Source organism: Micromonospora sp. NPDC047548, assembly GCF_040642975.1.
Taxonomy (GTDB): domain Bacteria; phylum Actinomycetota; class Actinomycetes; order Mycobacteriales; family Micromonosporaceae; genus Micromonospora.
Genome location: NZ_JBEYTI010000031.1, coordinates 2,408 through 59,149, shown reverse-complemented (window position 1 = coordinate 59,149; position 56,742 = coordinate 2,408). Strand labels below are relative to the sequence as shown.

At 71.4% G+C, this 56,742-nt stretch carries 49 protein-coding genes, 2 tRNA genes and 4 pseudogenes (1 of these 55 running past the window's edge); 16 read left to right on the top strand and 39 right to left on the bottom strand.

The window, feature by feature from the left end:
* On the bottom strand, window positions 1–99 hold the 5' portion of the coding sequence (locus ABZ807_RS24960; protein ID WP_357162568.1) for a metallophosphoesterase family protein. 1,533 nt of this gene lie to the left of the window's left edge; the window shows 99 of its 1,632 coding nt (coding positions 1–99); its start codon is at window positions 97–99; its stop codon lies off the left edge, out of view.
* Between the two features lie 291 nt (window positions 100–390).
* Between ABZ807_RS24960 and ABZ807_RS24955 the strand changes: the two genes are divergently transcribed.
* The gene (locus ABZ807_RS24955) at window positions 391–903 is read left to right on the top strand and encodes a hypothetical protein (protein ID WP_357162565.1); all 513 of its coding nucleotides are present in this window, start codon (window positions 391–393) and stop codon (window positions 901–903) included.
* 300 nt (window positions 904–1,203) lie between these two features.
* Here the strand turns inward: ABZ807_RS24955 and ABZ807_RS24950 are convergent, their stop codons facing one another.
* The 4 genes from ABZ807_RS24950 to ABZ807_RS24935 all read right to left on the bottom strand — a co-directional run bounded on the left by ABZ807_RS24950 (window position 1,204) and on the right by ABZ807_RS24935 (window position 6,076).
* Entirely contained in the window at window positions 1,204–3,051 is a 1,848-nt protein-coding gene (locus ABZ807_RS24950; RefSeq protein WP_357162562.1) for a multicopper oxidase family protein, read from the bottom strand.
* Window positions 3,048–3,494, bottom strand: a complete 447-nt coding sequence (locus tag ABZ807_RS24945) for a DUF6220 domain-containing protein (protein WP_357162558.1) — start codon at window positions 3,492–3,494, stop codon at window positions 3,048–3,050. The genes ABZ807_RS24950 and ABZ807_RS24945 overlap by 4 nt, the downstream gene beginning before the upstream one ends.
* A 111-nt stretch (window positions 3,495–3,605) precedes the next feature.
* Entirely contained in the window at window positions 3,606–3,842 is a 237-nt protein-coding gene (locus ABZ807_RS24940; RefSeq protein ID WP_357162555.1) for a hypothetical protein, read from the bottom strand.
* Window positions 3,843–3,898: 56 nt separating this feature from the next.
* Window positions 3,899–6,076: an MMPL family transporter gene (locus tag ABZ807_RS24935; protein ID WP_357162552.1), complete on the bottom strand. Its 2,178-nt coding sequence runs from the start codon at window positions 6,074–6,076 to the stop codon at window positions 3,899–3,901.
* Window positions 6,077–6,426: 350 nt separating this feature from the next.
* Between ABZ807_RS24935 and ABZ807_RS24930 the strand changes: the two genes are divergently transcribed.
* Together ABZ807_RS24930 and ABZ807_RS24925 are read left to right on the top strand one after the other, a co-directional pair.
* Window positions 6,427–7,416 (top strand): histidine kinase, encoded by a 990-nt coding sequence (locus ABZ807_RS24930; protein WP_357162550.1) that lies wholly within the window; start codon window positions 6,427–6,429, stop codon window positions 7,414–7,416.
* The gene (locus tag ABZ807_RS24925) at window positions 7,413–8,075 is read left to right on the top strand and encodes a response regulator transcription factor (RefSeq protein ID WP_357162546.1); all 663 of its coding nucleotides are present in this window, start codon (window positions 7,413–7,415) and stop codon (window positions 8,073–8,075) included. The genes ABZ807_RS24930 and ABZ807_RS24925 overlap by 4 nt, the downstream gene beginning before the upstream one ends.
* Before the next feature lie 127 nt (window positions 8,076–8,202).
* Here ABZ807_RS24925 and ABZ807_RS24920 read toward each other — a convergent pair whose 3' ends face one another.
* Both ABZ807_RS24920 and ABZ807_RS24915 read right to left on the bottom strand, forming a co-directional pair.
* Entirely contained in the window at window positions 8,203–8,667 is a 465-nt protein-coding gene (locus tag ABZ807_RS24920; RefSeq protein ID WP_357162543.1) for a hypothetical protein, read from the bottom strand.
* The gene (locus tag ABZ807_RS24915; protein ID WP_357162540.1) at window positions 8,664–9,110 is read right to left on the bottom strand and encodes a sigma-70 family RNA polymerase sigma factor; all 447 of its coding nucleotides are present in this window, start codon (window positions 9,108–9,110) and stop codon (window positions 8,664–8,666) included. Before ABZ807_RS24915 ends, ABZ807_RS24920 begins: the two co-directional genes overlap by 4 nt.
* Window positions 9,111–9,597: 487 nt before the next feature.
* Here ABZ807_RS24915 and ABZ807_RS24910 point away from each other — a divergent pair, with 487 nt between their 5' ends.
* Window positions 9,598–11,097, top strand: coding sequence for an alkaline phosphatase D family protein (locus ABZ807_RS24910; protein WP_357162537.1), 1,500 nt, complete (start codon window positions 9,598–9,600; stop codon window positions 11,095–11,097).
* Window positions 11,098–11,434: 337 nt separating this feature from the next.
* Here the strand turns inward: ABZ807_RS24910 and ABZ807_RS24905 are convergent, their stop codons facing one another.
* Entirely contained in the window at window positions 11,435–11,605 is a 171-nt protein-coding gene (locus ABZ807_RS24905) for a hypothetical protein (protein WP_357162596.1), read from the bottom strand.
* Here ABZ807_RS24905 and ABZ807_RS24900 point away from each other — a divergent pair.
* From ABZ807_RS24900 to ABZ807_RS24885, 4 genes and pseudogenes are all read left to right on the top strand, one after another.
* A complete protein-coding gene (locus ABZ807_RS24900; RefSeq protein ID WP_357162593.1) occupies window positions 11,595–11,723 on the top strand; it encodes a hypothetical protein in 129 nt (42 codons plus the stop codon). The genes ABZ807_RS24905 and ABZ807_RS24900 overlap by 11 nt on opposite strands.
* A pseudogene (locus ABZ807_RS24895) lies at window positions 11,714–12,019 on the top strand (transposase); the annotation flags it as partial. The gene ABZ807_RS24900 and the pseudogene ABZ807_RS24895, both read left to right, overlap by 10 nt.
* A 73-nt stretch (window positions 12,020–12,092) precedes the next feature.
* Window positions 12,093–12,299 (top strand): annotated as a pseudogene (locus tag ABZ807_RS24890) (transposase); the annotation flags it as partial.
* A gap of 116 nt (window positions 12,300–12,415) precedes the next feature.
* Window positions 12,416–13,423: an RNA polymerase subunit sigma-70 gene (locus ABZ807_RS24885; protein ID WP_357162534.1), complete on the top strand. Its 1,008-nt coding sequence runs from the start codon at window positions 12,416–12,418 to the stop codon at window positions 13,421–13,423.
* Between the two features lie 208 nt (window positions 13,424–13,631).
* On the opposite strand, the gene ABZ807_RS24880 is transcribed toward ABZ807_RS24885, so the two are convergent.
* Window positions 13,632–14,195, bottom strand: a complete 564-nt coding sequence (locus ABZ807_RS24880) for a dihydrofolate reductase family protein (protein WP_357162587.1) — start codon at window positions 14,193–14,195, stop codon at window positions 13,632–13,634.
* A 149-nt stretch (window positions 14,196–14,344) separates the two neighbouring features.
* Between ABZ807_RS24880 and ABZ807_RS24875 the strand changes: the two genes are divergently transcribed.
* Window positions 14,345–14,596: a hypothetical protein gene (locus ABZ807_RS24875; protein WP_357162590.1), complete on the top strand. Its 252-nt coding sequence runs from the start codon at window positions 14,345–14,347 to the stop codon at window positions 14,594–14,596.
* 10 nt (window positions 14,597–14,606) lie between these two features.
* Here ABZ807_RS24875 and ABZ807_RS24870 read toward each other — a convergent pair.
* From ABZ807_RS24870 to ABZ807_RS24860, 3 genes and pseudogenes are all read right to left on the bottom strand, one after another.
* A pseudogene (locus tag ABZ807_RS24870) lies at window positions 14,607–14,849 on the bottom strand (transposase family protein); the annotation flags it as partial.
* A gap of 313 nt (window positions 14,850–15,162) precedes the next feature.
* Window positions 15,163–15,459, bottom strand: a complete 297-nt coding sequence (locus tag ABZ807_RS24865) for a hypothetical protein (RefSeq protein WP_357162531.1) — start codon at window positions 15,457–15,459, stop codon at window positions 15,163–15,165.
* Window positions 15,460–15,587: 128 nt separating this feature from the next.
* On the bottom strand, window positions 15,588–16,037 hold the full coding sequence (locus tag ABZ807_RS24860) for a MarR family winged helix-turn-helix transcriptional regulator (protein ID WP_357162528.1): 450 nt from the start codon (window positions 16,035–16,037) through the stop codon (window positions 15,588–15,590).
* Between the two features lie 56 nt (window positions 16,038–16,093).
* Between ABZ807_RS24860 and ABZ807_RS24855 the strand changes: the two genes are divergently transcribed.
* The 3 genes from ABZ807_RS24855 to ABZ807_RS24845 all read left to right on the top strand — a co-directional run bounded on the left by ABZ807_RS24855 (window position 16,094) and on the right by ABZ807_RS24845 (window position 19,513).
* The gene (locus ABZ807_RS24855) at window positions 16,094–17,185 is read left to right on the top strand and encodes a bifunctional NAD(P)H-dependent oxidoreductase/GNAT family N-acetyltransferase (protein WP_357162526.1); all 1,092 of its coding nucleotides are present in this window, start codon (window positions 16,094–16,096) and stop codon (window positions 17,183–17,185) included.
* 724 nt (window positions 17,186–17,909) lie between these two features.
* Window positions 17,910–18,881: an NAD-dependent epimerase/dehydratase family protein gene (locus tag ABZ807_RS24850; RefSeq protein WP_357162522.1), complete on the top strand. Its 972-nt coding sequence runs from the start codon at window positions 17,910–17,912 to the stop codon at window positions 18,879–18,881.
* Between the two features lie 14 nt (window positions 18,882–18,895).
* Window positions 18,896–19,513 carry a TetR/AcrR family transcriptional regulator gene (locus ABZ807_RS24845; protein WP_357162519.1) on the top strand — a complete coding sequence of 206 codons (618 nt, stop codon included), beginning with the start codon at window positions 18,896–18,898 and terminating at the stop codon, window positions 19,511–19,513.
* A 26-nt stretch (window positions 19,514–19,539) separates the two neighbouring features.
* On the opposite strand, the gene ABZ807_RS24840 is transcribed toward ABZ807_RS24845, so the two are convergent.
* The 7 genes and pseudogenes from ABZ807_RS24840 to ABZ807_RS24810 all read right to left on the bottom strand — a co-directional run bounded on the left by ABZ807_RS24840 (window position 19,540) and on the right by ABZ807_RS24810 (window position 23,729).
* Window positions 19,540–19,800: a hypothetical protein gene (locus ABZ807_RS24840; RefSeq protein ID WP_357162516.1), complete on the bottom strand. Its 261-nt coding sequence runs from the start codon at window positions 19,798–19,800 to the stop codon at window positions 19,540–19,542.
* A 247-nt stretch (window positions 19,801–20,047) separates the two neighbouring features.
* A complete protein-coding gene (locus tag ABZ807_RS24835) occupies window positions 20,048–20,347 on the bottom strand; it encodes a helix-turn-helix transcriptional regulator (RefSeq protein WP_357162513.1) in 300 nt (99 codons plus the stop codon).
* 3 nt (window positions 20,348–20,350) lie between these two features.
* The gene (locus ABZ807_RS24830; RefSeq protein ID WP_357162510.1) at window positions 20,351–20,701 is read right to left on the bottom strand and encodes a type II toxin-antitoxin system RelE/ParE family toxin; all 351 of its coding nucleotides are present in this window, start codon (window positions 20,699–20,701) and stop codon (window positions 20,351–20,353) included.
* Window positions 20,702–20,796: 95 nt separating this feature from the next.
* Window positions 20,797–20,873 (bottom strand) — tRNA-Ile (locus ABZ807_RS24825).
* Window positions 20,874–21,046: 173 nt separating this feature from the next.
* Window positions 21,047–21,280: pseudogene (locus ABZ807_RS24820) on the bottom strand (FAD-dependent oxidoreductase); the annotation flags it as partial.
* A 43-nt stretch (window positions 21,281–21,323) separates the two neighbouring features.
* The gene (locus tag ABZ807_RS24815; protein WP_357162507.1) at window positions 21,324–23,441 is read right to left on the bottom strand and encodes an MMPL family transporter; all 2,118 of its coding nucleotides are present in this window, start codon (window positions 23,439–23,441) and stop codon (window positions 21,324–21,326) included.
* Between the two features lie 215 nt (window positions 23,442–23,656).
* A tRNA-Asn gene (locus tag ABZ807_RS24810) sits at window positions 23,657–23,729 on the bottom strand.
* Between the two features lie 287 nt (window positions 23,730–24,016).
* On the opposite strand from ABZ807_RS24810, the gene ABZ807_RS24805 reads away from it, so the two are divergent.
* From ABZ807_RS24805 to ABZ807_RS24790, 4 genes are all read left to right on the top strand, one after another.
* Window positions 24,017–24,394, top strand: a complete 378-nt coding sequence (locus ABZ807_RS24805; RefSeq protein WP_357162504.1) for a hypothetical protein — start codon at window positions 24,017–24,019, stop codon at window positions 24,392–24,394.
* A gap of 329 nt (window positions 24,395–24,723) precedes the next feature.
* Entirely contained in the window at window positions 24,724–28,053 is a 3,330-nt protein-coding gene (locus ABZ807_RS24800) for a ThuA domain-containing protein (RefSeq protein WP_357162502.1), read from the top strand.
* Between the two features lie 79 nt (window positions 28,054–28,132).
* Entirely contained in the window at window positions 28,133–29,206 is a 1,074-nt protein-coding gene (locus ABZ807_RS24795; RefSeq protein WP_357162499.1) for a sugar phosphate isomerase/epimerase family protein, read from the top strand.
* 102 nt (window positions 29,207–29,308) lie between these two features.
* Complete coding sequence (locus tag ABZ807_RS24790) at window positions 29,309–30,493, top strand: ROK family transcriptional regulator (RefSeq protein WP_357162496.1); 1,185 nt, start codon at window positions 29,309–29,311, stop codon at window positions 30,491–30,493.
* Window positions 30,494–30,561: 68 nt separating this feature from the next.
* On the opposite strand, the gene ABZ807_RS24785 is transcribed toward ABZ807_RS24790, so the two are convergent.
* From ABZ807_RS24785 to ABZ807_RS24690, 20 genes are all read right to left on the bottom strand, one after another.
* A complete protein-coding gene (locus ABZ807_RS24785) occupies window positions 30,562–31,569 on the bottom strand; it encodes a sugar phosphate isomerase/epimerase family protein (RefSeq protein WP_357162493.1) in 1,008 nt (335 codons plus the stop codon).
* 216 nt (window positions 31,570–31,785) lie between these two features.
* On the bottom strand, window positions 31,786–32,589 hold the full coding sequence (locus ABZ807_RS24780; RefSeq protein WP_357162490.1) for an ATP-binding protein: 804 nt from the start codon (window positions 32,587–32,589) through the stop codon (window positions 31,786–31,788).
* A gap of 184 nt (window positions 32,590–32,773) precedes the next feature.
* Window positions 32,774–34,876, bottom strand: coding sequence for a ThuA domain-containing protein (locus tag ABZ807_RS24775; RefSeq protein WP_357162487.1), 2,103 nt, complete (start codon window positions 34,874–34,876; stop codon window positions 32,774–32,776).
* Between the two features lie 73 nt (window positions 34,877–34,949).
* Window positions 34,950–37,817: an RICIN domain-containing protein gene (locus tag ABZ807_RS24770; RefSeq protein ID WP_357162484.1), complete on the bottom strand. Its 2,868-nt coding sequence runs from the start codon at window positions 37,815–37,817 to the stop codon at window positions 34,950–34,952.
* A gap of 371 nt (window positions 37,818–38,188) precedes the next feature.
* Window positions 38,189–39,256: a polyprenyl synthetase family protein gene (locus tag ABZ807_RS24765; RefSeq protein WP_357162481.1), complete on the bottom strand. Its 1,068-nt coding sequence runs from the start codon at window positions 39,254–39,256 to the stop codon at window positions 38,189–38,191.
* Window positions 39,253–40,767, bottom strand: a complete 1,515-nt coding sequence (locus ABZ807_RS24760; RefSeq protein WP_357162478.1) for a nucleotide pyrophosphatase/phosphodiesterase family protein — start codon at window positions 40,765–40,767, stop codon at window positions 39,253–39,255. Before ABZ807_RS24760 ends, ABZ807_RS24765 begins: the two co-directional genes overlap by 4 nt.
* Window positions 40,764–42,053, bottom strand: a complete 1,290-nt coding sequence (gene eboE, locus ABZ807_RS24755; RefSeq protein WP_357162475.1) for a metabolite traffic protein EboE — start codon at window positions 42,051–42,053, stop codon at window positions 40,764–40,766. Before eboE ends, ABZ807_RS24760 begins: the two co-directional genes overlap by 4 nt.
* Window positions 42,053–42,907, bottom strand: coding sequence for a TatD family hydrolase (locus ABZ807_RS24750; protein WP_357162472.1), 855 nt, complete (start codon window positions 42,905–42,907; stop codon window positions 42,053–42,055). The genes eboE and ABZ807_RS24750 overlap by 1 nt, the downstream gene beginning before the upstream one ends.
* Window positions 42,908–43,507, bottom strand: coding sequence for an EboA domain-containing protein (locus ABZ807_RS24745; protein ID WP_357162469.1), 600 nt, complete (start codon window positions 43,505–43,507; stop codon window positions 42,908–42,910). It abuts the gene before it with no gap.
* Window positions 43,508–43,542: 35 nt separating this feature from the next.
* Entirely contained in the window at window positions 43,543–44,514 is a 972-nt protein-coding gene (locus ABZ807_RS24740; protein ID WP_357162466.1) for a sugar phosphate isomerase/epimerase family protein, read from the bottom strand.
* Window positions 44,511–45,428 carry an SCO3242 family prenyltransferase gene (locus ABZ807_RS24735; RefSeq protein WP_357162463.1) on the bottom strand — a complete coding sequence of 306 codons (918 nt, stop codon included), beginning with the start codon at window positions 45,426–45,428 and terminating at the stop codon, window positions 44,511–44,513. Before ABZ807_RS24735 ends, ABZ807_RS24740 begins: the two co-directional genes overlap by 4 nt.
* Before the next feature lie 76 nt (window positions 45,429–45,504).
* Entirely contained in the window at window positions 45,505–46,653 is a 1,149-nt protein-coding gene (locus ABZ807_RS24730; protein ID WP_357162460.1) for an inositol-3-phosphate synthase, read from the bottom strand.
* 498 nt (window positions 46,654–47,151) lie between these two features.
* Entirely contained in the window at window positions 47,152–48,360 is a 1,209-nt protein-coding gene (locus ABZ807_RS24725; protein WP_357162457.1) for a Gfo/Idh/MocA family oxidoreductase, read from the bottom strand.
* A gap of 20 nt (window positions 48,361–48,380) precedes the next feature.
* Window positions 48,381–49,433: a substrate-binding domain-containing protein gene (locus tag ABZ807_RS24720; RefSeq protein WP_357162454.1), complete on the bottom strand. Its 1,053-nt coding sequence runs from the start codon at window positions 49,431–49,433 to the stop codon at window positions 48,381–48,383.
* A 124-nt stretch (window positions 49,434–49,557) separates the two neighbouring features.
* Window positions 49,558–50,673 carry an ABC transporter permease gene (locus ABZ807_RS24715; protein ID WP_357162451.1) on the bottom strand — a complete coding sequence of 372 codons (1,116 nt, stop codon included), beginning with the start codon at window positions 50,671–50,673 and terminating at the stop codon, window positions 49,558–49,560.
* A 111-nt stretch (window positions 50,674–50,784) separates the two neighbouring features.
* Window positions 50,785–52,365 carry a sugar ABC transporter ATP-binding protein gene (locus ABZ807_RS24710; RefSeq protein WP_357162448.1) on the bottom strand — a complete coding sequence of 527 codons (1,581 nt, stop codon included), beginning with the start codon at window positions 52,363–52,365 and terminating at the stop codon, window positions 50,785–50,787.
* A 55-nt stretch (window positions 52,366–52,420) separates the two neighbouring features.
* On the bottom strand, window positions 52,421–53,599 hold the full coding sequence (locus ABZ807_RS24705) for an ROK family protein (RefSeq protein WP_357162445.1): 1,179 nt from the start codon (window positions 53,597–53,599) through the stop codon (window positions 52,421–52,423).
* A gap of 212 nt (window positions 53,600–53,811) precedes the next feature.
* On the bottom strand, window positions 53,812–54,897 hold the full coding sequence (locus ABZ807_RS24700; protein WP_357162442.1) for a YihY/virulence factor BrkB family protein: 1,086 nt from the start codon (window positions 54,895–54,897) through the stop codon (window positions 53,812–53,814).
* Between the two features lie 64 nt (window positions 54,898–54,961).
* Window positions 54,962–55,771, bottom strand: a complete 810-nt coding sequence (locus ABZ807_RS24695) for an ABC transporter permease (protein WP_357162439.1) — start codon at window positions 55,769–55,771, stop codon at window positions 54,962–54,964.
* 9 nt (window positions 55,772–55,780) lie between these two features.
* A complete protein-coding gene (locus ABZ807_RS24690) occupies window positions 55,781–56,575 on the bottom strand; it encodes an ABC transporter permease (RefSeq protein ID WP_357162436.1) in 795 nt (264 codons plus the stop codon).
* Window positions 56,576–56,742: the final 167 nt, after the last annotated feature.

Sequence of the window (56,742 nt, the reverse complement as noted above, 5' to 3'; positions counted from 1 at the left end):
GGCCGGGGCGGCGTCGCCGAACGCCGCCGGGGTGAGTGCGAAGCCGCCGACGAGCAGCGCCGCCCCGCCGACCGCCACGATCCTGGTCCGTCGCGACATGGTGATCCAGGGTCTACTGCTGTTGTTCACGGTAGGGAGCCCTTCAGCGAGATGGGTTCGCCCGCCAGCGGTGACGTGGCAGGCCCTCGCATTACCGGCCGGTGAGTGGAAGCCGGATCGACATCGGACTGGCCGCCAGATGAACTCATGATCCAGACCAGTTGCCTTTGCCACCGGACAACCGGGACGTCTCATGCCGGACATCAGCCGTCGATCTTGGATTCAACGGGTCGGGCCTACCATGCGGCGGCGCGGAACCATCCGCGTCACCAGAAACGAAACGGACCCACGATGACCCGGACAGCGGTGGGCAGGACGCCGCACCGCCGGCCCCGGTACCGGGGCTCGGCGCTGGTCTCCGCCGTCCTGGCACTGGCGGTGTTCCCGGCCGCCGAACCACGCACGCCGGCCCCCCGCAAGGACGACACGTTCGTCACCGCGCAGACCACGGGAATCCTCAACATCGAGGGTGGTGAGTGCTTCACCGACCCGGTCTACTCACGACAGGCCGCTGAGGTGGTCGTGCTCTACCGGCCGTGCGAGGAACGCGCGGACAACCAGTCGTACGCGTTCCTGCACGCGCCGGATGGGCCGTGGGACCGGCCGGCGCTGGCGGCGTTCGGCTGGGCCGGATGCGGCGGCGACTTCGTCCGGCGCTGGACCTCCCGGGCCGCCTCCGGGCTGGACTATTATCCGATCCTGCCCACCGCGGAGACCTGGGCCGACGGCGACCGCGACATCATGTGCGTGGTGTACCGCCCAGGCGGCGAACTCACCGGTTCCCTGGTACCCCTGCTCCGGTGACCACCCGCCCCGGACCGCGTCCGCTGCGGCTTCGGTATCGAACGGGCCCAAGGCGGTCGCCGACTCCTCAGCGACCCATGGCGGTACTCATTTCTGCCCATCCGACTCCGGTCCGCGAAACGGCCGCACTCCCTCGGAAGATCACGCGAATGGAGAACGGTCGCCGGCTCGGCTGGCGCCGGCCGGCACGGTGAACCGGGCCGCCGCCCTACTGAGCCCGGTATGGTCCATGCGGCGCATTCCAGCCGATTCCCAGCCATTGATCAGTGCGCCGAGCTGCGGAAACCCGATCACCCGAGATCACTCGGGATGATTCGGCGTATGCCGGCCGACGGCGAACGGCGATGTCACCCCCCGGTACGCCACATGCAGCACCATGCCCTGCTTGGCGTGCGGCAGGTTGTGGCAGTGGTCGAGCCAGATCCCCGGGTTGTCGGCCCGGAACGCGACCTGCCACACCTCGCCGGGCAGCACATCGAACGTGTCCAGCCAGAGCGGACTGCCGGTCACCGGGCGACCGTTGCGGGACAGCACCAGCACGTGGTGGCCGTGCAGGTGCATCGGATGGCTTTCGGTGCCGCGGTTGACCACCGTGGTGCGCACGGCGTCACCCCGGTCGACCATCAGCGGCGGGATGTCCGGGTAGACGCCTCCGTTGACCGTGTACGCGTAGCTCGGCACCCCGTCCAGGAACCGAACCAGCCGGTCCAGTACCAGCGTGTAGTCCTTGTTGTAGCGGCCGAATGGTCCGGGCGCGGGCGTGCCGTACCGGGTAATGTCCAGGTCGGTGCCGGCCGGGTGCGCCGGCATCGCACCGGCACCCAGGAGCAGCCCGTCGGAGTCCTGGCCGTCCACCATCACGTGCACGGCCCCGGCAGGCATCGTGAACACGACGTCGTAGCGGCCGCCGGCGGGCAGCCGCAGCGTGGTCTCGGCCGTCAGTACGGTCGGGCCGTTGAGGTCCCGGCCGTCGATCGCACTGACGGTGTACGGCGTGCCGCCGACCGCCACGCGATGCGCGTCGTTGTCGGTGTTGACCAGCCGCAGGCGGACCCGTCGACCCGCAGGCACGTCCCGGGTCTCCCGCCGGTCGGATCCGCCGAGCATCGTCGCGCCGGTGTCAAAGCGGTGCACGGGCAGCGTGATGTCCGTCTCCGCCGATTCGGTCCCGTCGGGGGTCACCACGAGAGTGCCGTAGAGGCCTTTGCGGACGGCTTCACTGGACATCTCGTGCGAGTGGTACCAGTAGCTGCCGACGTCCTTGGCCTCGAAACGATAGGTGAACGTGCCGCCCGGCGGCACCGCGTCCTGGGTGACACCCGCGACACCGTCCTCGCCGGCCGGCACGTCGTACCCGTGCCAGTGCAGCGTGACCCCGATGCCCGGCAGTTCGTTGCGCAGTGTCACCTCGACCACGTCGCCCCGGGTCACCCGCAGCTCCGGCCCCGGCAGCTGGCTGTCGAAGGTCCACGCGTCAACCGTCGCGCCGGACGGCAGGGTGACCGTTGCGGCGCGGGCGGTGAGCGTGAACTTCCTGGTCGGCGGGCGGCTCGGTCCGCGCAGGTCGGCGACGGACACGCCGGGTGCCGATCCGGGTCCGACGTGGGCGGCATGGCCGCTGTCGGCGCCGTGCGTGTTGTGGTCGAGTCGGTCGGGCAACCGGCTGCCGACGGCGGCCGTGACACCCGCGGCCAGCAGCGCCACCGCCGCGGTCGCCACCACCGCGACCCGTGCCGCCCGGGCCGGGAGTCGCCATACCAGCAGCGCCGCGACACCCGGACCGAAGACCGCCGCGACCGCACCGACCGTCACCGGATAGCCGACCAGGAACTGCATCGCAATGCCCGCGACCGCGACGTACGCCGCCGCGATCAGCACTGGTGCCGGAGGCGTCCGTCGGCGGACCAGGGCGACGCCAACCACCCCGGACAGCAGCGTCAGCGGGACGGCGGTCACCAGCCGGTCCGGCACGAACCACCAGCCGGCACCACCGAGCAGTGCGACCACGGTGGCCCGCGCGGCCGTGGCCAGCACGGCCGCGATCAGCACCGCGGCGCCGGCCTTTGCACTCCGCAACGGCCAGGCCGCCGCCCACAGGCCACCCACGACCACCACCAGGAGCAGGTCGAGGACCAGCAACACGCTCATGCCGCGTGCGCCCGCTGGGGCCCGGTGGCCAGCTCGTCGGCTGCCCTGGCGGCGAGCCGGCGGGCGTTCACCAGGCCGGTGATGGCGGTGCCCAGCACGGCCAGGCCGTTCACCGCGTGCAGCGCGACGAGGTACAGCGGCAAGCCGGTGCGGCCGGTCGAGCTCCCGCCCAGCGCGCTGCTCATGGCGCTCAGGACGAGCTGCAGGATGACCAGGCCAATCGGCAGCGCGGCGAAAGCGATGGTCCGCCCGCCGGCCCGCGCAAGCGCCGCGACGACGGTGTTGAGCAGGGCGAGCGCCATGATGGCCATCGCCCCGGCACGGTGCGCCGTCCACGCGTCCGCGGTGGCCGGCCGGGTGAACGCGCCGACCCCGGCCAGATAGAACTGCGCCAGCACTGCGACGAGGACGAGCGCGCTGGTGATGACAAAGACCTTACGCATGTGGATCACTCCTGTGTGTCGAATTGATCGGGACCGGAACCTGACCACGGGGTCGTCTGGTCGGTTCCAGGGCCCCGGCCCCGCATTCGGGGCCGGGGCAGGTAGCCGGCGCTAGATCGACGTCGTGGCGACGATCTCGATCGTCACGGCGAGTTCGCGCGCGATGAAGCCGACCGTCCGGCTCACCCCGAACGCAGTCCGGTCGACGTCGATGACGTCGAACGTGCCGCGGACCGTCACGATGCCCCACAGCTCCTTCACGGCGAAGCGGACGGTGGTGCGGAACGGGTCGACCGCGTACGTTCCGGCAGCGATCGCCGGCCGGGTGGCGGCGCCGTTGATGCTCATCGCAGGCCTTCCTGGTTGTGCAACGTCAGCGGTAGGCCTGGCCATCACGGGAAGGGTCAGACTCTGGCCTCCTCCCCGACCTCGGCCTGTGAAGCCGAGGTCGCCTTCGGTGCCCGGCGTCCGGGCATCCACCAGTTGGCTTTGCCGCACAGTTCCATGACCGCGGGGACGAGGACCATCCGGATGATGGTGGCGTCGACGAGCACGGCGACGGCCATGCCCAGACCTCCCTGCTTGACCGCGACGTCGGGGCCGAGCAGGGAGGTCGTGAAGACGGCGATCATGATGGCGGCCGCGGCCGTGATGACCTTGGCGGTCCCCACCAGCCCGCGAGTCACGGCCACCCGGGTGTCGCCGGTGCGCTCGTACTCCTCACGGACCCGCGAGATCAGGAAGACCTCGTAGTCCATCGACAGGCCGAACAGGACCGGGAACATCATCACCGGCACCCAGGTCGTGATCGGCATCTCGGTGGGAAAACCGAGGGCCGAGCCGAACCATCCCCACTGCACGACCGCGACAATCACGCCGTAGGCGGCGCCGATCGACAGCAGGTTCATCACGGCGGCCTGCAGCGCGATCGTGACCGACCGGACCAGCACGATCAGCAGCACCAGGGACAGCGCGATGACGACCGCGATCATCAGGGGCAGGCGCGAGCTGGTGTCGTCGGCCAAGTCGATCGTGCCGGCGTTCGGGCCGCCGACGTAGACCTCTTCGCCGCCGGATGCCTGGGGCAGCACGTCGTCGCGAAGCTGGTGGACCAGGTCCGCGGTCGCCTCATCCTGGTATCCGGTCTTGGGGAAGGCCATGAAGGTGGCGGCCTGCTCGTCCTGACTGACCCGAGGCTGCGTGGCGTAGGCGATGCCCTCGGTCTTGCTGACCGCGTCGACGACGGGACGCAGATCGGCGTCCTTGGAGCCGACCTCGGTGGCGAAGATCAGGGGTGCGCCGTAGCCGGGGCCGAAGCCCTCGGAGAGAATCTCGTACGAGGTGTAGCTGCTCCGGTCGTGGGGCTGGACACTGGCGTCGGGCAGGCTCAGCCGCATCGATAGCACAGGGGCAGCCAGCACCAGCAGGGCCGCGCCGGCCAGAACCGCGGCGACCAGCGGTTTGCGCTGCACCACGCCCGCCCAGCGCTCGGCGGGGGTACTCCGCCCTCGGGACGCGGCACCGTCTGCCCCCTGCCGGCGGGACGCACGGCGCGGCAGGCGCAGCGAGTTGATCTTATGGCCGGTGAAGCCCAGGAACGCCGGCAGCAGGGTCACCGCGGCGATCATCGTCACCAGCACGATCACCGACGTGGCGACGGCCACTCCGGTCATCAGCCTCTGTCCCATGACGACCAGGCCCAGCAACGCGATCACGACGGTCGTGCCGGCGAACAGCACCGCCTTACCTGCGGTGGTGATGGCCTTGACAGTGGCGCTCTCGGGCTCGTCGCCGTCCTGCAGGCTGTCCTTGTAGCGGGTCAGGATGAACAGTGCGTAGTCGATGCCGACACCGAGCCCGATCATCGCGGCGAGGATCACAGTAAAGTCCGGCGAGGGGACCACGTGCCCCACCAGCCTCATCAGGGCGATGCCGCCGAGGAGCGCCAGCAGTGCGGTCACGATCGGCAGGCCCATCGCCACCAGCGACCCGAAGGCGATGAACAAGATCACCGCTGCCGCCACGACGCCCACGCTCTCGCCCGGACCCTGCGGGGGGGTCTCGGCCCCTTCTGCCTTCTCCCCGCCCAGCCCCAGCGTCACGCCGTCACCGGAGGCTTCCTTGACCGTGTCCACCAGAGGCTTGACCTCGGTCTTCTCCACATCCTTGTCGGTCAGCGGGATGGTCGTACGGGCGATACGACGATCCTGCGTCACCAGATCTTTGTCCTGATACGGCGAGGTCACCGGTCCGGTAATGGGTGAGGCGTCTAGATCGGCGATGAGCTTCTCGATCTTTTGCCGGGTGGCGGGGTCGTCGATCCCCTTCTCTGCCTTGATCGCGAGAGTCAGCGTGTCCCCTTGCTGCTCGGGGAAGTGCTTCTCGATCAGCGCCTGCGCCTTGGCGGAATCGGAGTTTCCGCCGGAGAAGTCGTTGTCGGGGGCGGCGCCGAAGCCGAAGCCGACGAACGCCACGGCGATCACGCCGACGATCCAGGTCAGGAGGACCAGGCGGCGGCGCCGGTAACAGAACCGGGCTAGTCCCGCCAGAGCTCCATCCGTAGGGGGAGTCTCGGTTGGCATCATCTTCTCCTCGATGGTTGGGCCGCCTGATCATGTCGCCAGGCGCACCGCCGGTCGTCCTGCAGACGGATGCAATTCGCGCTGCCGCCGACGGCGCACCCCGGCTGCTGCAGACGCCGTAGGCGCCGGGAAGGTACTGCGTGTGCGGTAGGCGGCCGCTCGTCCGTGGGCAGGAGTCGTTCGCGGCAAGACCCGGCTAAGGTGCGCGCATGAGTACAGGACGGTTCGGTGTTCGGGCCGGTGTCAGAGATTGGGCGATCGCCGTTTGCGTGGCAGCGACGCTGCTGGTCGCCGGGCTGTCCGGGCATCACTCCGCCACGGATATTGACCTACTCGGCTACGCACTGTTGGTGGCCGGCGGCCTGTCGCTGGCCGCGCGCCGCCGGGCTCCGGTTCCCGTCCTGGCCGTCACCGGGCTGTGCGCGGTGGGTTACCAGGTGGTCGGTTTTGACGTGCCCGCCGTCGCGTTCCTGTTTGCGGTGTACGCAGCCGTGCGGGCGGGCCACCGCATCATCACGGTCGTGGCGGCTGTGATGATGCTGGCCGCTCTCCCGCTCGCGGCCCTCGCCCTGCCACAAGACATGCCCGTGGGCGAGGCGCTCGCACAGGCCCGGGGCGCCCTCGAGCTGGCTTGGCTGATCGCTGCCGGTGCCGCGGGTGAAGCGCTGCGGCAGGCCGAGCGGCGGGCGGACGAAGCCGAACGCACCCGGGAGGAGACCGCGCGGCGCCGCGCCAACGAGGAGCGGCTGCACATCGCGCGGGAGCTGCACGATTCGCTCACCCACCAGATCTCCGTCATCAAGGTGCAGGCCGAAGTCGCCGTCCACCTGGCCCGCAAGCGTGGTGAACAGGTGCCGGAGGCCCTGCTGGCGATCCGGGAGGCCGGTCGTGAGGCGGCCCGGGAACTGCGAGCGACCCTGGAGGCGCTGCGTGACGACGGTAAGACCCCGCCGCATGGGCTCGCCCATGTCCCGGAACTGGTGGCACGGGCCCGTGCGACCGGCCTGGACGCGACGTTGACGGTCGAAGGACAACGACACGACGTGCCGGCGGCGGTGGACCGGACCGCCTACCGGATCGTTCAGGAGTCGCTCACCAACATCGCCCGTCACGCCGCCGCCGCTACGGCGTCGGTCCGGATCGACTACCGTCCGGACGCCCTCGCGATCCGAGTCGACGACGACGGCAAGGCCACGCCAGTCACTGCCCCGATGCCCGGCGTCGGGCTGCTCGGGATGCGCGAACGAGTCACCGCCCTCGGCGGTCGCCTGCGCGCGGAACCGCGCGGCGAGGGCGGCTTCACCGTCCGAGCTGAACTCCCGGTGGACCGAACGTCATGATCCGTGTCCTGCTGGTCGACGACCAGCCGCTCCTTCGCAGCGGATTCCGCGCGCTCCTCGATGTCGAAGACGACATCGAGGTGGTGGGCGAGGCCGCCGACGGGAAGGAGGGTCTGGCGCTCGCCAAGGAACACCTGCCGGACATCGCGCTCATCGACATCCAGATGCCGGTCATGGACGGCATCGAGGCGACCCGGCGCATCGCCGCAGACCCGACCCTGGCCCGGGTGCACGTCGTCATCCTGACCAACTACGGCTTAGATGAATACGTCTTCAACGCGCTGCGCGCCGGCGCCGCCGGGTTCCTCGTCAAAGACATCGTGCCAGAAGACTTCCTACACGCCGTTCGCGTCGCCGCGCGCGGCGACGCCCTGCTCGCACCGTCGATCACCCGCAAGCTGATCAACCGGTACGTCACCGAGCCGTTCCACACAGGCGCCAACACGGGGTTGAAAGGGCTGACCAACCGCGAACGCGAGACCGTCGCCCTCGTCGCGCAGGGCCTGTCCAACGACCAGATCGCCGAACGCATGGTGATCAGCCCACTGACCGCCAAAACCCACATCAACCGGGCCATGGCCAAGCTCCATGCCCGTGACCGTGCCCAACTCGTGGTCCTCGCCTACGAATCCGGCCTGGTAGCCCCACGCAACCGCTGACATCGATACGTCGACCGCAGCCGGATCCAAGATCAGGTGCGCGCGACCACTCCGTGACAGCCTGCGCGCCGGGCCAGCCGGACCAGCCGGATGACCCGCTCGTCGATCGAAAGCCGTAGCTCGCGGTTCATGGAAGCTGGCTCAGCTGTTCCTTGCGTCGCAGCAGAGCCGCCCTCGTACGGCGGGCGGTATGCAGATTGGCGATGGCCAGGACGCCCAACGCTAGTACCACGACGATCAACGACGGCTCGAGCTTGTGCCGCAGGGTGGTGATGACCAGCGCACCGACGGTGAACAGCAGCCAGGCGCCCAGTCCGAGCCAGCCGGCGACGACGCGATCCTGAGCGAACATCGGCGCCCTGCGGGTCACGGCCCAGACACCGAAAGCCGCCCAGCACAGTCCGATCGCCACCAGTACCGCGAACGCCACCACCGTCCGTGGCGGCAGCCCGGGCTCGGTTGCCCACAACAGCCCGATCAGGCCGCTGCCGGCGAGCCCGGCGAGCCCGGCGAGCGCGAGCGTCACGGATCCGACCCTCTTCCGCAGCGACAACGGCGCGTTGAGCCGCTTGAGCAGGTCTTCGGGCGTCATGCTTCGTACCCCTTCCGCGCCAACTCGCGGCGCAACAACGTCCTTGCCCGGTTGAGCCGCGACTTGATGGTGCCGACCGGAACAGCGCAAATCTGTGCGCACGCGTCCAGCGGCAGATCCTCGAGATAGAACAGCAGCAGCACCTCCCGTTCCCTGGCCGGAAGCGCCGCCAACGCGCCGCCGAGCGTCTCCCGATCGACCACCGCTTCCGCGTCGTCGGCTCCCGGCACGTCGTCGACCAACTCGGGCTCCGGGCGTGCATAGACGTCACGCAGTCGGTTCATCACCGCCCGGCGAGCGATGGCGAAAAGCCAGGGGGCGAACCGGCCCGGCTGCCGCAGCCGCGGCAGCCCCTTGAAGACCGCCAGCCATACCTCTTGCACCACATCGTCGTCGGGCCGGTCAGCATCCGCCCGACGTACCGCTCGACCGCCGGATGCCATGCCCGTACCAACTCGGCGAAGGCTTCACGCTCGCCCAACTGGCAGCGAACCACCAACAACTCATCGGCCATCTGCCCTCCTTCGCCTGTTCAGTCGCGGCCCGCGCCGTGCAGGTTCACTTCTCGTCCAGGGCCCTCCGAACCGTGTCGCATCGGAGCGGTAGATGCCACTTTGTGGCGGCCCTACCGGGGCTCCACGAGGGGACTCGCGGGAGGCGCACGCATCTGCCGCAGACAACGCCGGGGGCCTCGGCCGGTTCGGAAGCCACCGAGCAGCGTCATACCGCAACACCGACCGGCCCCTGCGGTCCGCGCACCGCCACCTACTGGACGCACCCTCCGCTGAGCAGCGCCCGGTGGCCGATGTTCCGCTGCCATTGGTCCGCCGCTTCCCTGGCAGCCCACCGAGACGTCATCAAGATCCAAGAGCATCTGCAGCTGCGTACCCTGCGCATTCCTGATGCCTCCCTCTGCCAAGGATGCCCCCCTTGCCCCACCAAGAGAACGCTCACTCCTCCATCCCCGGGCCGAGCCGTCGCCAGTTCCTGATCCTGTCGGGAGCGGTCGCCGCGGCGTCCTCGATCGGCACTGCCATCCCCGCCGCCGCCGCGCCCGGCGGCGGTATCGGCAACCTGCCCGGCTACCCCTTCACCCTCGGCGTGGCCTCCGGTGACCCATTGGCCGACTCGGTCATCCTGTGGACCCGTCTCGCCCCGGAGCCGCTGGCCGTCGGGTCCGGCATGCCGCCGAAGAAGGTCCCGGTCCAGTGGCAGGTCGCCCACGACGAGGCGTTCACCCGGGTCGTCCGCGAGGGCGAGGTGTTCGCTCTACCTGAGCACAACCACAGCGTCCGTGTCGACGTTCGCGGACTCGCGCCCGACCGCTGGTACTTCTACCGATTCCGCTGCGGCCCAGAACTGAGCCCGGTCGGCCGCACGCGGACCCTGCCGGCCGCCGGTGCGCAGGTCAACTCCTTCACTATCAGTCACGCGTCCTGCCAGACCTGGCAGACCGGCTACTTCACGGCGTACCGCTACATGGCACAGGACGACATTGACCTCGTCCTGCACCTCGGCGACTACATCTACGAGGGCGCGATCACCGCGGCCACGCCCCGCGGCGGAACCTTCGTGTCCGATGAGGTGCGCGCTGCCACGAACACCGTAGATCAGTACCGGCTGCGCTACTCGCTGTACAAGTTGGACCCTGACCTGCAGGCGGCGCACGCCGCGTTCCCGTGGGCGATCACCCGGGACGACCACGAGGTCACCAACGACTATGCCGGCGGTATCGACCACGGGCAGAAGCAGCTCGCCCGACGCGCTGCCGGCTACCAGGCGTGGTGGGAGAACACTCCCACGCGTTGCGCTCCGCCCGTCGGTGCCGACCAGCGGATCTACCGCCGGTTCACCATCGGCAGCCTTGCGCAGCTTGACCTCCTGGACAGCCGTCAGTACCGCATCGGCGACAACGACCCGCTCGTCTCGAAGCTCGGCGACGAGCAGGAGGCGTGGCTGATCGACGGCATCAACTCGACCGGCGCGACGTGGCACGTGTTCGCGCAGGGCCAGCAACTCGGCGGCGTCAACCAGAACAGCCCCACCCGGAATCGGATCTACCGCGCGTACAACGACCGCCGCGTGTACCCGGTCATCTTCTCCGGAGACCTGCACTGGACGCTCGTCCAGGATGCGCTGCTCGCGGTTCCGGATCCCACCAGCGCGATCGTGGGCACGGAGTTCATCGTCACGTCGATCACCTCGACCGGCGACGGCCCCGGCGATCAGGCCACGAAGGACAATTGGCTCAAGCGTCCGTGGATCCGGTACGTCGACGGCTACCGCGGCTTCATCCGCACCACGTTCACCCCGACCGGCGCGACGGCGACCCAGCGGAACGTCCAGTTCGTCACCCGGCCGGACGCCCCGGCCTGGGACGCGCAGAAGTTCTACATCGAGGCCGGACGCCCCGGCGTGCAGCTGGTCTAGGCCCCGCCCGTGCCGAACTTCGGCACACCCCTCGGCGCAGCTGCCCGTCCACAGCCTGGCCGGACAGAGCCGGACAACACAAGATCGGCCCCCCACCCCCCGCCCTGTTTCAACAGGTGGGGGGCCGTACGGCTCCTGCCCCTGCGGTCCCGGGGCAGCGGCACGAGGACCGACAACGCAACCATCCTGCCGGGCCGGACATCGAAGCCACACGCACAATCCGCAACGACGTCCACAGCGGGACGGATGCGCTCGTGACCTGCCTCCTGCCCGCCCTGAAACCCAGGCCTGGCATCCACCGAGACCGAATGTGGCTACGAACTCGCATCGCCGCAGGTCAGAGGCGGCGCAACCGCAGCACAAGTTCGCACATTCCACTGAGCTGCGGCGCAAGCCGATGGCCGAGTTCGCCGTCGAGGACCTGCGCCGCGGCGTGGCTGGCCGCACGCACCAGCGCCTCGGCGGTTACCGGGCTGCTGCGTATCGCCTGGCGCAGCGTGATCGGCATCGTCAACCGGGTCGTCGACGAGGCCCTGGCCGGCACCGGCCGGCTGGCCGGGCTGACCCGTATCGGTATCGACGAGGTCGCCTATCGCAAGGGCCAGCGCTACCTGACCTGGTCGTAGATCACGACACCGGCCGCCTCGTCTGGGCCGCCGACGGGCGGGACAAGGCGACCGTGCACACGTTCTTCGACGAGCTGGGCCCTGAGCGGGCCGCGATGCTGACGCACGTGTCAGCCGACGCCGCCGGTTGGATCGGCGACGTCGTGGCAGAACGCGCGCCGCGGGCGGTGCGCTGCCTGGATCCCTATCACCTGGTCGCATGGGTCACCGACGCCCTCGACGAGGTGCGCCGGGCGGTGTGGAACACCGCCCGCGGCGGCAAAGGCCGCGCCACCGAGCAGTCCCGCCAGCTCAAAGACGCCCGGTGGGCGCTGTGGAAGAACCCGCCGAACCTGACCGACAAGCAGAAGGTAACCCGCCCCGTTCGTCAAGCTCGCCCGCTCGATCCGCCGTCACCTCCCTACGATCCACAACATGCTCGACAGCGGACTGTCCAACGCCCGCGTCGAGGCCAACAACGTCCACCTACGGGTACTGACCCGCCAGGCATACGGCTACCACAGCGCGAAAGCCCTGATCACCATGGCCAACCTCCGCCGCGGCGGCCTGTGCCCGCCACTCCCCGGACGATCATGAAAACCGACCCACGAGAACATCAGTAGACCCGGTGTCAGCGGCTTCGCCGATCAGAATTCTTCCGCCACGTCGTCGGTTCTGGTAGCCCCCTCGCACCGGTGGAAGGATTGGTGACCATGACCGACGCTAGACCGCTGGGCGCTGACGAGGCCTCGTTCATCGCGGTGGTTCGCTCAGGCGATACGGCGCGGTTTGCGCTCATCACGGAGCGCCACCGGCGTGAGCTGCAGGTGCACTGCTACCGGATGCTTGCGAACTACGAGGACGCCCAGGACATGACGCAGGAGACGTTCCTGCGAGCGTGGAGCAAGCGGGAGTCGTTCAAGGGCCACGCTGCGCTGCGGACCTGGCTGTACCGGATCGCGACGAACGTCTGCCTTGACTTCCTGGAGAAGCGCAATGACCGCACACCCGTACCGTCCGGGCTGTCGGACTCCGGCTCCGAGGTGCTGTACCTGCAGCCGTACCCCGACCGGATGCTCCCCGAGGACCCGCAGGAATCGGTGGTGGCGCGGGAGACGATCGAGCTGGCGTTCATCGTCGCCGTCCAGCACCTGCCGCCGCGGCAGCGGGCGGTGTTCATCCTGCGCGACGTCGTCGGCTGGCCGGCGTCGAAGGCCGCCGACGCCCTCGATCTGACCATCGCATCGGTGACCAGCGCGCTGCAGCGGGCGCGCGTGACGATGCGCGAGCAGCTGCCCGACCGCCGCCTCGACTGGCGGAGCCCCGCCGCCCACGAGCTGTCGAGTGACGAGCGCGGCGTGGTGAAGTCGTACATCGACGCCCATGAGCGCAACGACCTTGACGGGCTGATGTCCCTACTGCGCGACGACCTGCGCTTCGTGATGCTGCCCGAGGCGGGCACCTCGGTCATCACGGCCAAGGACGCGGTGGACGGCTGGGTCTCCGGTGGGCTCTTCCAGCCCGGCTACGACGACTGGCGCTGTATCGCCACGACGGTCAACCGCATGCCCGCCGCCGCGCTGTACCTCCGCACCCCTGACGGCCCGGAGTACCGGTTGTTCAACATCGCGGTCCTGCACATCGTCGACGGGAAGATCGCCGAGCTCACCGGATTCGACGCCACCGACAAACCATGGCTGGACCTGCCCCCGACACTGTGATCAGACAAGTCCCCGTCGTCGACGAGTCCAGCGCCACGGGCCGGCGTCACCGAAGTCACCGCGGAATGAGCACCCCGACCAGCTGAACACCAACGCGACAACGCGAACACCACCGCCCCGCCGGCGTTGCCGGCGGGGCATCTTGATGCCCGAAGAACGTCAGGAAGGATTTCGACCCGGCCTCACGAACCGAGCAAATGGTCCGTGCTCATCGCCTCGTCTCGTATCGGGTCAGCACGACGCCGCCGGGAAATGTCCGCGTCTCCACGAGGTTCAGGTTCACCCAGCTGTCCAGCGCGGTGAAGAACGGCGTGCCGCCGCCCACCAGGACCGGCACGGTGACCAGCATGTACTCGTCGATCAGCCCGGCCCGCATGGCCGCCCCGGCGAGCGTCGCGCCGCCGATGTCCATCGGGCCGGCGTCCCCTGTCTTGAGCCGGGTGATCTCGGTGACCGCGTCGCCGGTGACCAGGCGGGTGTTCCAGTCGACCGTGCTGGTCGTCGAGGAGAACACCACCTTCGGCATGTCCCGCCAGCGGCGGGCGTACTCGATTTCCGCCTGTGTGGCGCCGGGCTGCTGGTCGGCGGTCGGCCAGTGGGAACTCATCGCCTCCCACAGCTTGCGCCCATACAGCGCCAGGCCCGTCGCCCCCACCCGGTCGGACCACCACTGGAACAGCTCGTCGCTCGGCGACGAGTCCGGTCCCTCACCGCCACTCCAGCCGAGGTCGTCGCCGGGCGCGGCGATGTAGCCGTCCAGGGTCACATTCATGCCAAAGGTCCGTTTCCGCATCATGCCAGCCTCTCGTAAGTCGATCTTATACGTACAGACGGGCGCGGCGCGGAAACCTAATCGGTGCGCGATCTGCGTCCGCAGGTAGTCCTCGCGTTCCGGACTCGGCACGGCGTACTCGGCTGGGCTTGAGCAGCACCCACCGGATCTCGATTTCACCCTCGTACGGGCAGCGGCGCACCCAGGGCCAGCTCTCCCCGACCGCTGCTGCCGTCTGCCCGGACGGGAAGGCCTTCCACGGCCACCTGCAACAGCGGCTGTCTGCTTTCGCAGAGGCGTTGCGCCCGTACTCGCGGCCGGGCTCGATGTCCTGGCGCGCATCAGTTCTCCGGCTGGTCGGGGTCGCACAGCGGGCGCAGCTGTGGCCCGTCGCCCGGTGAACCGGGTGCCGTGACGCGCCCACGGCACGCTGATGACCGTCGGCCCGTGCACCGGGCAGTCGACCCTGGGCACAGCCGCCTCGATGACCACCCGCAGAGTGCCGAAGTCCAGATGCCGCCACCGCCGCCGTCCCCACCCGCGGTCGTACCACGGTGCCCGGGCCTGGCAGCGCCCGCACCGGCGCGTGGCGCCCTTACATGGCCGGGCCGCGACGACGAGGACCTCGCCGTCGGCGTCCTCATCGAGGCGCACGTCCTCGACGACCGCCCGATCGAACCCCGCCTGCCGATGAAATACCCTGGTCAAACGCACGCCGTGTTCCGATCTTTGGTTCCTGACCTTCGACAAGCCAGAAACCTAGACGGGACACGGCGTGCCCTGTTGATCAGGGTCGCAACCCACCCACGAGAACGTCAGAAGAGCCCAGAAATTGGTCTGCCGGCTCGGCTGCCTCTCGCGGTACAAGTCCTACTCCACGATCCCTTGGCCGAGCTCGTTGCCGGTCCCCCGTGCCGGCCAGTCGTAGACCGTCCAGCCTCCCCTGACAGGGACACGGTGGAGCGCCTCACCGAGCCGGGTTGTCGACGTCGGCAGGTTCCCGGTATTCCAAGGCGGCCAGCAGCATGGGGACAGCCAGCAGGATCACGCCCAGCATCACGGGGGCGCCGAGCACGCCGAGGACGACGACGCCTTTCCGAAGCCCGAAGCGCCGCGAGCAGGAGATCGCCAGGACGCCGTCACCAGCTGCGAGCAACAGGAAGAAGAGCACGTAACCGACTCCGGCCATGTCGATCTGGCCGGCGGTGCCTGCGATGCCCGTGGCCATGCCGACCGCTTGCACCACGCTGCCGACGGCGTACACGCCGAGCCTCGGTCTAGCGCTGGAGTAGGAGTCGCCGGCAACGACCGAGCCGCCGGCCGTGGTTCCGGCGTCGGCCGGTCAGCCGCCGTGAGCGCTCGCGCGAGGCAGTCGGGGGTCTTGACGCAATGTCAGTTGGGCAGGTCGGCAATCCGGGTCGACAGCTTGCGCAGCACCGCGAGTTCGTCGGGGCTCAAATGATCGAGGAAGCGCGAGCGTACGGAGACGACATGGTGCGGGGCGGCTTCCTCCAGCACCCTGAAGCCGTCGTCGGTCAGGTGCAGGATGCAGCCCCGCGCGTCCAGCGGATCGGGCTCCTTATCGATGAGTCCCCGACCCTGCATGCGGGCCGCGTGGTGGGACAGTCGGCTGCGCGACCACTCCATCTTGGCGGCGAGGTCCTTGAGCGCCCAGCGGTGGTTCGGCTTCTCCGACAGTGTGCTCAGCACCTCGTAGTCCGCCGGTGACAGCCCCGAGTCGTGGGCCAGGTCCCGGCCGAGCCGTGCCGGCAGCGCTATCAGCAGGCGCCGGAAAGCGCGCCACGCGTGTTCCTCTTCCTCGCTCAGCCAGGCAATGTTCACCCGGTCACCGTACACCTCGTTGACACGTCACAGAAGTTCCGTGTACGGTCGTTGACATGTCATCGAAAGCATCGAGCGCGCCCCTGCGCGTCCTTGTCATCGTCGCGAGTACCCGCCCCGGACGGCTCGGACCCGCGATCGCCGACTGGTTTGTCCAGGCAACCCTTGCGGCAGCCGCAGATGGCGGGATCACCCTCGACGTCGCGGACCTGGCCGACATCGGACTGCCGCTGCTCGACGAGCCCGAGCATCCCTCCAGCGGCATCTACGTTCACGAGCACACCCGCGCATGGAGCCGGCGGGTCGCCGCAGCTGACGCATTCGTGGTGGTCACGCCCGAATACAACTACGGCATGCCAGCGGCATTGAAAAACGCCTTCGATTTCCTCTACCAGGAGTGGGCGTGGAAGCCGGTAGGGTTCGTCAGCTACGGCAACACCTCGGCCGGCACCCGGTCCGTACAGATGTCCAAGCAGGTCGTCACAACCTTGAAGATGATGCCCATCGGCGCCACCGTCACCCTACGCATCGCCGACAGCACCCACAACGGGCAGGTCATCGAGTCCGCAGGACTCGACGAAGCCGCTCGCGGAGTGCTGCTTGAACTGACCCGGGTGGCCCGGGCGATGCGGTGCCTGCGCACCGAAACCGACAGTGACGACACCAGCATTCCCGGGCCGGTCGAGGGACTGAGGCTGACCACTGCCCAACCTGACGACCTGGCCGAACTGCTCGTGCTCCAGCGGTGCTGCTGGGTGCAGGAGGCCCTCGCGAACGACACCCTCGACCTGCAGCCGCTACGGGAGACGCTCGATGACCTGCGCGCATCGATGTCGACCTGGCACCTGTGGTGCGTACGTCGGCACGGACGCCTCGTCGCGGCGGTCCGAGCCCGGGTACATGAGCGGGCGTGGCTGATCGGTCGCCTCATGGTGGCTCCCGACCAGACCGGGAACGGCATCGGTTCCTGGCTGCTCTCATACGTCGAACAACAGGCCCCCGAGGAGACCACCCACTGCGAACTGTTCACCGGCCACCGCAGCACGCGCAACATCAAACTGTACGAACGCGCCGGCTATACCCTCACCGCCGCCGGCACCTCCGACGGCAGCGTCTACCTCACCAAACAGCGGCAGCTGACCGCCTGAATCCCCATGGTCAACGCGCAACCACGCGCGCGAGCCGAACCTCTCCAATCCCGTTTACCGGGCTCGACGGTACCCGCGTCGACTCCTTGGCAGGCGCACTCAAATGCCCGCCCGCGCGCGTCTCTGCAGGCTGATCGGCGGGCCAGCGACGCGTTCACCGACAATCACGCGTCGAACCGGGTGTCCGAAGCCCTGGGATACACCCGTAACGGCACCTGCTGGGCCACCCGGCCGCCGAACTGCTGCGCAGGCGGATGACCCGGGACGAATGGGCACGGCGACGACGCACCAACATCGAGCTGTCCGGCGTCAAGGAGTGCAAGCCAACACTCGGCTTGTGACGCTCCCGCAGGCCTACCGCAACGCCACCGCGCCGCATGTCCGTGCGGGAAGAGCGGGCCGACGGCGCTGCCGCGACTAACCCAAGATTTGGTGCACGCTCATCAGCGTAGGGCGGGCATGGCTGGAGCAACGCAGTGGCAGAGCCCTACAGAGGCTGCCAGCAGTGGGGTTCTTGCTAAACGTGCCAGCCGTGGATCGCCGCCTCCTCCGAGCGTTGGGCCGTCGACCAAGGACATAGCTGCAAGCACCCGGGCGCTCGTATTTTCGCAGGTCACGGCACGCCCGGCGAGGCGGTTCGGGCACCGCCTACGAAACGGTTCTCTCGACCGGACCATGTGCGCGATACTATGTCGGTCAACATACTTAGAAATGAGGTTCCGGTATGAGCGTTGTCTTCGTGACCGGAGGGTCGGGGTTCGTGGGGGGTCAGCTGATCAGCCGTCTCGTGGTCGATAGGCATAGCGTCCGGGCGTTGGCACGCAGTGACGCCGCCGCGCAACGCGTCGCCGCGCTCGGCGCGCAACCGGTGCGCGGTGACCTGACCGACGTGGCGAGCCTGCGGGCAGCGGCGGAAGGCAGCGACCTGGCGTTTCATGCCGCCGCCCGGACCACGCGTGGTGGGGACCGGGCGCAGTTCTTCGCCGACAATCGCGACGGGACCGCGAACGTGGTCGCCGCCGTGCGGCAGGCTGGAGTGGCCCGGCTGGTGCATGTGGGCACCGAGGCAGCACTGATGGCCGGCCAGCCACTGGTCAATGTCGATGAGACGGTCCCGCTACGGCCCGACTCGCGGGCCCACTACTCGGCGTCCAAGGCCGCCGCAGAGCAGGTTGTCCTCGCTGGCAACGGCGGCGGCCTGCAGACCATGGTGGTGCGTCCCCGGTTCGTGTGGGGTGCGGGCGACACAACGGTGCTGCCCGAACTGGTCCAAGCGGTGCAGGCCGGACGGTTCGCGTGGGTCGGCGGCGGGCGGCACCTGACCGACACCACCCACGTCGACAACACGGTCGAGGGTCTGGTATTGGCGGCGCACCGGGGCCGCCCGGGGGAGGCGTACTTCGTCACCGACGGCGAATCGGTCATCTTCCGCGATTTCATCACCGAACTGCTCGCCACTCGGGGCGTGCCCGCCCCCACCCGGTCGCTGCCTGCCGGTGTCGCCGCAGCGGCCGCCACTGCTGGCGAAGCGGTGTGGCGCGGCCTGCGCCTGAAAGGTGCGCCGCCGCTGGACCACATGAGCCTTTGGCTGTCGAGTCAGGAATGCACGATCGACATCACGAAGGCCCGCACGCAGCTTGGCTACACCCCGGTGCGTACCCGCGCCGCCGGGCTGGCCGAGATGCGCGGCCGATAGCGGCCGGTGCGCAGATGCCACGACCGCGTTCCCAGTCGCGCCGCCAGATCGTCGAGGCCGCCCAGGTGCTGCTGCGCCGGCAGGGCTACCAGGGCACCGGGCTCGCGCAGATCATCGATGCCAGCGGCGCCCCGAAGGGATCGGTGTACTTCCTGTTCCCCGGCGGCAAACAGCAGATCGCCATCGAAGCGGTCGCGGCGTCGGCAACCGAGTTCAACGAGATGATCAAGACGGCGCAGCAGTCGGCCCGCAGCCTGCCGGACTGGATCCACCTCATGGCCGAGCACTTCGCGGCATCGCTGTCGGCCACCGGATATACCGAAGGCTGCCCCATCACCACGGTCACCCTCGATTCCGTCCCCGGTTCGCCGCCGCTGACCGACGCCTGCCGCGACGCGTACGATCTGTGGCTTTCGACGCTGGCCGGCGGCCTGGCCGCATACGGCGTACCCGCACCGGCGGCGCCCGGCCTGGCCCGGTTCCTGCTGATCAGCCTCGAAGGAGCCCTGGCCCTGTGCCGCGCCTATCGGTCCACCGCGCCGCTACTCGAAGTCGAGGAGCACGTGCTGGCGCTGCTCAAACCCTACGTTGAGTCGTCTTCAACCTCGTTCGGGATTGACGGCCACGGTTGATGGCGGTGGTGACCCGGCACCCGGCGCTATCCGTTGAGGTAGGCGAGTACGGCGAGCACGCGGCGATTGTCGTCTTCGGACGGTGCGAGGCGCAGCTTCGCGGATCCTCGGTACGGCTCGGTGCGCAGCATCGCGGTGAACCTGGCGAGGCGCTTCTTGATCCAGGAGATCTGGCAATCCGCTGGTAGGTCGAGGACGGGGCGAATGGCTGCCGCGGCGGTGTCGAGGTCACCGACCTGGAGGTACCCGGTGCCCTGGTAGACGTGCGCCAGGGCTTCGTCGTCCAACGATCGGGCCTCCGGGGGCTCGGTCTCCCACAACGCGATGGCCTCGCCCGGTCGGTGCCGCTCCCCCGGTTCCTGGTCGAGCCGGTGGCCGCGCAGATCGCCGGCCGCGCCGGCGACGAGCTGGTGTTCACGTCACCGGGCGGCGAAGTGCTGCGCAACACCAACTTCCGCCGCCGGGTCTTCGATCGGGCTGCGGAGTCGGTCGGCCTCACCGGTCTGACACGCCAGGTCCGTCTTGGTCAGCGACTCAGGCCGCCGCGTCGCGGGGCTCGAAGCTCACGCTGAGACTGACATCCAAGGCCGCTGCCAACCGCTCCAACACTGGAAGGGTCGGAACGGTGCCGCCGGCCTCGAACCGGGCGACCGCCGACTGCGTCATCCCCGATTCGTTAGCAAGTTGCGCCTGGCTCCAGCCTCGGCGTTCACGAAGATCGCGCACCGCACGACCAAGCTCGAACGCCAACCTGGCCGCGTCGTACGCCTCGGTGGCTCCAGGCTCGGCCATGCGCCGCTCCCGCATCGCGGTCCAGTCGCTACGCTCACCCATGTCCTACCCCTCCTCTTCCACAACTTGGTGCGCCTCATCAACGCACCTCGCCAAGGCTCGCCGCGCCCGGTCGACCTCTCGCTCGTCGCGCATGCGCGTCTTGTAGAACACCGTCAGCAGGATGATCCGCTTGTCCGACGCGATCCAGTAGGTGATCCGAACCGCCTGCCGCTCCAGGTAGAACCGCAACTCGCGCAGCTTCCCATCAAGCTGTTTCGTGTACGGCTCACCCAGCAACGGCCCGTGTTCAGCCAGCAGGTCGACGTAGAACGCTGCTCGGGCGAACAGTGCCGTCGGCAGGTTCCCCAGCCACTTCTCGACCTCCGGCTCCAGTTCGACCGCACCCCAGGCCATAGCAACGATGCTATATCAAGCTCTGGCTTCGGCGAAGGCGAGGAGCGGTGTTCGCGCTGCTCGCGCTGCGTCGACATAAGGGCAGGTCAAAGCCATGGTGGGGCGGGCGGGACTCGAACCCGCGACCGAGGGATTATGAGTCCCCTGCTCTAACCGGCTGAGCTACCGCCCCGATACCGCGCCGGATCGTAACCCGCTCGGCGGATCACCGGCCACCACCAAACCGGCGGACACAGGCACCCGACCGGCACGACGGGCTACGCGAGGATAACAGTCAGAAGCCGCCTCGCAGGGCCCCACACCGGCCCGAGGATCACCCCACCGCCTGCAGCTCCGCCAGCACCGCCCCGCCGTACGCCAGCCGCTGGCCAGCGCCCCCTGGATCGACGGGCCGTCCCGGTGGTCGCCGGCCACGAACAGTCCCTCGCCGAGCGCGACCGGCTTGCGTAGTCGCCCCTGCCGCGGCGGCGCGGCGGGCAGCGGCTCGGGGACCGCGACGGTGGTCAGATGGGTCCACGCCGCCGTGGACCGGCCGTAGAGCCGTTCCAGTTCGCGCCGGACGGCCGGCTCGGGCGGGGCGGCCAGCCCGGCGAGGCCACCGCCGACGATCACGACGTCCGTCTCAGCCAGCATGCCCGGCCTCCGTCGGAGTCCGGACCGTCCGGGACAACCGGCTGGGCCACCAGATCTTCGGCCCGATGTCGTACGACAGCGCGGGCACCAGCAGCGAGCGGACCACGATGGTGTCCAGCAGTACGCCCACCGCCACCGCCACGCCGAGTTCGACCAGCACCACCAGGGGCAGGACGGCCAACGCGGAGAAGGTCGCGGCGAGCACGATGCCGGCGGAGGTGATCACCCCGCCGGTGACGGCGAGGCCGGCCAGCACGCCACCCCGGGTGCCCCGCTTGACCGACTCCTCGCGGACCCGACTCATCAGGAAGATGTTGTAGTCGATGCCGAGGGCGACCAGGAAGACGAACGCGAAGAGCGGGAAGGACGCGTCGACCCCGGGGAAGTCGAAGACGTATGTGAAGATCAACGCGCAGAGGCCGAGGGTGGCCAGGAACGACAGCACCACGGTCGCGATGAGCAGCACCGGGGCGAGCAGGGCCCGCAGCAGCAGGGCCAGGATCACCGCGATGACCACCAGCACCACCGGGATGATCACGTTGCGGTCCCGGGTGGAGGCGTCGGAGGTGTCCACGTTGATCGCGGTGAACCCGCCGACCACGGAGTCGGAGCCGGGCACCTGGTGCACGGCCATGCGCAGGTCGCGGATGGTCCGTTCCGCGCCGTCGCTGTCCGGCGGGTCGGCGAGCGTCGCCTCCAGCTGCACCTTCCCGTCGACCACCTTGGGCGGCGCGTTCGGGTCGGGCGGGCCGGCCTGGTCGGCGGTGACCGGGCGTACGGCGGCGACGCCGGGAACGCCCTGCGCGACCCGGGCGACCTCCTGGGCGGTCTGCGGGTTGGTGAAGACGGTCGCCGGGCTGCCGGTGCCGGCCGGGTAGTGCCGGGCGATGACCTCCTGGCCGGCGACCGAGTCGGTGCGGTTGGTGAACAGGTCGGACGGGCCGAGGGTGGTGGGGCCGAGCTGGGTCAGGCCGAGGGTGAGCAGGGCCAGCACCACGGCGGTGACCAGCCAGATCGGCCGGGCGCGCCGGGCGACGAAGCCGGCGACCCGGCTCCAGATGCCGTGCTCGGTCTGCGGGTCGGCCTGGTCGGCCTCCGGCCGGCGGGGCCAGAACACCCACCGGCCGCCGAGCAGCAGCAGCGCGGGCAGGAAGGTGAGCATCACGAACAGCGTGGCGGCGATGCCCACGGCGGCGACCGGGCCGAGCGCCCGGTTGGAGTTCAGGCTGGACAACAGCAGGCAGAGCAGGCTGGCGATCACGGTGACGCCGGAGGCGACGATCGCCGGGGCGGCGCCCCGCCAGGCGTTCTTCATCGCGTCCCAGGGGCGCTCGTGCCGGTGCAACTCCTCCCGGTAGCGGGCGATCAGCAGCAGCGCGTAGTCGGTGCCGGCGCCGAAGACCAGCACGGTGAGGATGCCCTGCGCCTGCCCGTTCAGCTTGATCACGTCGTTCTTCGCCAGGTAGTAGACGAACACCGCCGCCACCGAGTACGACATCCCCGCTGCGAGCAGCGGAAAGAGCCAGAGCACCGGGCTGCGGTAGACGATCAGCAGGATGACCAGCACGACGACCAGGGTGACCAGCAGCAGCGGCCCGTCGATCGCGCTGAACACCTCGATCAGGTCGGCGAGCAGCCCGGCCGGTCCGGCCACGTCGACGGTGAGCCCGTCCCGGTCGGCGCCGGCGATCCGGCGCAGCTCCTCGACCACCTGGCCGATCTCCTCGCCGGCCGAGTCCGTGATCGGTACGACCACCTGGAGCGCCTCGCCGTCCTGGCTGGGGATCGGCGGCGGCAGCGACCCGACCACGCCCCGGACCTGGGCGAACCGGGCGGCGTCGGCGGCCGCCCGCTGCTGGTCCGCGTCGGTGATGCCGGAGCTGCGCTCGTAGACCACCAGCGCGGGGGTGGTCTCCTGCCCCACGAAGCCGGCGGCCAGGTCCCGCGCCCGGGTCGCCTCGGCGTCGGTGGGCAGGAACGCGGCGTTGTCGTTGGTCGCGACCTCGCCCAACTTCCCGGAGTACGGCCCGGCGATCCCGCCGACCACCAGCCAGCCGAGCACCACCAGCACGGCGATCAGCGTGGCCCAGCCCCGTCTTCCGGCCATCTCCACCCGTTCCCTTGAATCGATGCATCAATCGACGCAGCAGGAGTCCGGGTCGACATCGACCATCCTGCCGCCCGAGCACGCCCTGGCGGGCCGAAACCGGACCCACCTCGGGCGCTCCCACCCCGCGCGGGGACGATGGAGGGGCCGGGCGGCCCGGGGGCGGTGACGAGAAACGCCCGTCGGCGGGGCCGACGGGCGTGGGTGAAGCCGAGCTCCCCCGTTTGGACTCGAACCAAAAACCTGCCGGTTAACAGCCGGCTGCTCTGCCAATTGAGCTACGGGGGACCGCTTTGTCACCCCGCTCCGGATCTCTCCGGCGCTCGGCGACGGCACAAGAGTACAGGATTCCCGGGGGGTCTGGTCCAGGGGGTTACTTCCACGGCGCCTGGTGGCGGAGCGGCGCGACCCGGGGCAGAATAATTCAGACAAATCGTCATCCCGGCACAATCAGGCATGAGCGCGGAGCAGGATGGGTAGTTAGCTGCCGACAGAGGACTAGGCGCGAGATGGTCGGTCCCGAACGGGTCTGCCCGGACGGGACCGGCGAAGCGTCAGGTACGGAAGGAGCCGCCATGCGCGGAAAGATCATGTTTCTTGGCGGGCTGGCTGCGGGCTTCGTCCTGGGCGCCCGCGCCGGCCGCGAGAAGTACGAAGAGCTGGTCGTGCGGGGCCGCAAGGTGCTCGACCACCCGACCGTCCAGGAGGCGGCGGGTGTCGCGCAGGCCCAGGCGAACCGACTGTACAGCGAGGGCAAGGACAAGCTCGGCCAATCGAAGCTCGGCGAGAAGCTGGGCACCGGCAACGGCAGCAAGAAGCAGGAGTTAACGGCCGCCGACGACGCGTTCGCCGGAACGCCGGCCACGGTCGCGGCGAAGGCGGGCTCCGGCTCGTCGAGGACGGGTTCGACCGGCTCGACCTCCGGGTCGGCCACCACCACGCCCCGCAAGTAGCCCGGCTCGGGCACCAACGGCAGCACCCTCTGAACGCACTGTCCGGCGGGCCGGTCGTCGAGTGACGACCGGCCCGCCGGCGCGTGAGGGGGCGGGACACGGGCACGGGCGCGGGCAGGCCACAGCCTCCTCGCCCCGCGCCGATACCACTTTCGCCGATTTGAAGCAGAAGTTCGCACCGAACATCGAAAACTTCTGCCGTCAACCCCTTTTCTTTGGTCGCGCTCGCAAATATCGTCCTGCGTAGAACCTGGCCAGGCTCTTGGTACTCGTAGCGACCCCCTCAGCGACGCGCTGAGGCGGACCCGCCCCGACCAGAGCGAGGTTCGATGCGCAGACCGATCGGCCGAATGGCCACCACCTACCTAAGCCTGCTCACCCTCGTCGGCGCGACACTGGTCGCGACGGCACCGCAGCAGCCGACGCCGGCGCTCGCCGCCCCGGCACCAGCCAGCAACGGCATCCAGTACAAGGTCCTCGTCTTCACCCGGTCCGCCAGCGGCAGCCACGCCGCCACCGCCGCCGGGGTCGACGCGATCCGGCAACTCGGCAACGAACGGCGGTTCACCGTCGAGGTGACCAACGACGCCCGCAAGTTCGACGAGCCGCACCTCAAGCAGTTCCGCGCGGTGGTGTTCCTGAACACCTCCGGCGACGTCCTCACCGACGGCCAGCAGGCCGCGTTCGAGCGGTACTACCGCGACGGCGGCGCCTTCGTCGGCGTCCACTCCGCCATCGAGGCCGAGCCGGGGTGGTCCTTCCTGGACAACCTCCTCGGCACCCGGGCGACGGGCGCCGCCACGGCGGCGAGCCCGGCCACCGTCACCGTCGCCGACCGGGTGCACCCCGCCTCGGAGCAACTTCCGGAACGGTGGACGCACGCCGACCGCTGGTACAACTTCGCCGGCAACGTCCGGGGCGTATCGCACGTGCTGGCCACGGTGGACGAAAAGACGTACGCCGGCGGGTCGATGGGCTTCGACCACCCGGTGACCTGGTGCAAGGACTACCAGGGCGGCCGGTCCTTCTACACCGGACTCGGTGCGACCCCGGAAAGCTTCGGCAGCACGGATCTGCGTGCCCACCTGGGCGGGGCGATCCAGTGGGCGGCCGGCGTGACCGACGGCGACTGCGGCGCGACGGTGCTGGCCAACTACCAGATGACGGTGGTCGGGGCACAACCGAACGTGAACGAGCCGATCGGCTTCGACGTGCTCCCCGACGGCCGGGTGATCCAGACCGACCGCCGCGGCGGCGTACGCCTGCACGACCCGGCGGGCAACGAGACCACCGTGCTGGCCCAGATCCCGGTCTACACCCACAGCGAGGATGGGATGTACGGCCCGGCGATCGACAACGACTTCGCCACCAACAAGTGGGTCTACCTCTACTACGCGCCACCGCTGGACACCCCGACCGGCGGCGCGCCGACCACCAGCACCGACCCGGCTGCCTGGGACAGGTGGAAGGGCTACTTCCAGCTGTCCCGGTACAAGTTCGTCGACGGTGAGACACCCTCGCTCGACCTCGCCTCGGAGCAGAAGATCCTCCAGGTGCCGGTGGACCGGGGTGCCTGCTGCCACGTGGCCGGTGACATCGCGTTCGACTCGAAGAACAACCTGTGGCTGGTCACCGGCGACGACACCCCGGCCGGCGGCGGCGGCTCCGGCGGCTTCTCGCCGCACAACGACTCGGTGAGCGCCACCGGCGTCTACCAGGCGCCGTTCGTCGACGCCCGGCGCAGCTCGGCCAACACCAACGACCTGCGCGGCAAGATCCTGCGGATCACGGTGGGGGCGGACGGGTCGTACACCGCGCCGGCGGGCAACATGTTCCCCGAGGCGCAGGACCCGGGCGACAAGACCCGGCCGGAGATCTACGCGATGGGCTTCCGGAACCCGTTCCGGATCACGCTCGACAAGAACGACGTCGCCTACATCACCGACTACTCCCCCGACTCCCGGGACCCCGGGGTGGGACGGGGCCCGGCCGGGACCGGCCGAATGATGGTGGTCGACAAGCCGGCGAACTACGGCTGGCCGATGTGCGTACAGCCGAACCTGCCGTACATCGAGATGGACTGGACCACCAGCCCCATTTCGCCGGTGGCGCCGTTCGACTGCGCCGCGCCGAAGAACACCTCCCGCCACAATACCGGCCTGACCGACCTGCCCGCGGTGGAGAAGTCCGAGCTGTGGTACTCGTTCAACGCGCCCACCCCGTGCCCGGAGTCGTACCTGTCGACGCCGACGCAGACCTGTCCGGTGCTCTTCCCCGAGCTCGGCACCGGTGGCGTCGGCCCGCACGGCGCGGCGAAGTACGACTACGACCCGAACTTGAAGTCGGAGACGAAGTTCCCCGAGTACTACGACGGGGCGATCTTCTTCGGTGAGTTCACCCGGGACACCCTCAAGGAGATCCGGCTGGACGACAAGGGTGACATCCTGAAGATCAACAATGTGCTGAACTGCGGCCAGGCGCCCACCACGGCGACCAAGCCGTTCCTCTGCGACAACCCGATGGACATGCGCTGGGGCGCTGACGGCAACTTCTACCTGCTGACCTACGGCGACGGGTTCTTCAATATCAACCCGGACGCGGCCATGCTCAAGTTCAGCTACGTCAAGGGTCTGCGGGCGCCCACCGCCGTGCTGAACGCGACCCCGACCAACGGCACCACACCGCTGACCGTGGCCTTCTCCAGCGAGGGCTCGAAGGACCCGGACCCGGCCGACTCGATCTCGTTCGCCTGGGACTTCGACGGCAACGGCACGACCGACTCGATCGACCCGAACCCGACGTACACCTACACCACCAACGGCGTCTACACCGCCCGCCTGACGGTGACCGACTCCAGCGGCAAGACCGCGTCGGCGAACACCACCATCACTGTCGGCAACACCGCGCCGACCGTCACCGTGGTCACCCCGCTCGAGGGCGGCTTCTTCAGCTGGGGCGACGACATCCCGTTCTCGGTCACCGTCACCGACCCGGAGGACGGCCCGATCGACTGCAGCAAAGTCGAGGTGACCTTCGTCCTCGGCCACGACCAGCACGGTCACGGCGGGGCCAACCGGTACGGCTGCTCCGGGGTGCTGCCCACGGATGCCGACGACGCCTCGCACGGCGGCTACATCTACGGCGTCGTCAGCGCTTCGTACACCGACAAGGGCGCCAACGGGCAGCCGGCGCTGACCACGGTGGACCAGCAGATCATCCAGGCCAAGCGGCAAGAGGTCGAGTTCGCCACAGCCGAGTCCGGCACCACCGTCGGCACCAGCGCTGACACCGGCGGCGGGCTGCAGCGCGGCAGCCTCGACCCGGGCGACTGGATCGCGATCAACAACACCGTGAACCTGAAGAACATGCAGTCGGTGACGCTGCGGACCTCCGGTGGCAGCGCGGCCACCGCCGGGCAGCCCCGGTTCGGCGTCCAGTTCCGGCTGGACTCCCCCACCGGCCCGCTGCTGAGCACGGCCACCGTCAACGCCACCAGCGGCAACAACGCCTTCACCAGCACCACCGTGCCGTTGACCGACCCGGGTGGGTCGCACAAGCTCTACCTGGTCTTCACCACCGTCCCCGGTGGCCCGGCCAGCGGCTTCGGCAACCTCAACTGGGCCGAGTTCAACGGTCAGGGCATCGGCGTCACACCTTGAGACCCGGTTGGGACCACCACCCGGTGGCCCCAACCACCTCCGCACCACCATCAACCCAGCACGGAGAGGTAGACAGGACATGAGCGACACGCAGCACGGGATGAGCCGTCGCCGGATGCTCGGTGCCATCGCCGGCGCGGCCGGCGCGGCGGCGGTGGGCGCCGCCGGATTCGGCTCCGCCGCCTCCGCCGAGGGCAAGGGCCTGCTGGTCCCGACCGGCAAGCGCGGCATCATCCTCTACAGCGTCCGGGACCGGATCAGCGCCGCCCCGGACACCAGCGGTGTCCCGTACGGCTTCGAGCGGGTGCTCGCCCGGCTCGCCGAGATCGGCTACAAGGAGGTCGAGTTCGCCGGGTACACCCAGAGCACCGGGATCCTCGGCCGGCAGATCACCCCCGAGGAGATCCGCAAGATCCTGGACGACAACGGGCTACGGGCGAACGGGTCACACGCCTCGATCCCGAGCACGGTCACCCCGGACACCATCGCCGCCTTCGAGCGGACGCTGGGCACCGCCGAGATCCTCGGCATGACGCACATCGGCACCGGCAGCGACCCGACCGGCAGCAACTACAAGGCCGACTGGGACGCCGCCGCCGACCGGTGGAACACCTTCGGCGAGATGGCCGCCGCCCGTGGGCTCAAGCTCTACACCCACAACCACGACGCGGCGTACAACTTCCTGCTCGACAGCGGGCCGCTGGACGCACTGGGCCGACCGACCCGCTCCTCCGGCGTCCGGAAGCTGGAGTACTTCTTCGGGTTGACCAACCCGGAGTACGTCTGGTTCGAGATGGACATCTACTGGGCGCACGTGGCCCAGCACCGGTTCAAGTCCTACACCGACCCGGACGGGGTGACGCAGACGAACATCTTCGACCCGCTGGCCACGGTGGCGGCGCGGACCAAGCGGTTCCCGCTGTTCCACGCCAAGGACGGCGCGTTCAACCCGGCCAGCAGCGCGGGGTACGACATGGTGCCGCTCGGCCAGGGCGACATCGACTACGGCACCTTCTTCGCCAACATGGGCGCCAAGGGCTACCACAACCCGATGTGGGAGCAGGACAACGCCCCGGGCGGCAGCGCCGACCCGGGCCGGTCGCTGCGCTACGCCGAGGTGAGCTACCAGCACATGTCGGGTCTGCGGGGCTGACGGACCCGACGATCGAGTGGCCGCACCCGGTGCACCGGGTGCGGCCACTCGCGCCACGAGACGAAACACCGCCGTGGAAGACTCCGGCCGGAGGTGATGGCCATGGTTCCCGTCCGACCGGAGAACGCGTACCAGGCACAACTGCTCCGGGTGCTGCGCGACGACGGCCCGCGCTCGCGGGTGGAGCTGGGCGACGCGGTGGGCCTGTCCCGGTCGAAGCTGACCGCGGAGGTGGACCGCCTCGTCGAGCTGGGCCTGGTCGAGAGCGCCGGCCCCGCGGCCTCGCGCGGCGGCCGACGTCCGTCGCTGCTCCGCGTCGCCGGCACCGTGCGCTTCGCCGGCGTCGTCGTCGGCACGGACCGGCTCACCGTCGCCGTCACCGACGGCGAGCTGAACGTGCTGGCCGAACTGCACGAGCCGAGCGACGTCCGGCTCGGTCCGGAGCCGGTGGTCGCCCGGGCCGTGGAACTCGTCGGCAAGCTCCAGGCCGAACTGGGCCTGACCCACCTCACCGGGGTCGGTGTCGGCCTGCCGGGCCCGGTCGCCTTCCGGGAGGGAACCCCGGTCGCCCCCGGGGCCCTGCCCGGATGGCACGGGTTTCCGGTGCGGGACATGGTCGGCGCCGAGCTGGACTGCCCGACGCTGGTCGACAACGACGCCAACGTCATGGCGCTCGGCGAACAGCACGCCGGGATCGGCCGTACCTTCGACGACTTCCTGTACGTCAAGCTCGGCACGGCGATCGGCTGTGGCCTGGTGCTCCGGGGCGCTCCGCACCGGGGCGCGACGAGCGGCGCCGGCGACATCGCCCACCTGCGGCTCGCCGACGACGGCCCGGGCTGTGCCTGCGGCGAGACCGGGTGCCTGGAGGCGTACTGCGGCGAGACCGGGTTGGTCGGCGCGGCGCTCGACGCGGCACGGTCGGGCCGCTCCCCCGCCCTCGCCGACCGGCTGGCCGGGACCGGCACCCTCACCATGGCGGACGTCGCCGGGGCGGCGGCCGCCGGCGACCCGGCGGTCCAGGCCGTCGTGCGGGACGCCGCCCGCCGGCTGGGCCGGGTGCTGGTCGGGCTGGTGAGCTTCGTCAACCCGGGCATCGTGATCATCGGCGGCGCCCCGGACGGCCTCGGGCACACGCTGCTGGCCGAGATCCGGGCCCTGGTCTACCGCCGGTCGGCGCCGCTGACCACCGGCACGATGCCGATCGTCCTGTCCGACCTTGGCGAGCGGGCCGCGATGGTGGGCGCGGCCCGGCTGATCAGCGAGCAGGCGTTCGCGCCCGCCTGACCGGCGACCGGCCGGCAGCCGGGGCAAAGGCGTGCCCCGACGACCGGCCGGCCGGGCCGTACGCGGGATCAGTCCTTGCTGCTGAACGCGGCGTCGAACGCCGCCGCTGGGGCGTCGAAGGCGAGCCGGCGGACGAACTGCAGGGCCTCCGGCGCGCCGACCAGCCGGTCCATCCCGGCGTCCTCCCACTCGATGGAGATCGGCCCGTCGTACCCGATCGCGTTGAGCGCCCGGAAGCAGTCCTCCCACGGCACGTCGCCGTGCCCGGTGGAGACGAAGTCCCAGCCCCGGCGCAGGTCCGCCCAGGGCAGGTGGGACGAGAGCCGCCCGCGCCGCCCGTCGCCGGTGCGCACCTTCGCGTCCTTGCAGTCCACGTGGTAGATCCGGTCGGCGAACTCGAGGATGAAGTTCACCGGGTCCAACTCCTGCCAGACGAAGTGCGACGGGTCCCAGTTGAGCCCGAACGCCGGCCGGTGGCCGATCGCCTCCAGGGTCCGCCGCGTCGTCCAGTAGTCGTAGGCGATCTCGCTGGGGTGCACCTCGTGGGCGAAGCGCACCCCGACGGAGTCGAAGACGTCGAGGATCGGGTTCCACCGGTCGGCGAAGTCCCGGTAGCCGCGCTCGATCATCTCCGGCGGCACCGGCGGGAACATGGCCAGGGTGTGCCAGATGGACGAGCCGGTGAACCCGACCACCGTCTTCACCCCGAGCTTCGCCGCCGCGCGGGCGGTGTCCTTCATCTCCTCGGCGGCGCGCACGCGCACCCCCTCGGGCTCGCCGTCGCCCCAGATCCGGGCCGGCAGGATGCCCTGGTGCCGCTCGTCGATGGGGTGGTCGCAGACCGCCTGACCGACGAGGTGGTTGGAGATCGCGTGGACGCTGAGGTGGTGCTTGGCGAGCGTCTCCCGCTTGCGCTCGAGGTACGAGTCGTCGGCGAGGGCCTTGTCGACCTCGAAGTGGTCGCCCCAGCAGGCGATCTCCAGCCCGTCGTAGCCCCACTCGGAGGCGAGCCGGCAGACCTCGTCGAACGGAAGATCGGCCCACTGGCCGGTGAAGAGCGTGATTGGTCGCGCCATCGTCGTGTCTCCCCTGTCGTGATGGGGATTCCTCAGCGTGGGCGGGGCGAGGGGCCACCGGTGCGGAAGCGGTCACGGGAAGCCGGTGGGTGCGGCACGCACCTGGGCCCGACGGGTTGCGCCTCCCGCCGGGTCACCGGCCACCTCGCGGTCGCCGCCCCCACTCTAGGACTGCCGGGACCGGCTGGGAAGGGCCCACCGGGTCGACCGGGCGGGTCACTCGGCCTCCTCCTCGGCGGCGGGCAGCTCGGCGCGGACCGACCAGCCACCGCCGGCGCGCGGGCCGGCGGTCAAGGTCCCGTCGACCGCCTCGACCCGCGCCCGCATCCCGGCCAGCCCGAGCCCCGCGCTCGGGGTCGGCGACGGCGCCCGGTGTCCGCCCTCGTCGCGTACCTCGACGGTGACGCCGTGGGGGTCGTAGCGCAGGCGGACCGCGACCGCCGCGCCCGACGCGTGCCGGTGGGCGTTGGTGAGCGCCTCCTGGATGATCCGGTACGCCGCAGCGTCCACCGCGGTGGGCAACGGGCGGGGCTGGCCGGCGACGGTCCAGCGCACCGGCTGGCCGGTGCTGAAGCCCTCGACCAGGCAGTCCAACCGGTTCAGGCTGGGAGCCGGCTCGATCGGTGCGTCGGTCTGCGCCGACCGCGGCACCCCGAGCCAGGTGGGCAGCTCGTCGGGAACCGTCCGGCCGGGCGGCCGGACGGTGCGGGTGGCGACGGTGTACGCGGCGATCGCCACACCGATCACGAGGGGCCCCCGGGCGAGGCCGGTGAGCTGCCCGAGCACCACGGTGGCGGTGGTCAGGACGAGCACCGGCAGCGGATGGCGGCGACGCATCGTCAGCGCCCCGCAGCCGAGCGCGGCGAGCAGCACCGCGCCGACGGTGAGCGGCGGCCGGACTGGCCCGCCTGCGGGGTCCCCCGGCAGCAGGCTGGCCACGAAGAGCGCGGCGGCCAGCAGCGTGTCGGCGGCCCCCGGGTGCGCCCGCGCGACCCGGCGCCACTCCGCGAGGCGTCCCATGCGGTCAAGGTACGGCAGCCGCCCGGCCCCTCACCCGGAGCGTCCGGGCGGCGCCGGGTGTCGCCGGCACCGGCGGGAGCCCGCGTCCCGTGGGCGGTCGGGCCGGCACCCGAGGCAGCGTGACACCTCCGGGGTGTCGGAAACCCCGGAGGTGTCGCGCTCAGCGGCCATGCCGTTCAGCCGGTCAGGGCAGGGTCCACTTCTGGTTGGCGGCGCCGGTGCAGGTCCACAGGTGCACCGGGGTGCCGTCGGCGGAGTTGTTGCCGGAGACGTCCAGGCACTTGCCGGACTGCGGGTTCCGCACCGTCCCGTCGGCCTGCGCGGACCAGTTCTGCGCGCCCGTGCCGTTGCACGTCCACAGCTGGATCTTCGTACCATCCGCCGAACCACCACCGGAGACGTCCAGGCACTTGCCCAACGCCTTCACCGTCGAGTTCGGCGTCACCGTCCAGGTCTGCGCCGCACCGCCGTTGCAGCTGTAGAGCTGGATCTGCGTACCGTCCGCGGTGGCCCCGTTCCGCACGTCCAGGCACTTGCCGGCCAGGCCCTTGACCGGTCCGGTGCCGCCGCCACCGCCCCGGACCAGGGTGAAGTCGTCGACGTCGAAGAGCCCGGTGCCGGTGCCGGTGTAGGTCAGGTACAGGTTCTGGGTGCCGGACGGCACCCCGGTCAGGGCGGTGCTGACGTCAGCGTACGTCGTCCAGCTGCCGGTGTTGGGCACCGCGACCGAGCCGAGGACGGTGCCGGTGGTCGAGCCGGTGCGGACCTGGATCGTGCCGCCGGGCCCGCCGGAGACGACCCGCGCCTTGAACGACGTCACCCCGGTCAGGTCCACCCCGTTGTACGCCGACCAGTCGCCCGGGTCGATGTAGCCGAGGGTCTGCCCGCCGTTCGCCCCGGCCTTGGTGAACGGGGTGACCCCGCTGGCCGAGCTGAACGCCTCGGCCTGGACGGTGGTGTTCCCGCCGGGGGTGGAGCCCAGCTCCTTGATCCGGATGTTGCGGAACAGGGCGTCGTCGCCGGTGCCGTGGTTCTGGATGCCGATGTGGCCGGCGAGCGAGCGGACCGGGTCGGTGTTGGTGAAGTCGTTGATCTTCACGCCGTTGAGGAAGACCTGGAGCCGCTCGCCCTCGACCAGCAGCTCGTAGGTGTTCCACTCCCCCGGCGGATTGAGCGCCGCGTCGCGGGCGGCGATGTCGGCGGACTTGAAGGTGTAGACCGCCCCGGTGGTGCGGTCGACCGCGTCGGTGGCGTCGATCTGCACCTCGTAGCCGTTGTTCACCGCCGACCAGGGGTCGCTCGACGGCGGGAAGCCGATGAACACCCCGGAGTTGTCGTCCCCGGGCAGCTTCCAGTCCAGCTTGAGCGAGTAGTTGGTGAACTGCTTGGCGCTGTACCAGTACAGGCCCATCCCGCCGACAGAGGTCAGCGTGGCGTCGGAGTTGGTGAAGCTGCCCGGGCCGGCCTGCGACCAGCCGGTGGTGGAGCCGTTGTAGAGGGTGGTGTAGCCGGTCTCCGGCCGGCAGTCGGCCTTGGCGCGGCCGGCCGCGTAGCGGATGCCGCCGAGCAGGTGGGCCCGGAAGGCCGGTTCGGCGTACGACGCCTGGGTGTGCCCGCCGCCGGTGTAGAAGGCCCGCCCGCCGCTGTAGGTCTTGCACCAGGAGTGCGGGTGGTCGGCGCCCATCCCGCCCCCCGAGTACGACGACTCGTCCAGGGTGGCCAGCACCCGGGCGGTGGAGCGGGCGTTCGTCTGGTAGTTGTACCACTCGTCGGTGCGGGTCCAGGTCTGCGGCAGGTGCGCGCTGGCCGGGTGCGCCCGGTTCTCCACCTTGACGTTGGCCTGCTGGATGGCCGGGTGCGAGGCGAAGTACGCCCCGACCAGGTTGCCGTAGAACGACCAGCCGTACTCGGTGTCGGCGGCGGCGTGCACGCCGACGAACCCGCCGCCGGAGCCGATGTACGACTCGAAGGCGGTCTGCTGGCCGGCGTCGAGCACGTCGCCGGTGGTGTTGAGGAAGACGACCGCCTCGTATCTGGCCAGGTTGGCGGTGGTGAACGCGGCGGCGTCCTCGGTGGCGGTGACGGTGAAGTTGTTGGCCGCGCCGAGGTCCCGGATGGCCTGGGTACCGACGGCGATGGAGTCGTGCCGGAACCCGGCGGTCTTGGAGAAGACCAGCACGTCGTACGGGGCGTCGGCGGCGGAGGCGGGGGTGGCGGGGGCGGTGCAGGCGATGGCGGCGAGGACGGCGGTGGCCGCGCCGAGGACGGGACGCAGGAGTCTGCGCATGTCGCTCTCCTATCGGTGGGCGGGGGCCCCGGGCGGGCTGGCGGGCCGGTGGGACCCCCGCGCGTTCACTCGATTACGGCAGGGTCCACTTCTGGTTGGCGGCGCCGGTGCAGGTCCACAGGTGCACCGGGGTGCCGTCGGCGGAGTTGTTGCCGGAGACGTCCAGGCACTTGCCGGACTGCGGGTTCCGCAGCGTCCCGTCGGCCTGCGCGGACCAGTTCTGCGCGCCCGTGCCGTTGCACGTCCACAGCTGGATCTTCGTACCATCCGCCGAACCACCACCGGAGACGTCCAGGCACTTGCCCAACGCCTTCACCGTCGAGTTCGGCGTCACCGTCCAGGTCTGCGCCGCACTGCCGTTGCAGGTGTAGAGCTGGATCTGCGTACCGTCCGCGGTGGCCCCGTTCCGCACGTCCAGGCACTTGCCGGCCAGGCCCTTGACCGGTCCGGTGCGCACCGTCGCGCCCGTGGTGAAGGTGAACGAGTCGACGTCGTAGAGCGCCCCGGTGCCCGACCCGGCGAAGGTCAGGTAAAGCGTCGTGGTGCCCGACGGCGCCCCGGCGATCGCGCCGGTGACCGTGGTGAAGGAGTCCCACGCCCCGGTGACCGGCACCGTGGCGGAGCCGAGCACCGTGCCGGTGGCCGACCCGGCCCGGACCTGGAGGGTGCCGCCCGCGCCCGCCGAGGAGACCCGGGCGCTGAACGAGGTCACGTCGCCGAGCTGGTACGGCTGGAAGGCGATCCAGTCTCCGTTGTTGATGTCGCCGACGGTCTTGCCGCCCTCGGCGGTCGCCTTGTCGAAGGTGTTGATGCCGGACGAGGTCTTGAAGTGCTCGGCCTGCCGGTGCCGGGGCTGGAGGGTGTGCTGGGTGTGCGTGGTCAGCCCACCGGCGTCGGTGTACTCGGCGTCGAAGATGGCGAAGATGTTCGCCGCGTCGTCGTGCTCGCCGTCGACCGGGATGGCGATCGCGCCGGAGCAGCCGGTCGTCGAGGTGATCTGGTGGCCGTGCTGGTCGTGGCCGAGCACGTAGGTCATCTTGACCTTGGCGCAGTCGATCGTGCCGTCCTCCGGGTCGGTGACGGTGATGCTGAACGGCACCGTGTCGCCGTAGGAGAAGAGCTTGCCGTTGCCGGGGCTGTTGACGACCACCGTGGGGGCGGTGTTGCCGACGCTGATCACCACGCTGGCGCTGCCGGTGGCGTTCTGCGGATCCTTCACCGTCAGCGTGGCGGTGTACGTCCCGTTGGCGGTGTAGGTCTTCGACGGGTTGGCGGCCGTGGAGCTGGTGCCGTCGCCGAAGTTCCACGAGTACGTCAGCGCCCCGCCCTCCGGGTCCGACGATCCGGCCGAGGAGAAGGTGACGGTCAACGGGGCGGCGCCGGAGGTCCTGTCGGCAGTCGCCTTGGCCGTCGGCGCCCGGTTGCCGCCGCCGACATAGTCGAAGCGGTAGAGCGCCGAGTTGGCGTCGCCGTTGAAGTAGCCGGTGCCGTAGTCGAGCACGTAGTACGCGCCGTCCGGGCCGAAGGCGGAGTCCATCACCTGCTTGCCGGTCCACGGGAAGCTGTCGATGGTGCCCGGCGAGCCGTCGGCGTTGACGTGGATCGGCTTGATCCAGCCGCGGCCGAACTCGGTGGCGAAGAACTGTCCGTCGAAGGACTGCGGGAACTTCACCGTCGAGGTCGAGGCGGCGTTGTAGCGGTAGACCGGGCCGCCCATCGGGGACTCGGAGCCGCCGCCGAACTCGGGCGGGGTGCCGGCGTCACCGCCGTACCGGATCCAGGCCGGCTTCGCCGCGGGCAGCGTGGTCAGACCGGTGTTGCGGAACGAGTTGTTGGTGGGGCCGCCGGTGCAGTTGTACTTGGCGCCGCTCGTGCCGGTGGCGAAGTCCCACTCGTTGTAGGTCTCGGTGCTGGTGTTGGTGCCGGTGCAGTACGGCCAGCCGTAGTTGCCCGGCGCGGTGACCCGGTCGAACTCGACCTGGCCGGAGGGGCCCCGGGTGGCCGAGGTGGAACCGGCGTCGGGGCCGTAGTCGCCGACGTAGACGATCCCGGTGGCCTTGTCGACGCTCATCCGGAACGGGTTGCGGAAGCCCATCGCGTAGATCTCGGGCCGGGTCCTGGCCGTGCCGACGGGGAAGAGGTTGCCGGACGGGATGGCGTACGACCCGTCGGCGTTCACCTTGATGCGCAGGATCTTGCCGCGCAGGTCGTTGGTGTTGCCGGCGCTGCGCTGCGCGTCGTACCCCGGGTTGCGGTTGGTCCGCTCGTCGATGGGTGCATAGCCGGCGGAGTCGAACGGGTTGGTGTCGTCGCCGGTGGACAGGTAGAGGTTGCCGGCAGCGTCGAAGTCGATGTCGCCGCCGACGTGGCAGCAGAGCCCGCGGTCGGCGGGCACGTCGAGCACGTCGACCCGGCTGCCCTGGTTGAGGGTGAAGTCGGCGTTGAGGGTGAACCGGGACAGCCGGTTGACGCCCTGCCAGGCGGAGAAGTCGCTGCCGGTGGCCGGCGCGTCGCCGGCGGGGGTGGACAGCGGTGGGGCGTAGTAGAGGTAGATCTGCCGGTTGCTGGCGAAGTTCGGGTCGGCGCCGACGCCCTGCAACCCCTCCTCGTCGTGGGTGTAGACCGACAGGGTGCCGATCACCGAGGTGGTGCCGTTGGCGTCGGTGCGCCGCAGGGTGCCGTTGCGGGCGGTGTGCAGGACCGAGCGGTCCGGAAGCACGGCCAGGGACATCGGCTCGCCCGTCTCGGCGACGCCGCGGGCCAGTTCGACCTGCTGGAATTCGGAGGCGGTGATGACGTGGGCGGCGGCCGGGGCCGGGCCGCCGAGGGCGGTCGGACCGGCCGTGAGGCTGACCGTGCCGGCGGCCACCACCAGGAGCAGGGCGGCTGCGGCGGAGGACCATCGTGGGAGGCGGTGGGTGGGTGCGTCCTTCATGGGCATGCTGGGCTGTCCCTTCCTGACGAATGACTGCCAGGGTGGGGCGCGCGCCGTCGCGCCGGATGCCGGTAACGGGGTGCGGCAGGGCCGTCCGGGCGCCGCCGGGCCGGCCGTGACCACCGGCCGGGGGCGGGATCGCGCGTCCGGGGGGTCACCAGTCGATGGGTTACCGCGCCGCCGGTTCACCTCGACGAAACAGGTTCGTGACGCCACGAACATTAAGGCTTGTAAATGCGTCTGTCCATACGTTCTGGCCCTCGGAGGCGAACTTTTGTTCGGTTGGCTGAAAGTGCGCGGGGACGGCACAGGAAGGCCGCCCGGTTCGCCCGTGGCGCGCACCGGCGAACCGTCCGGCGGCGTCAGCTCCGGCGGCGTCAGCTCCGGCGGCGCACCGCCTGGTCGGCCAGCCCGGCCAGCGCCGCCAGCGCCGGCTCCTCCAGCGGCAACCGGTCCAGCGCGGCCCAGGCGGCGTCCGCGCGGACCCGGATCAGCCGCTCGATCTGCTCCCGGGCCCCGGTCGCCTCGATGATCGCGCGAAGCTCGGCCGCCCCGTCCGCGTCCAGCCCGGGGTTGCCGAACAGGTCGCGCAGCCGGGCGCTCTGCGCCCGGTCGGCGGCGTCCCGGGCAAGCGCCATCATCACCGTCGGCTTGCCCTCGCGCAGGTCGTCCAGGATGGACTTGCCGGTCACCGCCGGATCACCGAAGACGCCGAGCACGTCGTCGCGGAGCTGGAACGCCTCGCCCAGCGGATCGCCGAAGTCGGTGAGCGCGGCGACCAGCTCCGGCCCGATGCCGGCCAGCGCCGCGCCGATCTGCAACGGGCGGGTGACCGTGTACCGGGCGGCCTTCATCCGGATCACGGTGAGCGCGCTGGCCACCGAGCCGTCGCCGACGCCGGATACCAGGTCCAGGTACTCCCCGGCGATGACCTCGGTGCGCATCCGGGCGAAGACCGCGTACCCTCGGCAGACCTGGGCGGTGCTCAGCCCGCACTCGTGGAACATCTGGTCCGCCCAGGCGGCGCAGAGGTCGCCGCAGAGCAGCGCGGTGTTCCGCCCGTACGCCTCGGGGTCGCCGCGCCAGGCGGACCGGGTGTGCAGGTCGGCGAAGAGCCGGTGCACCGACGGCGCGCCCCGGCGGCGGTCGCTGCCGTCGAGGATGTCGTCGTGGATCAGCGCGAACGCGTGGAACAGCTCCAGCGCCGCCGCGGCGACCACGATCGGCCGGTCGTCCCCGCCCCCGGCACCGCGCCAGCCCCAGTAGCAGAACAGCGGGCGTAGCCGCTTCCCGCCGGCCAGCACGAACCGGTGCAGGGCGGCGAAGATGCCGCGCGGCGCACCGTCCGGCCAGTCGGGCCCCTGCCGGTCCAGGAAGGCGACCAGCTCGGCGTCGAAACGTGCCCGCAGCCCGCTGGTGTCGGTCGGGGCGGCGGTGACGGTCACCGCCCCTCCCCCGGCCCACCGACCGGCCCCGGGGACGGCCCGGCCGCACCCGGCGACCGCCCGCCCGTGCCGGACGACGCCGCAGCGGCCGGGGACGGGGCCGGCGGCGCACCGGCCGGGGACCCCGGCGGGGCCAGCCCGGCCAGTTCCAGCAGCAGCGCCTTCACCTCGGTGGCCGCGAGCCGGTCCCGGGCGGCGGCCGGGTCGGAGCAGAGCAGCACCGGGGCGTCGGCCGGGTCGGCGGAGAGTCGGCCGTGCGAGCCCCGGACCGCCCGCGCGCCGGCGTCGAGGCCGACCACGCTCATCAGGTAGCGCATGCCGAGCTTCTTGCGGGCCAGCGCGACCGCCGCCCGGCGTTTCGCCGCCCCCGGCGCGGCCGGGTCGAAGAAGAGCTCCGCCGGGTCGTATCCGGGCTTGCGGTGGATCTCGACGAGCCGGGCGAAGTCGGGGGCGCGGGCGTCGTCGAGCCAGTAGTAGTAGGTGAACCAGGCGTCCGGCTCGGCCACCAGGACGAGGTCGCCGGCGCGCGGATGGTCCAGTCCGGCCGCCGCCTTCCCGTCGGCGTCGAGCACCTCGGCCACCCCGGGCAGGCCTGCGCAGAGTTTCGCCACCGCCGGCACGTCGGCCGGGTCCCGGACGTAGACGTGGGCGACCTGGTGGTCGGCCACGGCGAAGGCGCGGGACGTCCACGGGTCCAGGTACTCCATCCCGGCCTGGGTGTAGACCCGCAGCAGCCCCTCGGCGCGCAGCAGCCGGTTGACGTCCACCGGCCGGGAGACGTCGGTGATGCCGTACTCCGACAGCGCCACCACGGTCGCGTCCCGGGCCCGGGCGGCGTCCAGCAGCGGGCCGAGCACCGCGTCCAGCTCCGCCGCCGCGGCGGCGGCCTGGGGCGAGGACGGGCCGAACCGTTGCAGGTCGTAGTCCAGGTGCGGGACGTAGACCAGGGTCAGGTCCGGGGCATGGTCGGCGAGGATCCGCTCGGCGGCCCGGCAGATCCACGCCGAGGAGGGCAGCCCGGCGCCGGGCCCCCAGTAGGTGAACAGCGGGAAGGTGCCCAGCGCGTCGGTGAGCGTGTCGTGCAGCTCCGGCGGGTCGGTCCAGCAGTCCGGCTCCTTGCGCCCGTCGGCGTGGTAGACCGGACGCGGGGTCACCGTCCAGTTCACGTCCGCGCCCATCGCGTACCACCAGCAGACGTTGGCCACCGTCCAGCCGGGCTCGACCCGGCGGGCGGCCTGCCAGAGCTTCTCCCCGCCGACCAGGGCGTGGTGCTGCCGCCACAGCAGCACCTCGCCGAGGTCCCGGAAGTACCAGCCGTTGCCCACGATCCCGTGCCCGGAGGGCGGCTCTCCGGTGAGCAGGGTCGCCTGCGCCGAGCAGGTCACCGCGGGCAGCACCGTGCCCAGGCCGGCGGCGAACCCCTCGTCGGCGACCGCCCGCAGCCGGGGCATGTGCGCCAGCAGCCGCGGGGTCAACCCGACCACGTCCAGCACCACCAGTCGGCGGCTCATGCCGGCACCTCGTTTCGCTCGGGGCCGCCATGAGGCGCCACGGCACTATGTCGATGCTTCGTTCGCTGACGCTCGCTCATCGTCGTACCCCCGCCGGTGCTCGGGACGGGACGGCCCGTCGGCGTCAGGCCGAGCGCGACCAGTTCGTCGCGGGCGAAGGCGAGCTCGGCGGCGATGCCGGCGGCCAGCTCGGCGTCGGTGCGCGGCCGCCGGGCGGCCGGCAGCACCCCCCACGTGTACGTCTCGACGTCGAGGTGGTCGCAGCCGGCGGCGGGGCCGGCGAGCAGCCCGGCCAGCGCGGCGCGCAGCACCGGCAGGGTCGAGGTCAGCGGTTCCTCGGGCGGGGCGTGCAGCGGCACGTGGTAGTGCACCCGCCACGGCCCCGGCGGCCGAGCGGCCAACGCGCCGTCCAGGTCGTCGGCGGCGTACGCCGGATCGGCCGGGTCGGCGGCGCGGGCGCCGGCCGCGGCCCGGGTCTGGTGCAGGAAGCGGGGCTCCACCCAGCGCGCCAGCGCTTCGGCGGCGGTCTCCGGATGGGCGGCCTCCAGGGCGGCGGAGACCTGCACCTTGACCACCGGGAGCCCGGCGGCGGACAACCGGGCCAGCGCCTCGGCCGGCTCCTCCCAGGCGCAGGCGAGGTGCGCCAGGTCCAGGCAGACGCCGAGCCGGTCGGTGTCCATGCCGGCCAGGGCCGTGACCGCCTGCCCGGTGCGCTCCACCACGCAGCCCGGCTCCGGTTCGAAGCCGACCCGCACCGGTCGGCCGGTGTCCCGTTCGACGGCGGCCAGCCCGGCCGCGAGGTCGTCCAGCCGGCGGCGGGCGGCGTCGGCGCGGGTGGCGTCCCAGGGGTGCCGCCAGGCCAGCGGCAGGGTGGAGATCGAGCCGCGCGCCGCGTCGTCGGGAAGCAGGTCGGCCAGCACCCGGGCCAGGTCGAGGGTGTAGCGCAGCCGGGCGTCGGTGGTCCAGTCGGGACGGTAGACCGCGCCCTTGACGACCGGGGCCTGGAAGGCCGCGTACGGGAAGCCGTTGAGGGTGACCACCTCCAGCCGGCGGCGGGTCAGCTCGGCGCGCAGCCGGCGGCGGGCGGCCGGGTCGGCGGCCAGCTCGGCGGCGACCGGCGCGGCCAGCCACAGGCCGAGCCCGAGCAGGTCCGCGCCGAGCGCCTCACGCACCGGCTCGGCGTGGGTGTCCAGTTGGGCGAGGATGCCGGCGGCGTCCTCGGCGGGGTGCACGTTGGTGCAGTAGCCGAGGTGGACGGTGCTGCCGTCGGCGTGCCGCAGCCGCATCAGTCGCCGCCACGCAGGATCGAGTTCCCAGCGAAGGTGCCGGCGGACGCCGCGTCCAGGTCGGTCAGGTCGAGCCGGCCGGACTGCCCGTAGAACTCCACCGGGTTGCGCCACAGCACCCGGTCAACGTCGTCGTCGGTGAACCCGGCCAGCAGCATCGCCTCACCGGTGGCCCGGGTGAGCAGCGGGTCCGAGCGCCCCCAGTCGGCGGCGGAGTTGACCAGCACCCGTCGGGTCCCGTACGCCCGCAGCAGCTCCACCATGCGGGGCGGGGACATCTTGGTGTCCGGGTAGATGGAGAAACCCAGCCAGCAGCCGGTGTCCCGGACCAGCTTCACGGTGACCTCGTTGAGGTGGTCGAGCACCACCCGGCCGGGGTCGATGCCGGACTCGGCCACCACCGCGAGGCTGCGCTCGACGCCCCGGGCCTTGTCCCGGTGCGGGGTGTGCACCAGCGCCGGCAGGTCGTGCGCCACGGCCAGGGCGAGCTGGGCGGCGAACGCCTCGTCCTCCTGCGGGGTCATCGAGTCGTACCCGATCTCGCCGACCGCCACCACGGCGTCCTTGTCCAGGTAGCGCGGAAGCAGGTCGAGCACCGGCCGGCAGCGCGGGTCGTTGGCCTCCTTCGGGTTGAGCGCGACGGTGGCGTGATGCCGGACGCCGAACTGCCCGGCCCGGAACGGCTCCCAGCCGATCAGCGAGTCGAAGTAGTCGGCGAAGGAGGCGACGCTGGTGCGCGGCTGCCCCAGCCAGAACGCCGGCTCCACCACCGCGCGGACCCCGGCGGCGGCCATCCGCTCGTAGTCGTCGGTGGTCCGCGACGTCATGTGGATGTGCGGGTCGAAGATGCGCATTCACGCCTCCCTGATGGTGAGCCGGTCGAGCAGGTCGGTGGCGTCGGCGGGCAGTTCCCGCCCGGCGGCGTGCCGCTCCGCGGCGAGCGCGGCAAGCATCGCGGCCAACTCGCCGTCGGCGCGGCGGTCCAGGTCGGCCACGCCGGCCAGCGGCACGCCGGCGAACACGCACTTGAGCACCGCCTGCCGCCACGACGCCGGGTCCAGGTGCCGGGCGTACGGGCCCAGCGCGGCGGCAACCAGCCGGGTGTCGTTGGTACGGATCGCGTCGTGCAGCAGCGGGACCCCGGCCGCCCCGACCGGCAGCAACGGCAGCGCCTTGAGCACCGCCCGCTTCTCCGCGGCGTCACCGTCCCGGTACAGCGCCCCGGCGTGCGCGGCGTGGTCGGCGGGCAGCGCGGTGAGCAGCAACGCGCGGGCCGCCTCGTCGGCGGTCCAGCCGGACGCGCCGGCCAGTTCGCCCCGACCGCAGCGCCGGCCGGCGGCCGGGAAGAACCGCCCGATCGTCGCGGGTTCCACCGCGACGCGGCGCAACGCCGCCGCCAGCCAGTCGGGATCCGGTACGGCCTCCAGCGCGGCCCGCAGTCGATCCGGTGTCATCCGTCGCTCCTCCCCTGATGCTGATCGGTCGATGTCTAGGCCACCTCGGTCATCGGGTCCGACGCGGCGGCCGGGACGGCCTCGGTCGCCCGGGCCACCGCCGCGGCGGCGCGCAGGAAGTCGAGGGACCGGGCGGCGACGACGGGCGCCGCGTGCGAGTGCCGGGGCAACTCCACCGCCACCAGTCCCCGGTAGCCGACGTCGACGAGGGCGCGCAGCACCGGCGGAAAGTCGATCTCGCCGGTGCCGAACTCCAGATGCTCGTGCACGCCCCGACGCATGTCGTCGATCTGCACGTTGACCAGGTGCGCGGCCACCTCGTGGACACACTCCGGCACCGGACGCGGCTCCAGGCAGCGGCAGTGTCCGATGTCGAGGGTGATGCCGAAGCGCTCCGGATCGCCGAGGGCTCGGCGCAGCCGCCACCAGCCGGCGATGTCCTCGACCAACATCCCCGGCTCCGGCTCGAAGCCGAGGGCCACACCGGCCCGGTCGGCGGCGTCGAGCACCGTCGCGCACCCGGCGACCAGCCGGTCCCAGGCGACCACCGGCGGTACGGTGTCGGGGCGTACGCCGGCCCAGCAGGAGACCGCCTCCGCGCCGAGGTCGGCGCCGATCCGGACCGCCCGGGTCAGGAAGTCGATCCGCCGGGCCGGCTCGTCGTGCAGCAGCGTCGGCGCGTGCTTGTGCCACGGGTCGAGCAGGTACCGGGCGCCGGTCTCGACGACCACGGCGAGACCCAGCGCGTCCAGCCGGCGGGCCACCTCGTCGACCCGGCGGGCCAGGCCGGGCGCGAACGGGTCGAGGTGGTCGTGGTCCAGGGTGAGCGCGACGCCCTCGTAGCCCAGCTCGGCGAGGACCGCGAGGGCGTCGTCCAGCCGATGGTTGGCGAAACCGTTGGTCCCGTAGCCGAACCGCGGCCCCCGGTCCGCCCGGTGCCCCCGGTCGGCCGGGCCGACGGTCGGGCGCGGCGGCGGGGCCGGCGGGTGGGGACGCGGGGTGGTCATGTCGGAGAGACCTTCCGGGCCAGCCGGCGGCCCAGCGGCGCGGCGGCCGCCACCGCCAGCCCGAGCAGGCCGGCCCCGGCCCGGGCGGTGAGCGCGCCCTGCAACGCCGGCAGCCCGGTGATCCCGGCGCCGACCGCCGCCCGGACCCGGCCGGCGGACGGGTCGGCGACCACCCGGGCCTGCGCCCCGCCGTACCGGGCGACGTACCAGCCGGCCAACGCGACCGGCAGCGCGGCGGCGTCCCGGCGGCGGGCAGCGGCCGTGGACCGGTCGGCGGCGGGGGCCGTGGACCGGCGGGCAGCGGGGGCCATGGACCGGCGGGCAGCGGCGACCGCGACCAGGGCGGTGCCGGCGAGGGTACGCAGCGGCAGCGCGGTGTCCGCGCCGGTCACCTCGCGGCGGGACAGCGCGGTGACCGTCCAGGTGTGCGCGGCGACGGTGAGCGCCGCCGGCAGCGCCCGGGCCGGCCGCCCGCCGGTCGAGCCGAGCAGCACGTCCAGGCCCCGGCAGGCGGCCATCACGGCCGGTCCGGCGGCGGTGTTCTTCGCCGCCAGGTCGTACCCCCAGATCGCCGCGGCGAGCGGGACCGCGACGGCTGCGGCCCGCCGGCCGCCCGCGACGGCGGCCAGGCCCAGCCCGGCGGCGGTGAGGCCGGCGGCGAGACCGAGCGCGGCGCCGGGCGTGACCCGGCCGCTGGGAATCGGCCGCTCGGGGCGTTCGACGGCGTCCAGGCGGCGGTCGGCCCAGTCGTTGGCGGCCATCCCGGCCCAGTACAGCAGCACCGACGCGCCGGCCAGGCCGGCGGTACGCGGGCCGAGCGCCCCGGCCGCCGCGGCGCCCGCGACCACGTCCCCCGGCACGGAGAGCGCGGCCGGCGCCCGGACCAGCTCGGCGAGGGCGGCGAGGTCACTCACGCCGACACCTCCCTTCGGTCGGCGTCGGCGTGAGGCTTCCACGCACTGAGCCGAACGGTTCGCTCGCTCCGCTCGCTCACGCGGCACCCCCGGCGTGCAGCCGCCCGGTGAACTCGACCAGCCGCTGCCACTGCTCGCCGAGCGAGTGGGTGGGCGTGCCGAGCGGGTCCTTGAAGAAGAACGCCAGCTCGGTCAGGGGGCCGACCCGGCCGGCGGCGTGCGCAGCGGCGGTCAGCCGGGCCAGGTCGAGCACGAGCGGCGCGGCCAGCGCGGAGTCGCAGCCGTGCCAGGTGAACTCCATCCGCATGCCGGTGCCGAGGAAACCGGCGAAGGTGATCAGGTCCCAGGCGGTCTTGAAGTCGCCCAGTTCCTCGACGTACTCGATCCGGGTGCCGCCCTGCGGCAGGTAGCCGAGGGTCTCGCCGAGGACCCGCTGCTTGCTGTCCACCTTGGCGGCGTTGGCGGCCGGGTCGGCGAGGGTGGCGCCGTCGCCGCCGCCGAGCAGGTTGACCCCGGACCAGGAGCGCACGGCCAGGTGGCGCATCGCGAACATCGGCGCGAGCACCGACTTGACCAGGGTCTCCCCGGTCTTGCCGTCGTGCCCGGCGTACGGCACGCCGCGCGCGACGGCCAGCTCGGCGAGCGCCGGCAGCCGCAGCCCGGTGGACGGGGTGAAGTCGACGTACGGGCAGCCCGCCTCGACGGCCGCGTACGCGTAGAGCGAGCTGGGCGGCAGCACCTCGTCGGGGCCGGCGAGCGCGGCGCGCAGGGCGGCCGCGTCGGCGTGCCCGGGGTGCGGCCGGGCGGCCGGCTCGGTGGCCGCGACGTGGACCACCACCACCCGGTCCAGCCGGTGCCGCCGGCGGAACGCGGTGAGGTCGGCGACGATGGCGGCGGCCCGTTCCGCCTGGCTGCCGCCGGTGGGGGCGGGGCGCAGGTCCTCCTCGACGGCGGCCAGGTCCCCGGCGAGCGTGGCGGCCAGCCGGCCGGGCAGCACGCCGGCGGCGGCCAGCGTCTCGGCCCGCTTGGTCAGCGGGGTGGTGGCCAGGTCGTGGCCGCCGAAGACCAGGTCGGCGAAGCCGGGCAGGGCCGGGCCACGCAGTGCGGGCAGCTCGGTGACGCAGCCGGTCGGTGCGGTGAGCCCGGCCCGCAGGGCGAGACCGCCGACGATGCCGGTGGTCGCGACCGAACCGCGCGCCCCCACCAGCCAGACACCCGTAGGCATGGTGCTCCTTCCGTCCGGAGGATCGCCCTTGCATTCTTGTATATCAATATCAGATGGTTCGCCGGAAAGACACCTTCCGCCGGGCCCCGTCCGCCCGACGTCCGGGGCGGCACCGGGCTGCGACGACGTCAGCGGCGCGACGACGAACCCGGTATCCCGTACGGCGTGCGGACGGGGCTGGCAGGCAGGGTCGTTCGGCGTCTCGGCCCTGCCTCCCCGTGTCCGGCCGACGGGCGGCGGCGCGCCCCTCGACCGGACGTCTGGTGGTGGCGACCCGGACCCGGGCCGGTGGCGGCCGGGCGTCCCCGGTCGCCGGGACGGTGGTGGCGGTCCTCCGGTGCGGCCGGGGAATCCCGGTCCGGCCGCACCGGAGGACCGTCGTACGCGTGCGCCACCGGCCATGGTGGCCGGGCCGCACGCCCTCCGGTGCCGATCCCGTCCCGACCGCGGGGCGCAACCGCGGCCGGTCCTCGCCGGTCGGCGACGGAGGTGGTCTGGTCAGACGGGGAGCGCGGTCAGCGCGGGCTCCACCTCCGTCCACCGGGAGCCCAACTCCGCCGACCGGATCACCGCGTCCAGCACCAGCTGGACCTGCAACGCGTCGGTGAAGGAGGGGGTCGGATCGACGCCGGTCGCGACCGCCTCGACGAAGTCGCGCATCTGGTGGGTGAAGGAGTGCTCGTATCCGATGATGTGCCCCGGCGGCCACCAGGCCGACAGGTACGGATGCTCGCCCTCGGTCACCAGGATGCGGGTGAAGCCCTGCTCGGCGGTGGGCCGGGTGGCGTCGTAGAACTCCAGCTCGTTGAGGCGTTCCAGGTCGAAGGCGACGGTCCCGAGAGAGCCGTTGATCTCCACCCGGAGGGCGTTCTTGCGGCCGGTGGCGAACCGGCTCGCCTCGTACGTGGCCAGCGCCCCGTCGTCCAGGCGGGCGACGAAGACCGCCGCGTCGTCGACGGTGACCGCGCCGGTCGTCCGGCCGTTGCCGTCGGATTGCGCGGCCAGGCCGCTCGACCCGGCCGGCAGCGGCCGTTCCTTGACGAACGTCTCGGTCACCGCGCTGACCCCGGTGATCCGCTGGCCCGTGACGTACTGGGTCAGGTCGATGATGTGCGCGCCGATGTCACCGAGCGCGCCGGAGCCCGCCCTGTCCCTCTGCAACCGCCACACCAGCGGGAACTGCGGGTCGACGATCCAGTCCTGGAGGTACGCCGCCCGCACGTGCCGCAGCACCCCGAGCCGGCCCTCGGCGACGAACTGTCGCATCAGGGCGACCGCGGGCACCCGGCGGTAGTTGAACCCGCACATGGAGCGCACCCCCGCGGCCCGGGCGGTGGCCGCCGCGGCGGTCATCTCCCGGGCCTCGGCCACCGTGTTGGCCAGCGGCTTCTCGCAGATCACGTGCTTGCCGGCGGCCAGCGCGGCGAGCGCGATCTCGGCGTGACTGTCGCCCGGCGTGCAGATGTCGACCACGTCGATGCCGTCCGAGGCGACCAGGTCCCGCCAGTCGGTGGTGTACGCGTCCCAGCCGAGCCGGTCGGCCGCACTGGCGACCTTCCCGGCGTCCCGGCCGCAGATCGTCGCCATCCGGACCCGCGCCGGCAGCTCGAACACCCGGTTCACGGTGCGCCACGCCTGCGAGTGCGCGGCGCCCATGAACTCGTAGCCGACCATGCCGACCCGCAGTTCGCTGTGCTGTGTGGACAAGGTGGGTCTCCCCCCGTGTGTCAGAACCCGAGCTTGAGGTAGTCGCCCGCGTTCTCCTTGGTGATCGTCTCGGAAGCGAGCACGATCTCCTTGGGCACCTGGAGTTCCACCAGGTCGGACATGCCCTTGCCCTGGCCGATCAGGCGGGCCAGGGAGACGGCCGAGGAGGCCATCGACGGGCTGTAGGTGACGGTGGCCTTGAGCACGGTGTTGTCGGCCTTGATGTCCTCCATCGCCTTTTTCGAGCCGGCGCCGCCGACCATGAAGAACTCCTTGCGGTTGGCCTGGTTGACCGCCGCGAGGACACCGATGCCCTGGTCGTCGTCGTGGTTCCAGAGCGCGTCGATCTTCGGCAGCGCCTGGAACAGGCCGGTGGCGGCCTGCTGGCCGGAGTCGGCGGTGAACTCCGCCGGACGCCGGTTGGCCACCTTCAGCCCGTTCGCGGCGAGGGTGTCGGCGAAGCCCTTGGAGCGTTCCTGGGTCAGCTCCAGCGAGTCGATGCCGGGGATCTCTCCGATGACGGGGTTGCTCACGCCCTTGGCCTTGAGCTGCTCGACGATGTAGGCGGCCGCGGCCACCCCCATGCCGTAGTTGTCGCCCTTGATCTGCAACCGGTAGGCGCGCGCGTCGGGGAAGGCCCGGTCCAGGTTGACCACGGGGATGCCGGCCTTCATCGCCTCCAGGCCGAAGGCGTTGAGCTCCTTGCCGTCGTGCGGCAGCAGCACGATCACGTCGGGCTGCTGCGAGATCAGCGTGGACAGCGCCGCCCGCTGGGCCGCCGCGTCCGCGCCGGCCTCGACCGACTTGAACTCCACGTCGGAGTACGCCTGTGCCTGCGCCTTGGCGTTGTTGGTGATGGCGGCGATCCAGCCGTGGTCGGCGGCCGGGGCGGAGAAGCCGATGATCACCTTCTTGCCCGGGTCGGCGTTGCCGCCGGACGCGGCCGCCTTGGTCTGCGCGACGGTGGGCTGGTCCTCGTTGCTGGTGCAACCGGCCAGGAGCACGCCGGCGCCGACGGCGGCCCCGCCGAACAGCAACCGGCGGCGGGACAGGTCACGACTGAGCTGGGTCATGACGACCTCCAAGAGTGACGGGGGTGGGGCGAAAAGGGTGTGCGGATCCCGGCCACCGTCGGTAGGTGGCCGCCGAGATGCGGTGGGTCGTGCGGAGGGCGGCACGTCGTCGCGCCGCGGACGGTCAGACGGTGGTGGCCCGGTTGCGGCCGAGGAACTGGGTGAGACTGCGGAACTGCACCTGCTGGACCAGGACGGCGCCGACGATGATGCCGCCCTTGACCATGTTCTGGGCCTCGGTGGAGAGGCCGTTGATGGCGAAGAGGTTGGTGATGGTGGAGAAGATCAGCACCCCGAGCAGGGAGCCGACGATGGTGCCCCGGCCACCGCTGAGCAGCGTCCCGCCGATGATGGCGGCGGCGATCGCGTCCAGCTCGTACAGGTTGGCCATGGCGGCCTGGGCGGAGTTGGCCTGCGCGGTCAGCATGACCGCGGCGATGCCGCAGCAGAGACCGGAGAGCGCGTAGAGCAGCACGGTGTGCCGGCGGACGTTGATGCCGGCCAGCCGGGCCGCCTCCGGGTTGCCGCCGACGGCGACCGTGCGCCGGCCGAAGGTGGTGCGGTTGAGCAGCACCCAGCCCGCAGCGACCACGGCCGCCAGGATGTAGACCAGCAACGGGATGCCGAGCAGCTTGGTGCTGGCGATGTCGTTGATGAAGACGTTGTTCGAGACCTGGGTCTGCTTGTCGGAGATCTCCGCGGCCAGCCCTCGGGCGGCGACCATCATGGCCAGCGTGGCGATGAACGGCACCAGCCGCCCGTACGAGACGAGCAGGCCGTTGACCAGCCCGACCGCCACGCCCACGGTGAGCGCGCTGAAGATCATGCCGCCGGCACCGTAACTCTGGGTGGCCACGGTGGTGCACCAGACCCCGGCCAGCGCGACGATCGCGCCGACGGAGAGGTCGATGCCACCGCCGATGATCACGAAGGTCATCCCGACGGTCACCACGCCGACCACCGAGGCCAGCTTGAGGATGGTCAGGGTGTTGTTCCACACCCAGTCCGGGTTGGAGTAGAGGTCGGAGCGGGTCGCGGCGCCGATGACGACCAGCACGACCAGCACCGCGATCAGGCCGAGGTTGCGCCGCGCGCCCTCGCCGCCGTCCCCGTGCCACCAGGACAGCCGGCCCGGCCCGGCGGTCTTCCCGCTCGCCGCCGCCGTCTCGGCCGGGTCGACCGACGGGGACGGGGACGGCAGGTCCGCCCGGCTCTCCGGCGTCGCGGTCGCCTCGCTCATGCCGCCACCTCGCTCCGCTCGGCGACGGCACGAGGCTCGGCCGCCCTGAGCCGACCGATTCGCTCACTCCGCTCGCTCATGCCGCCACCTCGCTCCGCTCACTGCGCTCGTTCATGCCGGCGTGCCTTCCATCAGAGACCCCGCCATGACGAGGTCGAGCACGGTGTTCTCGTCCAGTTCGCCGGCCGGCGCCTCGCGCACCATCCGGCCCTCGCGCATGACCAGCACCCGGTCGGCCAGGCCGAGCACCTCGGGCACCTCACTGGAGACCAGCAGCACCCCGACACCCCGCGCGGCCAGGTCGCGGATCACCCGGTAGAGCTCGGCCCGGGCACCGACGTCCACGCCGCGGGTGGGTTCGTCGAGCAGCAGCAGCCGGGTGTCGCCGAGCAGCCAGCGCCCGACCACCACCTTCTGCTGGTTGCCGCCGGAGAGCGTGCGCACCGGCCGGCGCACATCCCGGGGGCGCAGCTGGAGGCTGTCGGCGATCCGTTCCGCCTCGCCGCGCTCCCGGCCCGCGTTGGTGAACCCGAGGCGGGCGTACCGGCTGAAGGTGGCGAGGGTGACGTTGCGGTGGATCGGCTCGCCCAGCAGCAACGCCTGGCTCTTGCGCTCCTCGGGCGCCATCCCCATGCCGGCCCGCACCGCCGCGCCGACGCTGCCCGGGCGCAGCGCCCGGCCGTCCACCCGGACGGCGCCGGTGTCCGCGCGGCGGGCGCCGTAGATGGTCTCCAGCAGTTCGGAACGGCCGGAGCCGACCAGGCCGGCGATGCCGACGATCTCGCCGGCCCGCACGGTGAGGGAGACGTCAGCGAACTCGCCGGCCCGGCCGAGCCCGTCGACCCGCAGCAACTCCGCGCCGGCGCCGGTCTCGGCCGGACGGTCCGGGAAGACGTACTCGATGGTGCGGCCGGTCATCTTCGCGACCAGGTCCCGGGTCGGGGTGTCGCGGGCCGGTAGGTTCGCCGCGGTGGTCCGGCCGTCCTTGAGTACGGTGACCCGGTCGCCGATCTCGCGGATCTCCTCCAGCCGGTGCGAGATGTAGATGACCGCGATGCCCTGCGCGGTGAGTTCCCGGATGATCCGGAACAGGTTGCCCACCTCGTCGTGGGCCAGCACCGCGCTCGGTTCGTCCATGATGATCAGTCGCGCCTCGTGGGAGAGCGCCCGGGCCATGCTGACCACCTGCTTGCCGGCGGCCGGCAGGGCGCGGACCATCCGACCGGGCGGGATCTCGCCGTGGCCGAGCCGGGCCAGGATCTCCCGGGTCCGGCGGGCCATCTGCCCGCGCCGGACGAAACCGAGCCGGCGCGGTTCGTGGCCGAGGAAGGCGTTCTCCGCCACCGAGAGGTCCTCGACCAGGTCGAGCTCCTGGTAGATGGTGGCGATGCCGGCGCGCATGGCGGCCTGCGGGTCGGCGAAGACGGCGGGCTGGCCGCGCCACTCGACGTGCCCCGAGTCCGGTCGGTGCACCCCGGCGAGCACCTTGATCAGGGTGGACTTGCCGGCGCCGTTCTGCCCGAGCAGGCAGTGCACCTCGCCGGCCCGCACCTCCAGCTGCACCCCGTCCAGCGCCCGTACGCCGGGGAAGGTCTTCACCACGTCGGTGAGGCGCAGGACCACCTCGCCCGCGACGGTGTCGGCGGGCGGGGTGACCAGCGGGGCGGTTCCGTCGCCGGCCGGCCCGGTCATGATGCCTCCCCTGTTCGCGACTGCGGGGCTCGCAGGCCCGGCTCACTCCTCGCGCTCACGATGCCTCCCCGAAAGCGACATCGCTGGCCAGCACCGCAGCCCCGGCGACCCCGGCACGCGGACCCAGCTCGGACAGGACGACCGGCAGGTTGCCGGTGGCCAGTGGCAGCGACCGGCGGTAGACCACGCTGCGGATCTCGGCGAGCAGGATGTGGCCGAGCTGGGCCAGCCCTCCGCCGATCACGATCATCGAAGGGTTGGTGAAGCTGACCAGGCCGGCCAGCACCTGGCCGACCCGCCGGCCGCCGTCGCGGATCAGCTGGATGCAGGCGACGTCCCCCTCGACCGCCCCCTCGGCGACGTCCCGGGCGGTGACGGCGCCCCGGGCCGCGAGCCGTTCGGCGAGCGCCGGGGAGGTGCCGGCCCGGGCGGCGGCGACGGCCTCGCGGGCCAGGGCCGCGCCGCTGAAGACCGCCTCCAGGCAGCCGACGTTCCCACAGGAGCAGATCGCGCCGTGCGCGTCGACCTGGATGTGGCCGATGTCGCCGGCGCAGCCGTCGGTGCCCCGGTAGACCTCGCCGCTGAGATAGATCCCGCAGCCGATTCCGGTGCCGATCTTGACGAACAGGAAATCGTCGATCGAGTGGGCGACCCCGCCGTGCCGTTCCCCGATGGCCATGATGTTGACGTCGTTGTCGACCACCGCCGGGCAGCCGTGTTCCCGGGTGAGCAGCTCACGCACCGGGAACCGGTCCCAGCCGGGCATGATGGGCGGCGAGACGGGCACCCCGTCGCGGAAGCTCACCGGCCCGGGGACCCCGACGCCGACACCGTCCAGCTTCTCGTACGCCCCGTCGACCCGGGCCTTGTGCAGCAGCTCGTTGACCCGGTGCAGGATCACCTTCGGGCCCGAGCGGATGTCGGCCGGCTCCGTGTACGCCGCGACCGGCTCCAGCCGGCCGTTGACCACCTCCACGTCGATCGAGCTGGCGCCGAGGTCGACGGCGGCGAAGCGCAGCCGGGGATCCAGCTCGACCAGGGTGGACCGGCGCCCGCCCCGGGAGGCGGCGAGCCCCGCCTCGGCCACCAGGCCGAGCCCGACCAGCCGCTCCAACTCGGCCAGCAGCCGGGGCCGGGGCATCTGGAGGCGGTCGCCCAGCTCGGCCCGGGACGCCGGCCCCGCGTCGCGAAGCAGCCGCAACAGCCGTAGGTGCAGGGGTTCCAGCGTCCGCACGGGATCCACCTCCGCGTCGGGTTCACATCGATGAAAGGTCGATGTGTTGTGTCCGACACATTAGGAGCCTTCCGTGGCCCCTGTCCATAGCTTCGGTTGAACTGCCGCCAACTTTTGTCCGTTGGGACAAAAGCTATGAGTGGATCAAGGAAAGATCGACCCCGCCGCGCCGGACGCTGCGGGGTCGATCGACCTCGTGCCGTTCGTCGGGGCTAGCGCTCCCCGGCGGCATTGCGCTTCTTCTTGAGCTTGCGGTCGTCGCGCAGCTCGACGTAGGGCTCCTCCTCGGGAGAGTGACCGGCCGAGATGGCCCGGCCGCGCTCCAGCTCCGCGTCGAACTCGGCGCCGACCAGGATGGCGATGTTGCTCAGCCAGAGCCAGACCAGAAAAATGATCACGCCGGCCAGCGCGCCGTAGGTCTTGTTGTAGGACGCGAAGTTGCTGACGTACAGGGCGAAGAGGCCGGAGATCACCAGCCAGATCACCACGGCCAGCACGCCGCCCGGGCTCACCCAGCGGAAGCCGCCGTGCCGGGCGTTCGGCGAGGCCCAGTAGAGGATCGCGAACATCAGGCTGACCAGGAGCAGCAGCACCGGCCACTTGGCGATGTTCCACACCGTCACCGCGGTGGAGCCCAGCCCGATCGCGCTGCCGACCTGCTCGGCGAAGCCGCCGGTGAAGACCACGATCACCGCGCTGGCCAGCAGCATCACGCCGATCGCGGCGGTCACCCCGAGCCGGATCGGCAGGGTCTTCCAGATCGGCCGCCCCTCGGGCACGTCGTAGATGATGTTCGAGGCGCGCATGAACGCGGCGATGTAGCTGGACGCGAACCAGAAGGCCGCGAGCAGACCGATGATCGCGGCGATGCTGGCCAGCCCGCCCGAGGCGCCCGCCTGTTCGATGGCCCCCTCGATGATCTTCCGGATGTTCTCCTCCGGCACCGCCTGGTTGACGGTGTCCCTCACCCCCGCGGTGGCCCGGTCGCTGATCAGGCCGAGCAGGGAGATTAGCACCAGCAGCCCGGGGAAGATGGAGAGCACCCCGTAGTAGGTCAGCGCGGCGGCCAAGTCGCGGAGCTTGTCCTCCTGGAACTCCGTGACGGTGCGCTTCAGGGCCGCCTTCCAGCCGGAACCGGGCAGCTCCGTCGGGCTGCCCGGCCCGTCGTCGGGGCCGACCGGCCGGCTGCCGCGGGTGTCGCGGCCCACCGGCTCGCCCGCACGGGTCCGGGCCGCGGTCGCGGTGCCGTGGTCGTCGCCGTCGCGCCCGGCCCGGGCGGACGTGTCGTCGGAGGCCATCGCCCCTCCTCGTGGTCGGCGGAGTCCCCCTCGACATGCCCCGGGGAAGCCGACCGTTAACCCGTCACTTGTACAGCAGGCCCACCATCCGCCGGGACGCCACGGCCAGCCCGAGCCCGGTCAGCGCCAGCAGGTAGAGCACGTCCAGCACCCACAGCCAACCGGACCCGCCGACACAGATGTCGCGGACCAGGTGCACCGAGCGGTAGAGCGGGGTCAACTCCACCACCCCGCGCAGCAGCGCCGGATAGTCCTCGGCCGGCACGAAGGTGCCCGAGAAGAGGAACAGGGTGAACTGCGCCGAGCCCATCAGGTCGAAGTCCTGCCAGCTGCGCATGAAGGTGGCCAGCGCCATGCCGACCGCGCCGAAGGTGAAGCCGACCAGCACCGCCGCCGGAAACGCCAGCACGGCGCGCCCGACGGAGGTCAGGTCCATCGCCACCATCACCGCGAGGAAGGCCGCCGAGTAGGCCGAGCCACGCACCATCGCCCACCCCAGCTCCCCCAGCGCGATCTCGAAGGGCCGGACCGGGGTGGCGATGATCCCGTCGTAGAGCTTGAGGTACTTCATCTTGCCGAAGAAGTTGAAGGTGGTCTCGGCGAGCGCCCCGGTCATCGCCGAGGCGGCGAGCATCGCCGGGGCGACGAACGCGGCGTACTGCACCGTCCGGCCGCCGGGCAGGGTGAAGCCGTCGATCAGCTGGCCCACCCCGACCCCGATGGAGAAAAGGTAGAGCACCGGCTCGACGAACCCGGAGAGCAGCAGCAGCCAGTAGACCGACTTGAGCGCCGCCACGTTGCGCTCGACCACCGAGGCCGACCGGCGCGACGCGCCGGAGACGTCGAGCAGCCGGGGCAGGACGAGGGTGACCACGCGAGCCTCCTAGACCACGAGCCGGCGGCGGAAGAGCCGGGCGGCCAGCAGCCAGCCGCCCAGCGCCCAGGCCGCGAGATAGAGCAGGTGGCCGGCGATCGACCACTGCGGGGCCACACCGAGCGTCGCCGCCCGGCACAGGTCGACGGCGTGCCAGAGCGGCGTCGCGTACGCCAGCCAGCGCAGCACGCCGGGCAGCGACTCGACCGGGAAGAAGATCCCGGCGAAGAGCGTCATCGGGATCACCGCGAAGCGGAACAGCATGGCCAGCCAGCTGTCGCTGTCCACCACGGCCGCGTAGGCGAAGGTCGGCGCGGCGACCGCCAGGCAGAGCAGCGCCACCACCGGCAGGGTGGCCACCGCCCAGCCGGAACGCAGCGCCCCGAACAGCGCCGTCACCAGCAGGAACGCGGCACTGGCGGTGAGCGCCCGGAACAGCACGAAGGCCAGGTGACCGGCGAGGATGTCGGGAATCCGCAGCGGCGCCGCGGTCTGCGCGGAGTAGGTCTTGATCCACTGGAAGTTGCTGAACACCGGCCAGGTCGACTCGCCGACCGTCACCTGGAGCGCGGTCGAGGCCAGCAGCCCGGGCACGATCCAGTCGAGGTAGCGCACCCCGCCGACGCCCTGGTCGACGTACGCCCCCACGCCGAGGCCGAAGCCGACCACGGTCAGCGTCGGCAGCAGGAAGGACGAGAAGACCCCGGCCCGCCAGGTGCGGCGGTAGCCGGTCAGATAGTGGGCCAGCACCGCCAGCGCCGGCACCCTGGGCAACGCCGGCCGGGACCCTTGCGCCACGCTCACCCGGACCTCCTCTCACCCGCCGTCCACCACGGCCTTCCTACCCCCGGGGTACGACAGGCCGCGGCAACCCTACGGCCGGCCGACCCGGGTGTCGCGCCGTTTACGCGGCCCGTCCGCGACCCCCGGGTCCTGCGCGATGCGCCGCCCGGGCGGCGCATCGCGCAGGA

Coding starts and splice junctions, on each gene's coding strand:
- ABZ807_RS24955 (WP_357162565.1), top strand. CDS start 391: ATGACCCGGACAGCGGTGGGCAGGACGCCGCACCGCCGGCCCCGGTAC.
- ABZ807_RS24950 (WP_357162562.1), bottom strand. CDS start 3,051: ATGAGCGTGTTGCTGGTCCTCGACCTGCTCCTGGTGGTGGTCGTGGGT.
- ABZ807_RS24945 (WP_357162558.1), bottom strand. CDS start 3,494: ATGCGTAAGGTCTTTGTCATCACCAGCGCGCTCGTCCTCGTCGCAGTG.
- ABZ807_RS24940 (WP_357162555.1), bottom strand. CDS start 3,842: ATGAGCATCAACGGCGCCGCCACCCGGCCGGCGATCGCTGCCGGAACG.
- ABZ807_RS24935 (WP_357162552.1), bottom strand. CDS start 6,076: ATGCCAACCGAGACTCCCCCTACGGATGGAGCTCTGGCGGGACTAGCC.
- ABZ807_RS24925 (WP_357162546.1), top strand. CDS start 7,413: ATGATCCGTGTCCTGCTGGTCGACGACCAGCCGCTCCTTCGCAGCGGA.
- ABZ807_RS24920 (WP_357162543.1), bottom strand. CDS start 8,667: ATGACGCCCGAAGACCTGCTCAAGCGGCTCAACGCGCCGTTGTCGCTG.
- ABZ807_RS24915 (WP_357162540.1), bottom strand. CDS start 9,110: ATGGCATCCGGCGGTCGAGCGGTACGTCGGGCGGATGCTGACCGGCCC.
- ABZ807_RS24905 (WP_357162596.1), bottom strand. CDS start 11,605: ATGCCGATCACGCTGCGCCAGGCGATACGCAGCAGCCCGGTAACCGCC.
- ABZ807_RS24885 (WP_357162534.1), top strand. CDS start 12,416: ATGACCGACGCTAGACCGCTGGGCGCTGACGAGGCCTCGTTCATCGCG.
- ABZ807_RS24880 (WP_357162587.1), bottom strand. CDS start 14,195: ATGAATGTGACCCTGGACGGCTACATCGCCGCGCCCGGCGACGACCTC.
- ABZ807_RS24855 (WP_357162526.1), top strand. CDS start 16,094: ATGTCATCGAAAGCATCGAGCGCGCCCCTGCGCGTCCTTGTCATCGTC.
- ABZ807_RS24850 (WP_357162522.1), top strand. CDS start 17,910: ATGAGCGTTGTCTTCGTGACCGGAGGGTCGGGGTTCGTGGGGGGTCAG.
- ABZ807_RS24845 (WP_357162519.1), top strand. CDS start 18,896: ATGCCACGACCGCGTTCCCAGTCGCGCCGCCAGATCGTCGAGGCCGCC.
- ABZ807_RS24835 (WP_357162513.1), bottom strand. CDS start 20,347: ATGGGTGAGCGTAGCGACTGGACCGCGATGCGGGAGCGGCGCATGGCC.
- ABZ807_RS24830 (WP_357162510.1), bottom strand. CDS start 20,701: ATGGCCTGGGGTGCGGTCGAACTGGAGCCGGAGGTCGAGAAGTGGCTG.
- ABZ807_RS24815 (WP_357162507.1), bottom strand. CDS start 23,441: ATGGCCGGAAGACGGGGCTGGGCCACGCTGATCGCCGTGCTGGTGGTG.
- ABZ807_RS24805 (WP_357162504.1), top strand. CDS start 24,017: ATGCGCGGAAAGATCATGTTTCTTGGCGGGCTGGCTGCGGGCTTCGTC.
- ABZ807_RS24800 (WP_357162502.1), top strand. CDS start 24,724: ATGCGCAGACCGATCGGCCGAATGGCCACCACCTACCTAAGCCTGCTC.
- ABZ807_RS24795 (WP_357162499.1), top strand. CDS start 28,133: ATGAGCGACACGCAGCACGGGATGAGCCGTCGCCGGATGCTCGGTGCC.
- ABZ807_RS24790 (WP_357162496.1), top strand. CDS start 29,309: ATGGTTCCCGTCCGACCGGAGAACGCGTACCAGGCACAACTGCTCCGG.
- ABZ807_RS24785 (WP_357162493.1), bottom strand. CDS start 31,569: ATGGCGCGACCAATCACGCTCTTCACCGGCCAGTGGGCCGATCTTCCG.
- ABZ807_RS24780 (WP_357162490.1), bottom strand. CDS start 32,589: ATGGGACGCCTCGCGGAGTGGCGCCGGGTCGCGCGGGCGCACCCGGGG.
- ABZ807_RS24775 (WP_357162487.1), bottom strand. CDS start 34,876: ATGCGCAGACTCCTGCGTCCCGTCCTCGGCGCGGCCACCGCCGTCCTC.
- ABZ807_RS24770 (WP_357162484.1), bottom strand. CDS start 37,817: ATGCCCATGAAGGACGCACCCACCCACCGCCTCCCACGATGGTCCTCC.
- ABZ807_RS24760 (WP_357162478.1), bottom strand. CDS start 40,767: ATGAGCCGCCGACTGGTGGTGCTGGACGTGGTCGGGTTGACCCCGCGG.
- eboE (WP_357162475.1), bottom strand. CDS start 42,053: ATGCGGCTGCGGCACGCCGACGGCAGCACCGTCCACCTCGGCTACTGC.
- ABZ807_RS24750 (WP_357162472.1), bottom strand. CDS start 42,907: ATGCGCATCTTCGACCCGCACATCCACATGACGTCGCGGACCACCGAC.
- ABZ807_RS24745 (WP_357162469.1), bottom strand. CDS start 43,507: ATGACACCGGATCGACTGCGGGCCGCGCTGGAGGCCGTACCGGATCCC.
- ABZ807_RS24740 (WP_357162466.1), bottom strand. CDS start 44,514: ATGACCACCCCGCGTCCCCACCCGCCGGCCCCGCCGCCGCGCCCGACC.
- ABZ807_RS24730 (WP_357162460.1), bottom strand. CDS start 46,653: ATGCCTACGGGTGTCTGGCTGGTGGGGGCGCGCGGTTCGGTCGCGACC.
- ABZ807_RS24720 (WP_357162454.1), bottom strand. CDS start 49,433: ATGACCCAGCTCAGTCGTGACCTGTCCCGCCGCCGGTTGCTGTTCGGC.
- ABZ807_RS24715 (WP_357162451.1), bottom strand. CDS start 50,673: ATGAGCGAGGCGACCGCGACGCCGGAGAGCCGGGCGGACCTGCCGTCC.
- ABZ807_RS24710 (WP_357162448.1), bottom strand. CDS start 52,365: ATGACCGGGCCGGCCGGCGACGGAACCGCCCCGCTGGTCACCCCGCCC.
- ABZ807_RS24700 (WP_357162442.1), bottom strand. CDS start 54,897: ATGGCCTCCGACGACACGTCCGCCCGGGCCGGGCGCGACGGCGACGAC.